The sequence below is a fragment of the Rhizobium leguminosarum bv. trifolii WSM2297 genome (assembly GCF_000271845.1).
Genome location: NZ_JH719393.1, coordinates 673,817 through 728,084, shown reverse-complemented (window position 1 = coordinate 728,084; position 54,268 = coordinate 673,817). Strand labels below are relative to the sequence as shown.

Sequence of the window (54,268 nt, the reverse complement as noted above, 5' to 3'; positions counted from 1 at the left end):
CGTCAGCAGGCATGCGAAAAGCAGGCCGGTCCAGTCGAAGCGTAGCGCGATGGCGGATTTGCCGACACTCATGGCCGGGCCTCGCGGTTGCGGGCGATCGACCTGATATAAAAGATGCCGAAGACCAGGCAGAAGCCGAATGTGATGACCGCCTGCGTCATGGCATCAAGCGGGTCGTTCATGTCGGCGAAGGTGCGCTGCATGAACGGCCCCATCATCTCGGGCGACGCCGGGCCGAGCACATAGGGAAGGGTGAAGGCCGAGAAGATGCCGAGCACGGCGAAGGAAGCGGTGACCAGCAGGGAGTTGCCCATGCGCGGCAGGATGATCGAGATGAAGACCCGAAGCGGTCTTGCCCCGACATCACGGGCAGCCTCGATGGCGCTGTTCGAAACCGAGGAGAGCCCGGCCGTCAGCATCAGCACCGTCAGCGGAAGGTTGTCCCAGACGAGGCCGATGACCGGTCCCCAGGGCGTCAGATAGGGTGTGCGCAGCTTCGGCAGACCGACGGAGTTCAGCAGCAGGTCGACGGTGCCGTTCGGCCCGATGGTCCTGATCAGCGCGTAGGCGAGAATGATCGACGGCACGAACATCGGAAAGATGGCGAGGCCCTGCACGTAAGCCGCAAGGCGCCCCTGCGAAAAGCGGAGATAAAGCGCGATCGGAAGGCCGATTGCCAAAAGCAGGATGCCGCAGACGGCGGTGGTCCAGAGCGTCAGCCACAGATTGTCGACGCTGTAGCCATCGGTGAAGAAGAACCGATAGGAGGCGAGCGAGAATTCCGTCGCGCCGTCAGGTCCGCGAACGAAGATCGTGCCGACAACCGCCGAAAAGATCGGAAAGACGATCAGCCATGCGAGCAGGAAGACCGGCAGGGCAACGAGGAGGAGCCCGATCGAGCTCCCCCTGTCGATGGAGTGGTGACGGCGCGGTGCCGCCAGCGCGGTATCGGCGGACATCAGGTGCGGCTGATGCTCGGCGCGACATTGCGGTACCAGCCGTCATTGATCGCCTTTTCCCAATCGCCGCTCGGGAAGGTCGGGATGGTCGACGGAATGACGTCGGCATATTTCTTGCGGAGGTCGTCGGAGATGTGATCCCAGGAGATCGCAGGGAAGCCGCCGATCTCAGTGATGATCGCTTCCTGCATTTCCTTGGTCAGCATGAATGCGGCAAGCTTCAGCGCCGCGTCCTTGTTGGCGCCGTTGGAGAAGACGGTAATGCTGGAGAACCCGCCGCAAAGAGCGAGGTCGCCGAGCTGCACCAGGCCTGTCGTCTCGGGCAGCACGCCCTGGGCGATCGCCTGCAGCACCTGGTCCGACCAGACCGGCACCATGGTGACGACGCCTTGGGCGAGCAGCTGGATCGACTGGGTATTGCCCGCGGTATAGGCGCCCTTGTCGTAGAGCGAGGGGGCGAGGTCGTTGAGGATCTTCCAGGCCGGCGTCAGCGCATCGGTGGCGGAGTCAGCGGTGAAATTGTCGACCTTGAACTTCTTCGGATCGCGGCCGTTGACCTCGTGAATCGCCCGGCGGACGAAGTTGCCGCCCGAGCCGCCCTTGTCAGGGCGGTTGTAGATGAACTGGCCCGGATTGGCCTTGATCCAGGTGGTGAGTTGATCCCAGCTCTTCGGCGCATCCTTCGGGTCGAGCTTGGTCGTGTCGTAGGCGAGCAGCACCTGCGAGCCGCGATAGGGAAGGGAGTAGGGGGTATCGAGGGCAAGCGGGTTGATGTGGTCGTAGCCTTCGATGTTTTCGGCGGAGAATTTGACCCAGAGGCCGGCATCGATGGCGCCGGAGGGCAGGCGCGGATCGAACTGCTCGAAAAGGTCGGCCTGGGGATCGGTCTTCGTCTTCAGTGCAGCGAGCGCACGATCGGCAATGGCGCGCAGGCCGTTATTGTCGCCGGCATCGGTCACCTTCAGGGTAGCACCCGGATGCGCCTTTTCGAAGGCGGGGCGGATGATGTTGGTCCAGAGATCGACGATATTGGCATCCGAACCGCTGTAGAGGTCGATCGTGCCGACTGCCGCCGATGCGAAACGCGGAAGAGCCAGCAGACCGCCCGCAGCCGACGATGTGATCAGAAATTCACGCCTATTCATAAGCCATCTCCATCAGGTGTCGAGGCCGCGCCTCCGCAGGATTGTCCAAGGCCTTGCTAGCGCCGGCGCGTAACATCGACATGACAGGATCTGAGGTATCGCAGGGAAATTGCACAGCTGTGCTTATTTACGCCCGTATGGAAATCGGCAGCACGAGACACTATCTCTGCGGAAAAAGGAGATATCCAATGACCGAAGAACGTGCAGTGCTCGCCGGTGGTTGCTTCTGGGGCATGCAGGACCTCATCCGAAGATACAAGGGCGTGATTTCGACCCGCGTCGGCTATACCGGCGGCGATGTGGCCAATGCTACCTATCGCAACCACGGAACCCACGCCGAGGCGATCGAGATCGTCTTCGATCCGGCAAGGATCAGCTATCGGGAAATCCTCGAATTCTTCTTCCAGATCCACGACCCGAGCACGCGCAATCGCCAGGGCAACGACGTCGGCACGAGCTATCGCTCGGCGATCTTCTATACCAGCCCCGAGCAGGAACGCGTCGCCAGGGATACGATCGCCGATGTCGACGCTTCGGGCCTGTGGCCCGGCAAAGTCGTCACCGAGGTCGTGCCGGTTGGCGATTTCTGGGAGGCCGAGCCCGAGCACCAGGACTATCTGGAGCGGATTCCGAACGGCTATACCTGCCACTTCGTCCGGCCCGGCTGGAAACTGCCGGTTCGCCAGAAGATCGCCTGAAGCCACGCGTGCCGGCGCCACAGCCGGCATGTGATGCAGGCAATCAGGCTCCCATCGCCGCACGGCTGGTTTCCAGAAGTGCGGCGACAAGGTTAGCGCGCGGCGAAGCGCATGCCGCGACGATGCCGACCGTGCGTACGGCAGAGGCACGGGGAAGGGGCAGCTTGACGATATCGAGCCCGGCCGGCCACGGCGGCGCCCAATCCGGCACGATCGAGATCCCAAGACCGCGATTGACCATCACCGCGATCGCCTCCAGTGCGTCGAGCTCATAACGCTCGACCGGACGGATGCCGATCTGGCGCAGATATTCGTCGGCGATGTGGCCGCCCCACTGGTTGCGGTCGTAGCGGATGAATGGCATCGTCTTTAGGAGCTCGAGCGGATCCGCGCCCTCGCAGTCTCGCGGCGCGATCAGCACCAAAGGTTCCCGGCGCAGCGTGTTGAAGGTCAGCGTCTTCTGCATTGGAAATCGCGGTTCGATGACGAAGGCTGCATCGAGCATGCCGTTCAGAACCTCGGTATAGAGATCCATCGAAGCGCCCGGTTTGATGAAGATCTCGATCAGCGGATACTCCTCGGCGAGGCGGTGGAGAATGTCGGGAACGATGCCGGTCAGCGCCGTGTTGATCGCGCCGATCCGCATCTCGCCCGAAATTGTCACGGTGCCGGCCATCGCCTTCAGGTCGCGTGTATCGCGCACCAGATCCCTGCAGCGTTCGAGAATGGCAAAACCCGCCTCCGTTGGTCGCATGACGCGGCCGGAGCGCATGAGCAGCCGCACCCCGAGCTCGGCCTCCAGGGCGCGGATGCGCTGGGCGACTGCGGCCGGCGTGAGGTTCAGCCGCTGGGCCGCCTCCGCCAGCGAGTGCCGCTCGGCGACCACGATGAAGGTTTCGAGAAAACGTGTGTCCATCGATAGTTTTTCTATCTCTTGAACCAAGCAAAAGCGATATTTTATTTACAGTCCGATGCTCCGAAAGATGGCACGACCATGTGAGGGAGACGAGCGGAATGGATTTCGGCCTGAAGGACAAAACCGCCCTGGTGCTCGGCGCCGGCGGCGGACTGGGCAGCGCAATTGCCGCCGAGCTTGCGCGCGAAGGCGCCAGAATTGCCGCGGCGGATATCGACCTCTCCGCTGCCGAAAAGACCGTGGCCGCGATCACATCGGAAGGCGGCAGGGCGCTGGCGCTGCAATGGGATCTTTCCGACCTCGGCTCGATCGAGACGCATGTCGCTGCGATCGAGCGCCAGTTCGGACCGGTCGACATCCTCGTCAACAATACAGGCGGCCCGCCGCCGACCACCGTCTCCGGCCAGGCCCCCGCGGTCTGGAGCCAGCATTTCCAGAGCATGGTGCTCTCGGTCATATCAATCACCGATCGCGTGCTGCCTGAGATGCGGGCGCGCAAATGGGGCCGCATCGTCACCTCGACGTCATCGGGCGTGGTCGCGCCGATCCCCAATCTCGGCATTTCGAACGCGTTGCGCCTGTCGCTTGTGGGCTGGTCGAAAACGCTGGCGCGCGAGGTCGGGCGCGACGGGATCACCGTCAACATCGTCCTGCCGGGCCGCATTGCCACCGGCCGCATCACCTTCCTCGACGAACAGAAGGCCAAGCGTGAAAACCGCTCCATCGATGACGTCGTCGCCGAAAGCACCAGCAGCATCCCGCTCGGCCGTTATGGCCGGCCGGAGGAATATGGCAATGTCGTCACCTTCCTGGCGAGCGAAGCTGCCTCCTATCTCACCGGCTCGGTGATCCGCGTCGATGGCGGCATGATCCAGAGCATCTGACAAAAACAACCGGATTGGACCCAAGAACCGATGGCCCTTACTTCTGAAGCGATAGCAACCCTCAAGACCGTCTCGACAGCGACACTGACGACTGTTCTCCTGAAGAAGGGGCTGCGGAATGTCTGGATCCGCGGCGCCGTTCCCTTAAAGCCCGGCCAGCCGCGCATCGTCGGCCCGGCCTTCACGCTGCGCTTCGTGCCGGCGCGCGAAGATCTGGCGACGCCGGCATCCTGGGCTTCGCCGATCTCGACGCGCGCCGCGATCGAGGCGATGCCGGAAGGCTGCGTCGCCGTCGTCGACGCGATGGGCGTGACCGATGCCGGCATCTTCGGCGACATCCTCTGCGCCCGCATGCAGAAGCGGGGCGTCGCCGCCCTCATCACCGACGGCGTCGTGCGCGACCTTGCCGGCGTGCTCGGCACCAACCTGCCGGTCTGGTGCCGCGGGGTTTCCGCGCCGCCCTCGGTGGCCGGCCTCACCTTCGTCGCCTGGCAGCAGCCGATCGGCTGCGGCGGCGTGGCGGTCTTTCCCGACGACATCATCGTCGTCGACCAGGACGGCGCCGTGCTGATCCCAGCCGATCTGCTCGACGCGGTGCTTGCGGAAGCACCGGAACAAGAGCGCATGGAAGCCTGGATCATGACCAGGATCGAGGACGGCGTGCCGCTGCCCGGCCTCTACCCGATGAACGCCGAAACCAAGGCGCTCTACGAGGCCTCGAAGAAATAGGCTCCAGGTCAAAGCGGATTGAAGAGGGTCGCGGCTTGCGGCCCTTTTGTTTTAATAGTGAGGTGCGTAGTCCAGGCCGCCGTCGATCCGTGCCGGGCGCCCGTCCAGGAAAAGTTCGCCGATGCGCGGCGCCGAGCGGGCGATGACCTTGCCGCGGCGGATGACCGCCAGCCGGTTCGGCTTCAGCCGCAGCGCTTCCAGCGTGTCGCGCGCCTGGAGAATGATGAGGTCGGCGTTGCATCCCTTTTCCAGGCCGTAGCCTGAAAGCCCCATCGTCGTCGCCGAATTGACGGTCAGCGCGTCGAAGATCCTCTTCTTGTCGTCGATGCCGGCCATTTGGGCGACATGGATTGCCATGTGGCCGACCTCCAGCATGTCGCCCGATCCCATCGAATACCACGGGTCCATGACGCAATCGTGCCCGAAGGAAACGTTGAGCCCTGCATCCATCAATTCCCTGACGCGGGTCATGCCGCGACGTTTCGGATAGGTGTCGTGCCGGCCCTGCAGCATGATGTTGATCAGCGGATTGGGGATGACGTTGATCTTAGCCTCCGCCATCAGCGGGATGAGTTTGGAGACATAATAATTGTCCATCGAATGCATCGAGGTCAGATGCGAGCCTGCGACGCGTCCCTGAAGGCCGAAGCGGATGGTTTCCGCAGCCAACGTCTCGATGTGGCGCGAGAGCGGATCGTCGGTTTCGTCGCAATGCATGTCGACCGGCAGGCCGCGATCGGCGGCGATGCGGCAGAGCGCCTCGACGGAGGCCGTACCCTCGCCCATCGTCCGTTCAAAATGCGGAATGCCGCCGACGATATCGACACCCATGTCGAGGGCGCGGTTGAGTGCGTCGATGGCGCCCGGCGAGCGGTAATAACCGTCCTGGGGGAAGGCGACCAGCTGCAGGTCGATATAGGGCGCGACCTTCTCGCGAACCTCGATCATCGCCTCGACCGTCACCAGCCTGGGATCGCTGGTATCGACATGGCTGCGAATGAAAAGCAGGCCTTGCGTGACCGCCAGGTCGCAATAGCGAAGGGCGCGATCGACCAGTTCCTCTTTCGTTACGATCGGCCGCAACTCTCCCCAGAGTGTTATGCCCTCGAGCAGCGTGCCGGAGACGTTCATGCGTGGCAGGCCGAGGGACAGTGTGGCGTCCATGTGGAAATGCGGATCGACGAAAGGCGGGCTGACCAGCCGGCCCGTCGCGTCGATTTCTTCCCCCGCCTGCGCCTGGAGATTGCATTCAAGAGCAATGATCTTGCCGCTCTGAATGCCGATATCGATGTTGTTTCGGCCATCGGCGAGATTTGCATGTCTGACAATCAGATCGAACATCGGAGCCTCTTGGACAGGGTTTGTTTTAGCGCTCGCCGCGGCGATAGGGTTGCATCAGCGCCTGCGGAACGCGGGCCCGGCGGGCCATGACGGCAAGGGCCGCGATGGAAAGGATATAGGGCGTCATCAGAAAGAGCTGGTAAGGCACGAGCCCGCTCAGCGCGGTCTGCAGCCGAAGCTGAAAGGCATCGAAGAAGGCGAAGAGAAGGGCGCCGAAAAGCGCGCGGCCCGGACGCCAGGAGGCGAACACGACGAGCGCGATGCAGATCCAGCCGCGCCCTTGCACCATGGTCGGGAAGAAGCTGTTGAACGCAGACAATGTCAGGAAGGCGCCGCCCATTCCCATCAGCGCGCTGCCTGCGATGACCGCCCCATAGCGCACCTTCATCGGATTGACGCCCTGGGCTTCCGCCGCATGCGGGTTTTCGCCGGTCATGCGGATGGCAAGTCCGACGGGCGTACGGAAGATGATGTAGGCCATCAGCAGGGCGATGAGGATCGCAAGATAGGTCGGCGCCGTCTGGGTGAAAAAGGCCGGCCCGATGAAAGGTAGGGTCGAGAGACCGGGGATGGCGATCGGCTGGAACGGCACGATGGTGGGCGGGGTATTGGCAAGCGGCACGATCAGCCGGAAAAGATAATAACTGAAGCTCGAGGCAAACAGCGTGACGCCGAGGCCGGCGACATGCTGGGAGAGGCCGAGCGTCACCGTCAGCCCCGCATGCAGCAGGCCGAAGACGCCGCCAGCTATCGCCGCAATCAGCAGGCCGGTCCAGAGATCGGCGCCATGATAGACCGAAAGCCAGCCGATCATCGCGCCGAAGGTCATGATGCCTTCGATGCCGAGATTGAGCACGCCGGCCCGTTCGCACAACAAGGCGCCGAGTGTGCCGAAAATCAGCGGCGTGGCGATCCGCAGGATTGCCGCCCAGAGCCCTGATGAAGCAATGATGTCGAACAGCTGCATCATCGCCGGATCCTGTATTGGGTGAAGAACAACGCGATCAACATCGTCAGCAGCGACAGCGCCACCGTGACGTCGGCGATATAGGTCGGGATGCCGAGGCCCCGGCTCATGCCGTCCGCGCCCACGAACATGGTCGCCGTGAAAATGGCGGCGAAGACGACGCCGAGCGGATTGAGGTTGGCGAGCATGGCGACGACGATACCGGAATAGCCGAAACCGGGCGACAGGTCGGTCGTCACATAACCCTTGACGCCCATCACCTCGATCGCTCCTGCAAGCCCCGCAAGACCGCCCGAGAGACAGGCGACTTTCACCAGCGTGCTGCCGAGCGGAACGCCTGCGAAGACCGCACCGGCGGGATTGAGGCCTGCGGCGCGGGACTGCATGCCGAACACGGTGCGGGACTGGATGAAATGGACGACGATAGCCAATGCGATCGCGATCGCCAAGCCGATATGCAAGCGCGAGCGGGCGATCAGCTTCGGCAGCATGGCGTGATCGCTGACCGATTGCGACTGCGGCCAGCCGAAGGCGAGCGGATCCTTGAGAACGCCATCGATCAGCATCGAGACGAAGAGCACGGCGATGAAGTTCAGGAGCAGGCTGGTAACCACCTCATCGACCGAGAAACGCAGCCTTAGCCAGAGCGGGATCAGGATCAGCACCATGCCGGCAATGGCGCCGACCAGCAGCAGCAGCGGAATGAGAATGGGGGCGGGAAGATTGCCCAGCAGTTTCGAGCTCGCCGCAGCAACGGCGATCGCGCCGAAATAGAACTGGCCCTCCGCACCGATATTCCAGAGCCGCGCCCGGAAGGCGACGGCGGCAGCAAGCCCCGTCAGCATCAGCGGCGTTGCCCGCGTCAAGGTTTCGGTCGCCGACAGCCGCGAGCCGAAGGCACCGGTCAGGATGCGCCAATAGGCATCGAGGACAGGCGCTCCGGCGATTGATATCAGGATGCCCGAGAGAGCGAGCGCTGCGAGGACCGCGACGACAGGCGTGACGATCAGCAGGTACAGCGGACGGTGCTCACGGCGCTCAAATCGCATGGCCTGCCTCGCGATTTTCTTGCCATTCGCCGGCCATCATCAGTCCCAGCCTGCGGGCATCGGCGCTATCAGCCTCGACGGGCGGGGACAGGCGGCCCCCAACGATTGCCTGTATGCGATCGGCAAGCGCAATCACCTCGTCGAGGTCTTCCGAGATCAGCAGCACGGCGGTCCCCTGCCGGCGCGCTTCGAGCAGGCGGGCGTGGACGGCGGCCACGGCCCCTTCGTCGAGACCACGCGCGGGCTGTGCCGCGATCAGGATGCGCGGCCGCCGATGCAGGTTGCGGCCGAGAATGAGCTTTTGCATGTTGCCGCCGGAGAGCAGCCGGGTTCTGATGGCTGGTCCGCCGCCGCGGACATCGAATCCATCGATGATCTCCCTGGCGAAGGCCATGCCGGCATGGCGGTTGACGAGGCCGCGGCGCGAAAAGGCCGGTGATGCGACCCGCTCCAGCACGGCGTTTTCCCAGACCGCCATTTCGCCGATCACACCCTCCTCGTTCCGGTCCTCGGGAATACGGCCGATGCCGGCTTCGACGACATCAATGACACGGAGATTGCCGACGGCTTGCCCGAACAGCAGAAGGTCGCCGGCGCTCCGGGCCAGCATACCGGAAAGAAGATGCGACAATGTTGCCTGGCCGTTGCCGGAAACGCCGATGATGCCGAGGATCTCGCCTTGATGCAGCCGGAAGCTGATCGATCTCAGCCGATCGATGCCGCCGGTGCGCACCGTTACACCGGCCGCTTCAAGGGCGACGGCCCCGGGTGTCGACGGCTCGCGCACGGGCCGCGTTACGCGGCGCCCGACCATCAGTTCGGCGAGTTCCGCCTTGCTGGTTTCCGAGGCCTTGCGTTCGGCGACCATCTTGCCACCGCGTAAGACCACGATGCGGTCGGCCGCCGCCATGACCTCGTCGAGCTTGTGCGAAATGAAGATCAACGACAGGCCCTGACGGGCCATTTCCTTCAGCGTCGTGAACAGCCGTTCGGCCTCGATGTTGGTCAGCACTGCGGTCGGCTCGTCGAGGATCAGGATGCGGGCGTCGTTATAGAGCGCCTTGAGGATCTCGACACGCTGCTGCTCGCCGACCGACAGGTCGCCAAGGCGGGCATCCGGATCGACCGTGAGGCCGAAGCGTCTGGATATTGCCAGGAGCTTCTTCCGCGCCGCTGACGTTCCCGAGCGCCAGGACCACAGTCTTTCCGTGCCGGTCATGACATTTTCGAGAACGGTAAGATTGGGCGCGAGCGAGAAATGCTGATGCACCATGCCGACGCCGGCGCGGATCGCCGCACGCGGCTTGCCAGGCGGCACCTCGGTGCCTTCGATCAGAATTCGGCCGGCATCCGGCATGTAATGGCCGAAAAGGATGCTCATCAACGTGGTCTTGCCGGCGCCGTTCTCACCGAGCAGCGCCACGACCTCACCTCTGGCGAGGGTCATGGAAATATCGTCATTGGCGAGATTGGCGCCAAAGCGTTTACTGACGCTGAGGATCTCCAGCACCGGTCCGGTCATGACGGCAGTCCAGCGACGGGAAAGCGGTGCTGCCACCGCCCTTCGGCCTCCAGGCGTGCGGCAATCGACAGGAGACCGGGCTCGTGACCCATCGGCGCCATGATCTGCACCGGCAGCGGCATGGCGTGCTCATCCTGTCCGAAAGGCAGTGTCAAAGCAGGAAAACCCGAAATATTGGCGAGGCAGGCAAGCGGCGCAAATGCCGTCATTCGCTCGAGATGCAGATCCGTATCGACATGATCGGACGGAAAGGAGCCGATCGCAACAGGCGCGGACGAAAGCATCGGCATTAGAATGCAATCGACCCTGTCGAACAACGTCCAGAGCCTATGGCTCACCATAACGGCCTCGTTCAGCGTGTGCCAGAGCGATGTGGCCGGAAGCGCCCGCCCACGGGCGGCGAAGGCCCGCGTCAGGGGCTCGGCCCTGTTTTCCTCACCCGCCGCCGTGAAGAGCGCGGCGAGGTTGACGCTGACGATATCGGCAAAGGCGCGGCTGCTGGCAGCGACACTCGATTCGAACTCGACCCAACTCAGCGGAACGATATCGTGTCCGTCGCCCTCGAGCGTGCGAGCCGCAGCCTCGATGGCTGCGAGCCGGCCATCCTCAGTCGGATAGACGGCCCCTGTCTCGGTCAGCAGGCCGATCCGAAAACGGCCGTTGCCCAGATCGACGGGGGAAGGGTCCGCAAAGGGTCCCCTTGAACTGCCTCTCAGCCTTTCGAAAATCAGCGCCGCATCCCGCACCGAGCGGCAGACTGCGAGTTCGCTTGCAATGCCGGCGAGGTGGTTGCCGAACGATGGCCCGCCGGGAATGGCGCCCCGCGTCGGCTTCATTCCGATAAGGCCGCAACAGGCGGCAGGCACACGGATCGAGCCTCCGGCATCAGTGGCATGAGCAATTGCGACGATCCCGGCGGCGACCGCTGCCGCCGCCCCGCCGGAGGAGCCGCCCGCAGTGCGTGCCGGATCGAGTGGGTTTCGACAGAGAGGCCCGATCGCCGGTTCACTGGCGAGCGACAGACCGAATTCCGGGCTCGTCGTCAGGCCGAACAGGCAAAAGCCGGCGTCGCGGAAACGGGCAGCCAGATCGGAGTCCGCTGCGCCGCCTTTTCTCTCGAACAGACGGGAACCGGCGGTCACCGGCAGGCCGGCGAAGGGGCCACCGAGATCCTTCGCCAAAGTCGGCACCCCGCCAAACGACCGGGCGGCGAAACGTTCGGGCTCGCTCCGCCGCTCCCGGTCGCAGGCGTGTGCCGAGGCGAGGCCCATGGCGATGTCGAGATAAGCGATCGCGCCGAGCGGCTCCTGCCGCGCAGCTGCGTCGAGCGAAGCCTGCATTGCCTCCGCAGCGCTCAGGCTGCCATGCCTGATTGCCGCCGCCAGGTCCGTTGCGTCACCTTGCATGAGCCGAATTACTTCGGTTCGTCCATCATCTTCGGAACTTCGAAGGTGCCGGCCTTGATCTCCGCCCGCTTGGCTTCCATCGCAGCCTCGGCCTCGGCGGGCGCCACGCCCTTGACGAAGACGATATCGCTGCCGCCTTCCTTCATCAGGCCGTAAGACGTGTAGTTCCTGCCGACCGGCTTTCCGGCAGCGACATCGGCGATGGCAGCGTCGAGGATTGGGCGGAAATACCACATGGCGTTGGCAAACACCGTATCGGGGTAACGCGGTGTATAGTCGATCAGCGAGCCGACCGACTTGATGCCGCGTTCCTTGGCAGCATCGGCAGTGCCGATGCGCTCGCCGAACAGAATGTCGGCTCCGGCATCGATCTGGGCAAGACCGGCTTCGCGGGCCTTCGGCGGATCGAAGAAGGTACCGATGAACGAGACGAGGTGCTTTGCGTCCGGATTGACGGCCTTGACGCCGGCCGCGAACGCGTTGATCAGCATGTTGACCTCGGGGATTGGGATGGCGCCGACCGAACCGACGATGTTCGACTTGGTCATCTTGCCCGCCAGCATGCCGGCAAGATAGGCGCCGTCATGGTTCCAGGTGCCGAAGACGCCGAAATTGTCACCAGCCTGCTCGCCGCTCGAACCCAGCACGAAGGCGGTATCGGGATAGTCGGCCGCGACCTGTCGGGCCTCTTTCTCCACCGCATAGGCCTCACCGATGATCAACTTGTTGCCCTGTTCGGCATATTCACGCATGGCGCGCGGATAATCGGTGCCGGACACACCTTCGGAGAAGACATATTCGATGACGCCTTCCTTGGCGGCGTCCTGCAGGGCCTTGTGCAGACAGGAGTTCCAGGCATTTTCGACCGGTGATGCATGAATGCCGGCAACTTTCAGCGGCGCGGCCGCCCTCACCAATGGGGCAAAGCCGCTGACGCCAAGCGCAATGCCCGACGCGATCACTGCCCGGCGTGAAATCAGGATGTCTTTGGTCATTGATTGTTCCCCTTTTTTACCATTTGGTTCAAAAATCATAGTAGCGCCTAAAAATGTGTCAAGCATCGATCGGGCTTAAAAATCAGGCCGTTCGGCGGCAATGCGCTATCGTCCTCAGCCGATTTTTCGGAGCGTCGTCGGGCTCGCGGCTTGGCTGGAATGACGCGGCATGGAAGGCTTGCGCGGCTGATGCCGCCGTGCTTTTTCAAGCGGTCAAGACTGCTGTTCCAGGTGAGGGCCGTTGGCGGCGGCAGGAAGAGACCTTGGGCCGAATTTACAGCGCGATGGTGCTTGGCGCGACGACATTGGCAGGATATGCAGGAAGCGTTGGGCTGGGGAAATGAAAAATGGGGGAAGAAGGGGACGCCTCGCGGCGACCGATCGCGAGCCGGTCGTCGTCCTGGGCGATCGGCATGAGCGCATGGCTGGCGCGCAACGGCGTCACGCCGAACGGCATTTCGCTGCTGTCGATCCTGTTTGCCGGCATCGGCGCGACGCTCATCTTCTTCACGGCCCATCCGATCGCCATGGTCTGCGCGGCGATCTCGGTGCAGTTTCGGCTCGTCTGCAATCTGCTTGACGGGATGGTCGCGATCGAAGGCGGCAAGAAAACCAAGAGCGGCCCGATCTACAACGAATTCCCCGACCGGATCGCCGACAGCCTGCTGCTTGTTGCGGCCGGTTATGCCTGCGGCTTTCCCTCACTCGGCTGGCTGTCCGCACTACTCGCCGCACTCACTGCTTACATCAGAGTCTTCGGCGGAGCGGTCGGTCTTCCCCAGGATTTCAGCGGCATCATGGCCAAACAACGCCGCATGGCGGTGCTGACGGCTGGTCTCGTTGCCCAGAGCATCGAGACGCCGATATCCGGCGGTCGCTGGTCACTGCTTGGCGCTTGCGCGATCATCGCGGCAGGAAGCCTGGTCACCTGCATCACGCGGACGACAAGGCTTACCCGTTCCCTGGAGAGACTATGATCGCAATCATCCGTCGCCTTCTCGTGCTCTTCGTCCGCATCATGGTCGGCGCCCGAAGCGAGTGGCGGGGCTGCACGCCCGACACGCGCCGCCGGATCTATTTCGCCAATCACAACAGCCATGTCGATACCGTCGCCGTCATGGCCGCCCTGCCGTATCAGGTGCGGCGGCTGACCCATCCGGTTGCGGCGCGCGACTATTGGGGAACCAACGCCTTTCGCCGTTTCATCGCGGAGAAAGGCCTGCGCGCCGTCCTGATAGACCGCAAGCCTCTGCCCGACAGCAACCCGCTGGAACCGCTCGAACGCCTGCTCGAAGAGGGGCGCTCGATCCTGATTTTTCCTGAGGGGACGAGAAGCGCCAGCGATGAGATCGCCCCGTTCCGCAGCGGCATCTATCGCCTTGCCTGCCGTTTCCCCGATGTCGATCTGGTGCCGATCCATCTCGATAACCTGCAGCGCATCCTGCCGAAGGGCAGCATGCTGATCGTACCGATCACCTGCACGGCGCGTTTCGGCAAGCCGCTGCGCGTCGAACCGGGCGAAGACAAGGGAGCATTCCTGGCCCGCGCTCGTGCCGCGGTCATCGAGCTTGCGAATGGAGAGCGCATCGCATGAACAGCTTTTTCTCCATCGTGCTTGCCGCGATCCTCGGCCTGCTGGCCGTCTCCTCGGCAATCGGCTTCATCCTGCAGCGGCGTGCGGTGGAACCCGGCTCCGTCGCCACCGTCCACAACCTCAACGACCGCATTCGTTCCTGGTGGATCATGGTCGCGGTGTTCGGGGGCGCGATCCTGCTCGGCGATAACGCGGTGGTCATCCTGTTCGCATTCCTGTCCTTCATGGCGCTTCGCGAATTCTGGACGCTAACGCCATCGCGGCGCGGTGATCACCTGGCGCTGTTCCTGTCCTTTTTCGTGGTCCTGCCGGTGCATTATGTGCTGCTTGGAACGCAGTGGTACGGGCTCTTTGCGATCTTCATCCCGGTCTATGCCTTCCTGATCCTGCCTGCGGTGGCGACCTTGACGGGCGACGTCAACGAATTCCTGGCGCGCAGCGCCAGGGTGCAATGGGGATTGATGCTGACGGTCTATTCGATCAGCCACGCCCCCGCGCTCCTCATGCTGCAGACCGGTACGCCGTCGGCGCTTCTTCTCGTCTATCTGGTCATCGTCGTGCAGCTCAGCGACGTCTTCCAGTATGTCTGGGGGAAACTGCTCGGAAAGCACCGTTTCTCGCCGAACATCAGCCCATCGAAAACGCTCGAAGGCCTGTTCGGCGGCGGCGCCACAGCCATCCTCGTCGGGACGCTGCTCCATCGTCTGACGCCGTTCTCACCGCTGCAGGCCGCGGCCATCAGCACTGTTATTGTCGTCGCCGGCTTTTTCGGCGGTTTCGTGCTCTCGGCGATCAAGCGAGATCTCAACGCCAAGGACTGGGGCTATGTGATCGAGGGCCATGGCGGCGTGCTCGATCGCCTGGACTCCATCACCTTCGCAGCGCCGCTGTTCTTCCACATCGTCCGCTACTGGTTCACGACTTGATGCAAATATCCGAAGGCAGGCAAATGAACGTCTAAAACCGGTCGATGTCCTCGAGGCTTTCGAACAGCCGTTGCTGAATATCCCGCTCCTGCCGGCTGATGGCGGCCATCAGCTGGCCCATCGTTCCCCGCAGATCGTGAAGCTGGTCCACCAGGTCCATGACGATGTCGACGCCAGCGTCGTTGACACCCATGTTGTCCATCAGATCCAGAATGAGCCGAGCGCGAGCGACATCGGCGTCGCGAAACTGTCGCCTTTCGCCCGACGTCTCCGGGATCAGCCAGCCCTGTTCGATCCAGAAATCGAGCTGGACGACATCGATTTTCAAGTAAAGACGAAATTCGAGATCATCCATGATCAGGTCTCCATGTTCTTCCTCGGATCGTATGGATTTGCCGTCGCCCATTCCTTCACCAGGGACGTCAGCCGTTCGTCGGGGTTGTCGGGTAGCACGATCTTCAGCGAGATATAGATGTCGCCGTGCCCGCCGCCGCGCTTGACAACCCCCTTCCCTTTGAGACGCAGGACCTTGCCCGTATTGGAGTGCGGAGGCAGTGTCAGGTTGACGGGTCCCGACGGTGTCGGCACGCGAACCTTGCCTCCGAGCACCGCCTCGCCCAGCGAGATCGGCAGCTCCAGGCGGATGTCGTCGCCGTCACGGGTAAAGAAGCGGTGGGGCGTCACTCGGATTTCGATCAAGGCATCGCCCGGCGGTCCGCCTCCAATGCCCGGTTCCCCCTTGCCGCGCAGCCGCAAGGTCTGGCCGTCGCGGGTTCCGGGCGGGATCTGCACATCGAGCTGCGGCCCGTCCGGCAGCTTGATCTCCGTCCTGGTGCCGTTGACGGCGTCGAGAAAATCGACCTCCATGGAGAAACGCCGGTCCTGGCCCTGGCTGCGCATCCTGCCGCCGCCGGCGCGGCGCGAAAAGAAACTGGCAAAGGAATTGTCGGCATCGCCGAAATCGGCAAAGCCGGAACTGTTGTGATAGGGACTATCGGCACCGCTCGCCGAGGCATAGTCACGGTAGTAGCTGCGCTGCGCCCGCTCGGTCCCCGTCATGTCGATCTCGCCGCGGTCGAAGCGGCCGCGCTTTTCCTCATCGCCCAAGATCTCGTAGGCGGTCGAAATTTCCTTGAACCGTTCCTCGGCTTTCTTGTCGCCGGGGTTAAGGTCGGGGTGAAGTTTCTTGGCAAGTTTACGGAAGGCGCTTTGAATATCCTTTGGCGACGCATCCCGCTTCACGCCCAGAAGCTCATAGGGATCCTGGCTCATGCAAATCTCCGGTCAAGGCAGTCAGTACTGCCGGTTGGCTTGGGAAAGATATAGGTTCTCAGGCAGCCGCCGGGGAGGGGCGATGGCGGAAGGTTAGAGCAGCGTCGTATCTTCCGCTGGAAATGCTACGCCTTTATCGGCGTGATCGAGTCGCCGGTCGATGAGTACAGAGCATCCGGCATGACGCACGACCTTCTCGACGATCGAGGAGAAGACGTAGTCGGTGATATCGCTCACATGCGATGACAGCAGGATGAGATCGGCCGAGGTCTCCCTGGCGACCGAGACGAGCACGGAGGCGGCAACGCCGATGCGGACCTCGATCCTCGCGGGAATCCCGAGCTCCTTGCAGAGCGCTGCCAGTTTCTTTTCGGCGTCAACGATGGCGGTCGTTTCGAACACCTCGGGGAGCTCCGTCAAATGATGGCGCGGGATATTCTCGATGCCGTGCAGGACGACGATGTTTCCGCCGTCGTTCACCAGCGCTGCAGCCCGGCGCAGAAGACGGATTGCCGTTTGGCGGGAACCCATGCCGATGCCGCAGATGATCGTCTGATACATTGAATTCAATATCCCCGAATGCGAAAGGTCGTACCGATGATACCGGCGTCGCATGGCCCTGCTTTGACCGATATCAAGCAGAAAAGCTGCGACATCGCAACGTCGGCGCATGCGGGCAGCGGCCACCCGCGCCAGGATGAGACCCCAGGCGGATCGCCGCAGTTGACGGCATGGCCATCGGCAATAGCTTTAACGGCATGTCTTCAACTATCGAGGTTCACATGCCGGATATTGCAATCATCGGAGCGGGCGCGATGGGGAGCGCTGTCGCCAAACGGCTGATCGTGCATGGCGCCACGGTGCTGACCTATCTCGAAGGCCGCAGCAAGGAGACGATCGCGCGGGCTAAGGCAGCCGGCATGGTGCCGGTCGGCCGCCCGGATCTGGCGAAGGCAGCGCTTATCCTGTCGATCGTTCCGCCGGCGGAAGCGATCGGGGTTGCCGAACTCGTCGCGGAGATATCGTCGGGGATGCATGCGCCGCCGCCGTTCATCGATCTCAACGCCATTGCGCCGAAAACCATGCAGGCATTGGCGGCACGGTTCGAAGGCAGTGCTGTGGAAGTGTTGGATGGTGCCATCATCGGCGGGCCGCCGGTTCCGGGCAAATCAGGTCCGACCCTCTATATCAGCGGCGATAGCGCGGAGCGAAGCGCACTGCTTGAGAATTACGGCCTGAAAATCCGCAGGCTCGATGGGCCGCTCGGCGCGGCGTCGGCGCTGAAGATGTGTTATGCCGGCATCAACAAGGGATTTACCGGCCTCGGCGCCGCGATGCTGCTCGCGGCATCCCGCTCCGGTGCTGCTGAAAGCCTGAAGGCCGAACTCGCCGAAAGCCTTCCCGACGTCGACCGCAAGCTGTCGAAATCCATTCCCGACATGTATCCGAAAGCCTATCGCTGGGTCGCCGAAATGCAGGAGATCGCCGACTTCCTCGGAGAGGATGATCCGGCGGCGGTGATATTCCGCGGCATGGCGGATGTCTTCTCCGGGCTGGCCGACGACGTCGATGGCAGCCGCGCACTCGTCGGGCAGTTGGACGAGATCCTCGCGCGTCCCGACATCGATCGCTGACGGCAATAAGTCAGGCAATCCCCGCAACAGCCTTACAGCTGTTGGGCTACGTCCATTCTTTGATGAAGGATACGCACGATTATGATCTGCCCCGCATCATTGCTTTTGAAATACAAAAAATGAGTGCCAACGGAGACTTTTCTGTACCCTTGCCGAATATCTGAGGGGCGGCTCATCCGTCTTCCCTCCGCCAGTTCGTGACAGGCGTCTCTTATGTCCTGAATGTAACGCTCTGCCTGATCGACACTCCAATTCGACGCCGTGTAGTCCCAAATCTTGTCAATGTCGGCTTGTGCGGCAGGAGAAAATATGATGCCGATCATTTCGCCTCGAACGCCGCACGTTTGCGAGCATTGAACGCATCGAAATCAAAGGGCATGGCAGGGCCGGATTTCTCGCCTTCAATCAAGGCGTCCTGTAATGCCTTCACTTTGGCTTCGTGTTCTTCGAGTAAGCGAAGGGCCGCCCGGACAACGTCGCTGGCTGAACCATAGCGGCCAGCTTGAACCTGCGTATCTATGAAGCTGGTGAAATGGTCGCCGAGCGATATGGATGTATTTCTAGCCATCTGAATCTCCTTTAAGCCCAGTATACCAATTTTTGGTACATAACAAAAATCCCAGCTTAACAGCAAAAACCTAATACCAAGCCAGCGCTCTGACGATTGTGTGAAGCCGATCCGACACCTCTGACAAACCGCATCCCCTCTGCTATGTCAGGAAAAATGCGGCGGCCAAACTGGCGTCGCGATCTATCCGACCAATGCCAGGAGTTTGAAAGATGAGCGGTTCTTCCGAGTATGTACCCCCGAAGGTTTGGACCTGGAACAAGGCAAATGGCGGCGAGTTCGCCAGCATCAACCGTCCGATAGCAGGCCCGACGCATGACAAGGAACTTCCGATCGGCCGTCACCCGCTGCAGCTTTATTCGCTCGGCACACCGAACGGCCAGAAGGTCACCATCATGCTCGAGGAATTGCTGGCGCTTGGCCACAGCGGTGCGGAGTACGACGCCTGGCTGATCAGGATCGGCGATGGCGACCAATTCGGAAGCGGCTTCGTCGAGGTTAATCCCAACTCGAAGATCCCGGCGCTGATGGACCGCAGCGGTCCGAAGCCGATCCGCGTCTTTGAGTCCGGCGCCATCCTCACCTATCTCGCCGAAAAGTTCGGCGCCTTCCTGCCGACCGAGGCAGCCGAGCGCGCCGAATGCCTTTCATGGCTGTTCTGGCAGATGGGAAGCGCACCCTATCTCGGCGGCGGCTTCGGCCATTTCTACGCCTATGCGCCGACGAAGATCGAATATGCGATCGACCGCTTCGCCATGGAGGTGAAGCGTCAGCTCGACGTACTCGATCGCCGCCTCGCCGAAAGCGAATATCTGGCAGGCAGCCAATACACGATCGCCGATATCGCGGTCTGGCCCTGGTATGGCGGCCTGGTGAAGGGCTGGAGCTACGGCGCGGCCGAATTCCTGCAGGTCGAGGACTATAAGAACGTGCTCCGCTGGGCCGACACCATCCACCGCCGGCCAGCCGTGCAGCGCGGCCGAATGGTCAACCGCCTCTCCGGCGAGCCGTCGAGCCAGTTGCATGAACGGCACGACGCCAGCGACTTCGAAACCAGAACGCAGGACAAGCTGGCGGCTGCCGAGTAAGCAAGCCGCATCAGCTTCTTGTTGCAGCAACGAAGAGGCTCCGCCGCCTTTACGGCGACGGAGCCTGACGAGCTGCCCGAACTCAGTTCTTGACGGTGTCTTCCAGGAAGAACCGGCCGAGCGGGTTCTGGTAGAAGTTCTCGATATTCTTGCGCGAGACGTTGATATAGGGGCTGTAATAGAGGTCGATCCAGTTGACGTCGTCCTTGGCCATCTTCTGCAGATCGACATACATTTCTTCGCGTTTCTTCGGGTCGAGCTCGAGGCGCGCTTTGGCGACCAGTTCCTTGACCGCCTCATTCTTGTAGTTGGTCGAATAGTTGTTGTTGGAATCGTGACCGAGCACGAAGGTGGTTTTCTGGTCCGGATCGAGAATATCGTTGGTCCAGTAGTTGACCGAGATGTCGTAATCGCCGGCAACGGTCATGTCCCATTCCTGGCTCGGATCGACCTTCTGCAGATTGGCCGTAATGCCGGCCTTCTGCAACTGCTGCTGAACCAGCACGGCCGTCTGTTCATCGACTTCGTCGCCGGCACGGACCAAGTAATTCAGCGTCAGGTCGGAGGCACCGGCGGCCGCCAGCAGCTCCTTTGCCTTCGCCGGATCGTAAGGCCGCTGCAGATTGTCGGCGTAATAGTAGAGCGCGCCCTTCGGGATATATGAATTGGCGACCGTGCCCTGGCCGAAGGTGACAGTATCGACGATCGCCTTCTTGTCGATCGCCAGATCCAGCGCCTGGCGGACTTCCTTCTTGCCGAGCGCCCCATGCGCATGATTGATCAGCAGATGATCCTCGCGAGTCGAAGCATCGATATCGACGTTGAGGTTCGGGTCCTTCTTCAGCTCCCCGACGCGAGAGAAAGGCACGAAGATCGCCGTATCCAGTTCGCCCGCCTGGACGTTCAGCATGCGGGTATTGTCGTCCGGCACCGAGATCCATTCGACGCCGTCGAGCTTGACGCGGTCAGCCTGCCAGAAATTGGGGTTCTTCTTCAGAATGACCCGGTCGCCGCGCCGCCATTCCTCGACAGTGAAGGCGCCCGATGCGATCGGCTTCTCGCCATAGGCGTCGGCGCCGAGCGATTCCATGCCCTTCTTGGAGATGACGGAAGCATTCGGCAGCGCCAGCGTCGACAGGAACGGCGCCGACGGATTCTTGAGCTTGATCGTCAGCGTATGCGCATCGGTCGCAACCGCCGTGTCGATCACCTTGTAGGAATCGCTCCAGAGCGAGGCAGCATCATCGCGGATGCGCAGCAGGCTGTAGGCGGCGTCTTCCGCCGTCAGCGGCGAACCGTCGGAGAATTTCGCATCGCGGATCTTGAAGGTGTAGGTCAGCCCGTCATCCGAGGCGGTCCAGCTTTCGGCAAGGCCCGGTTCCAGCTTCGTACCTGTCTTGTCGACGCGGATCAGCACGTCGTAGACGTTTGAAAACACCCAGTTGTCGATATTCTGGGCGGTCTTGATCGGATCGAATGTCGTTGAATCCTCGCGGCGGCCGATGGTGAGAACGCCGGCGGCCTCGGCATAGCTTGCGCTGAGCGTCAGGCCGGCGAGGAAGGCTGCGAGCCCGATTGATTTCCACCTGTTTGTCATGAATTGGTTCCCTTCGTTGTTATGGCATGCGTCTGATGGGTTGGATCGGTATCGATGGCCGATCATCCCTGCCGCCGGCGCCTTGCAGCAACGGCTTGTCAGGATCGATATCGGGAATGGCGGCGATCAGCGCCGCCGTATAGGCGTGCTTGGGCCGGGCGAAGACCTCTTCGGAACGGCCTTGCTCGACGATCTCGCCGCGATACATCACAACGACGCGTTCGCAGAGATTGCGGACGATCGCCAGATCGTGGGCGATGAAGATCAGCGTCAGGTTCATCTTCGCCGTGAGGTCGCGGAAGAGTTCGATGATCTGCGCCTGAATGGTGACGTCGAGGGCGGCAACGCATTCGTCGGCGATGATCAACTTCGGGTCGACGGCGAGAGCCCGGGCGATGCCGGCGCGCTGGCACTGGCCACCGCTCATGCTGCGCGGTTTGCGGCCGGCGAATTCGCGTTCGAGGCCGACGAGATCAAGCAGCGTGTCGATCCGCGCCGGGATATCGGCCTTCGCCACCTTGCCCTGCACCTTCAGCACCTCGGCCAGCATCTGCCCGATCGTCAGCCGCGGATTGAGCGCGTTGTAAGGATCCTGGAACACCATCGCCGCCTCGCGCCTGAGCTTTGCGAGACCGGCGCTTTTCTGCTGGGCCAGATCGACGCCGTCGAAGCTGACGTGACCGGAGGAAAGCCGGGTGAGGCCGAGCATGGCGCGGGCAAGCGTGCTCTTGCCGCTGCCGGATTCGCCGACGATGCCGACCGTCTCACCCGGCATGATCTGGAGGCTGACGCCGGAAACGGCGCTGACCGTCGTGGCGCCGCCCTTGAACAGGCTGCCACCGGCCTTGAAGCGCACGTGGAGATCGTCGATTTCGAGCAATGGTCTCGCCGGCCGGCTGGCCGCGGCAATGTCCAGCAGCAGCGCGGGCGTCTCGGCGGGCAGGGAAGGGTGGCTGTTGATCAGGTCGATCGTATAGGGATGCTGCGGCCGCGCCAGGATCGTCCGCTTCGGCCCCTCTTCGATGAGCTTGCCGCCACGCAGAACGGCGATGCGGTCGCAGGTCTGGGCGACGATGCCGAGATCATGGGTGATCAGAATGATCGACAGCCCGCGCCGGTCGCGAATGTCGATCAACAGCCGAAGAATCTGTGCCTGGATGGTCACGTCGAGCGCCGTTGTCGGCTCGTCGGCGATCAGGATCTTCGGGTTGCAGGAGAGCGCCACGCCGATCATCGCCCGCTGCCGCATGCCGCCGGAAAATTCGTGTGGATAGCTGTCATACTGGCGCACGGGATCGGGAAAACCGACCTGTGCGAGGATTTCCGTCGCGGCGGTGCGGGCCTCGCGGGCGCCGAGGCCCTGATGATAGCGGATGCCCTCGGCGATCTGGTTGCCGATCCGCATCACCGGGTCGAGATGGCTGGTCGGGTTCTGGAAGATCATGCCGATCTCGCCACCACGCACCTTCAGCATCTCGCCATCGTCGACCTGCATGAGGTCGCGCCCTTCGAGCAGCGCCGAGCCGCGGTCGATCGTCAATCGCGAAGAGGGCAGCAGCCGCACCAGGGAGCGGCAGAACAGGCTCTTGCCCGAGCCGCTCTCGCCGACGAGACCGAGGATCTCCCCCTTGCCGAGATCGAGCGAAACCGCATCGAGCAGCGTGCGCCGGCCGGAACCGGTATCGGCGCTGACTGTGAGATCACGGACGGACAGCACGGAGCCGCTCATTCATGCACCCCCAGTAATTCGCCGAGCGCGTCGCCCAGCATGCTGAAGCCGAAAGCGAGGCAGACGATGGAGAGGCCGGGAAACAGCGTGATCCACCAGGCAGTGGTGATGAAGCTCTGTCCTTCCGCAACCATGACGCCCCATTCGGCGATCGGCGGCTGGACGCCGAGGCCGAGATAGCTGACGGCCGCACCGCTGAGCAGCACCAGCGTCGCATCCGACATCGAAAAGACGATCGAACCGGCGATCGCGTTCGGCAGCAGGTGGCGGAACATGATGCGGGAGCGGCTGAAGCCGAGGCTGACGGCGGCAATGGCGTAGTCGCTGCTTTTCAGCACCAGCATCTGCGCCCGGATCAACCGCGCGTAGGACACCCAGCCGACCAGCGCCATGGCGATGTAGAAGCTGCCGAGGCCGGGGCCGAGGATTGCGATGATCGACAGCATTAGCACGAGGAAGGGGAAGGCGAGAATGATGTCGACGAGGCGCATGAACAGCGCGTCGACGATACCGCCGAAGAAACCGGCAATGGTGCCGACCGTCGTTCCGATCAGGAAGGGGAAGATGACGCCGATCAGGGCCATCTGCAGGTCGAGGCGCGCGCCCCAGATGACGCGCGAGAGCATATCGCGGCCGAAATTGTCGGTGCCGAACGGATGCAGCAGGGAAGGCGCCTGCAGGCGCACCTCGGCGTCCTGCATGATCGGATCGTAGGGCGCGATAACAGGCGCGGCGATCGCCAGCAGGACGAAGAACAGCAGCAGGCCGGCACCGACGGCAAGCATCCACCGCCGGTCAAAGAACCGGCGCCATCCGGGAGATGCAGGAGCAATCGCCTCGATACTCATAGCGTCACCCTCGGGTCGACGGTGACGGTGACGATGTCGGCGATGAAATTGATGAGCACGGTGGCGCAGGCAAAGACCATGGCGACGCCCTGGACCACCATATAGTCGCGTGAAAAGATCGCCCTGACGAGGAGCTGGCCCATGCCGGGCAGCGCAAAGACGCTCTCGACCACCACCGTACCGCCGATCAGCCAGCCAATATTGACGGCAAGCAGATTGATCGTCGGCACCAGCGAATTCGGCAACACATGCCGCCAGAAAACGATGCCCTCAGGCATGCCGCGCGCGCGCGCCGCCGTCGCGACATCCGATTTCAGCTGCTCGATCATCGCCGCCCGCAGGCTGCGGGTCAGCACGGTCGAGAGCGACAGCGCCACCGTCAGGCTCGGCAGCACCAGATGCGAAAACTTATCGCCGAGCGTGGCGCCGTAGCCGGAAACCGGGAGAACACCGAGTTCGACGCTGAAGAGAATGATCAACATCAACCCCAGCCAGAAAGGCGGGAAACCGATGCCAAAGGTCGAGACGATGCGCACCGCATGATCGGGCGCCCGGCCGGCATTGCGTGCGGCGATCGCCGACATCGGCACCGCGATCAGCACCGACAGCACGACGCTGGAGACGACGAGCGCAAGCGTCGGCTCGATGCGGGTGACGATCAGCTTCAGCACGTCGATCTTGTAGAGGATCGACTTGCCCATCTCGCCGTTGGCGAGGTTCTTGAGGAAATAGACATATTGCAGCCACATCGGCTGATCGAGACCGTATTGGGCACGGATGCTGGCAATCGCTGCCGGCGTGGCGCGCGTGCCGAGGATGTTGCGCGCCGGATCGCCGGGGATCAACCGGACCAGAATGAAGGTGATGACGCTGATCCCGAAAATGACCGGCAGGAACTGCAGCGGTCGCGTCAGAACGAATTTATAGCGATGCATGACGGCGATCGCCCCTCTGTCTTCGTCGGCTTCGGTCCGCTTGCTCTTGCATCAGTCTGCCTCGTGCCGGGCGAGAAAATCGAGAAGTGCCGGATAATAATCCTGCGGGTTCTCATAGAACGGCATGTGGCTGGCATTGGCAAACACCTTGAGCTGGGCATTCGGCAGCGCCAGCTTCATCCTGAGCGCGCAGGCCGGTGTCAGCTCGTCATGCTCTCCCGTGGTGATCAGCACCGGCAGCGTCAGCCGCGGCAGGTCGGGGATGCGGTTCCAGTCCTTGAGATTGCCGATATAGAGAAACTCGTTCGGCCCCTGCATCGTCGCATAGGGCGCCATGTTCCAATCGTCGAGCGAGCGGCGCACCGGCGCCGGCCATTCCGGCAGGCGGCAGACATGGCGGTAGTTGAGGATGGTGACGGCAGCGAGATATTCCGGGTGTTCGTAGGTGCCCTGCGCCTCGTGCTTCTGCATCATCGAGACGGTTTCGGCACCGAGCGCGGCGCGCAGCCGCTCCAGTTCCGAGATCAGATGCGGCATGTCGGCGACGGTATCCTCGAGGATCAGCGTCTTCAGCTTCTCAGGATAGGTCAGCGCATATTCGATCGCCAGCCATCCGCCCCACGAGTGACCGAGCATGTGGACCTTGCCGAGCCCCAGCGCCTTGCGCACCGTCTCCGTCTCCTCGACATAACGGCCGATCGTCCAGAGCGAGAGATCGTCCGGCCGGTCGGAGGCTCCGGTACCGAGCTGGTCGAAAGCGACGACGCGATAACCCTTGTCGACGAGGCAGGAATGCGCCTCGCGCAGGTAATCGCAGGGCAGGCCTGGTCCGCCGTTCAGGCAGAAAACCGTCTCGCCGCCGGTCCCGAAACTGTAGGCAACGACGCGATAGCCATCGACATCGATCTCGAATCGCGCGTCCGGCTGTATTTCACGCCACATTGATTGCTCCGGCAGAAAATTTCGCTTGCTCAATATTTGGGCATGGCTAAATTTTTACCTTAAATCGCATTCTGTGCCAGCTATAAGAAGTGATAGGGTGGGCGTCGTGCCGAACCCGGGAGCCGCCCATGCTTGACGATATCGGAACGATCAGACGGCAGTTTACAGCGCATGAAACGTTGGACGGCCGCATCGACCATGCCTTCGAGGCGATGAAGCAGATCGGCTTCGAGGCGCTGATCTACGACTATACGCCGGTGCCCTACGATCTCGACGGCGCGATCATGATCCCATCGCTGCTGAAGCTCAGGAACATTTCCGACGACATGCACGATTACTGGTTCGATCGCGGTTATTTCCGCATCGATCCGGTCCAGCAGGTGGCGCTGCGCACCTCCGCGCCGTTCTTCTGGAACTATGACACCGACGCCGACACGCTGATCAACCGTTTCATGAATGACGACACGGCGCCGGTGACGCGCTATTTGAGCGAACGCGACATGTCGACAGGCGTCACCGTCCCGGTTCATATGCCGCGCGGCGACTATGCGACGGTCACCGGCATCCGCTTCGGCCGGAACGACGATTTCGAACGGCATGCGTTGCGTTATATCGCCGACTTCAACCTGCTCGCCCATGTCTTCCACGAGACCGCCTATTCGCTTTTCGATGCGCGGGCACGCAGCGTCGGCACGGTTCGCCTGACCGAGCGCGAACGCGAGTGCCTGCGCCATTCGGCGGAAGGTTATTCCGCCAAGGAGATTTCCCGCATCATCGGCCGTTCGGTGCCGACCGTCGTCATGCATCTGAACGCCGCGGCAAAGAAACTCGGCGCCCGCAACCGCACTCAGGCCGTGGTGCGCGCCACCCATTACCGCCTGCTCGAAGACCGGCCGGCCCAGAACTGGCCACCCTATAACTTGTGATAGCTGCCGTCACCGCTGCCGCCGCGTTATGGTTTTCGAGATGCCAAATGATGGAGACGCCGGTGGCCGAAATCGTGACGAATGAAGCCTATTTGCCCTTTCGCGACTATCGCACCTGGTATCGCATCACCGGTTCGCTGGAAGGTGACAAACTGCCGCTCGTCGTCGCCCATGGCGGGCCCGGCTGCACCCATGACTATGTCGATTCCTTCAAGGATATCGCCGCCCTCGACGGCCGCCCCGTCATTCACTACGACCAGCTCGGCAACGGAAATTCCACCCGGCTTCCGGAAAAAGGCCCGGATTTCTGGACGGTCGGCCTGTTTCTCGAGGAGCTGGACGCGTTGCTTGCCCATCTCGGCATCCAGGATCGTTATGCCTACCTCGGCCAATCCTGGGGCGGCATGCTCGGGGCCGAACATGCGGTGCGCCGGCCACAGGGCCTGAAGGCGCTTGTCATCGCCAACTCGCCGGCCAACATGCATACCTGGGTTTCGGAGGCGAACCGGCTCAGGCAGGAGCTGCCGAAAGAGGTGCAGGACACGCTGCTGAAGCACGAGCTGGCGGGAAGCCTGACCGACCCGGACTATATCGCCGCCTCGCGCGTCTTTTACGACCGCCATGTCTGCCGCGTCGTGCCGTGGCCGCCCGAAGTGGCGCGGACCTTCGCCATCATGGACGAGGACAACACCGTCTATCGCAACATGAACGGTCCGACCGAATTTCACGTCATCGGCACGATGAAGGACTGGACGATCGAGAACAGGCTCGACCGGATCGAAGCCCCGACGCTGCTGATCTCGGGAAAATACGACGAGGCGACACCGCTGGTCGTACGGCCCTACCTCGAACGTGTCCCCGGCTGCGAATGGGTGCTCTTCGAAAATTCCAGCCATATGCCGCATGTCGAGGAAAAGCAGCTTTGCCTGGCGACCGTTTCCGATTTCCTCTCACGGCATGATTGAGAACTATCGACGAACCAGCCATTTCTTGGCGACGCGGCAAGCCATCGTATAGGCGGGATCAAAGACGTTTCCGACGTCGTAACGCACGACCTGGCCGAGCAGATGGCTGGCCGCCGTCCTGTCCAGGCCGTAATCCGACGCCAGCCAGGTCAACATTTCGCTGGTGGCATGCTGGAGCGCCTGATCAAGGGGCCGGGCGTTGCCGATGGTAAAGATGTCTTCTGCGGTTTCCCCGCGCGGCCAGATCAGTCCGGCCTTCTTTTCCACCGTCAGCCGCACCGTGACCTCGAACGTCGTCTCGACGCCGGTTCCGACGATCTCCCCATCCCCCTGCACGGCATGGCAATCTCCCAGAAAGAACAAGGCGCCGGGGGCCGCAACCGGAAAGCGGATCGTCGTCCCAGGACCGAAAAGCCGATAATCCATGTTGCCGCCATATTCGCCGCTGGTCGCGGTCGATATCGCCTGGCCGAGGCTGGGCGCCACGCCGAAACAGCCGATCATCGGGGAGAGAGGCAGAACGAGATTTTCAAGTCCGGCAACCGGCTCCGAAAGCCGGGCAGTCAAGCTCTCACGGTCGATGACCCAGACGGCGATATCGCGCGGCGGCAGGTCACGAACCGTTTCGGGATCGACTACGTTGGCGGCGACGACGCTGCGGGTAAAACCCGTGTTCCTGGTCGGGATCATCCCGATGATCTCGACCTTCAAGGCATCTCCGGGTTCGGCGCCCTCCACGAAGATTGGCCCGTTCATCGGATTGGGCCCGGATGTCTGCTTGACGCCGTCCTTGTCGTACCCGATGGCATCAAGCGTCTCGGTGACCACGGTGTCGCCGTCGGCAATGCGGAGGGCCGGCGGAAGAGAGCCGATGACATTGTGAAAGCTCGTCGGAATGAAGCGGTGCGTGGTCATGAGATACGGCTCTCGTTTTGCTTGTTTTGGTGAACGGGTTAGGCGGCCAGTCAGGGCAGTTGGTGGATGGTCACGTCCGGAACGACGTCCCGTGCGATCTCGCAGAGATGCCAGTGATGCGTGAGGTAGATGACCTGTCCTACCTTTGCCATGTCGCCGAGCAGGCGGAAAACCTCTTCCGAGCGAGGATTGTCGAAGCTCTCCATAATGTCGTCGGCGACGAAGGGCACGGGCCGGCGAAGCGCTGCGAATTCCTCATAGCCTGCTAGCCGAAGCGCGAGATAGAGCTGGAACTGCGTGCCCGTCGACATCGCGTCTGCAAGTTTCGAGCCGCCATCACGTGATACTCCGATCAGTATTTCCCTGTCCCGGTCGGATTGGGTCGTCAGGCCGGAATAATTGCCGCCGGTAATCAGGCGGAAGGCTTCCGATGCGCGGTTCATCATCGAGCTACGATGTTTTTCGCGATAGATATGCAACGCCTGCTCCGCCGCAAGGGTGCCGGCACGGAGCGTTAGATGCCGCACGGCCAGCTCCTCGATGTCGAGGAAGATGGTTCGGCGCTTGGCCTCGATCCGCGCCACCGCGTCGTCCCCGCCGACGCCCTCGAGCTTCTGCCGCGCCAGCGACACGTCGGAATAAAGGAGCTTCGCCCGCTCGGTGAGATCCTCGACCCGCGCGCCGAGCTCAATTGCATCGCGCTCGACGGCGTCGGCGTCGACATCGGCAAGGCGCCGTTCGGCTTCGGAAAAACTCGTCGCGCGCAATGCGTCGGTGATCTGGCCGCGCAAGGTGGCGGCCCGCGCCTCCAGCCGGTCCCGATCCCGGGCCTGGTTCAGGAATGCGTCGACTGAGGCAAGCGAGTCCGTGCCGAAATAACTGGTCAATTCGTTCCTGCGGGCATTGTGAACGGCCAGTTCTTCCTCCAGCGCCCGTTGTTTCTCCAGGTGTTTTTCGAGATCCGCCTGGCGGTCTCCCCGAAGTTGCGCCGCATGCCGCGCTGCCTCGTGGCGTTCGACAAGCGCATTGGCGGAGGCGAGAGTATCCGCTGCCAACTCGCTGATGCCGCAGTCTGCGAGAAGACCGGCAATATCGTCGCGGAATTGCTCCTGGTCGCATTCCATCGCGGCAACGCGGCTTGCGAGGTCATCCCGTTCCTTGAGGATGGCGGGCAGCGTGCCGAGCGCATTCAGCATGGCGCGGACGGCCGTCATCGAGCCGGCCTTGTCGGCAAACCAGCTTCGCGACAGCGCCTCCGCCCATTCCCGGTCCCAGGCCGCTATAGTGGTTTCCGCCTCCTGCCGGTCGCGCTCCCGTTCCCTGAGATCGTGGTTGAGATCCCCGATGGCTTTCTCATGCGCCTGCCGCGCCGCCCGCTCGGCCTTGCCGGCGGCAAGCATATCATTTGCAGTCTGCATCAGCTCGGCGACCGGCAGATGGTCTGCGTCACCAAGACCGGCATCCGCAAGACTGGCTGCAAGCGTCGCGGCATGCCCGTCGAGTTCGCCGCGAAGCGCGTCCACCGTCTCTTCGGCCCGCTGCAGATCGCCCCAGGCGGCCAGCGCCGCGGCCCGCTTGGTGCTCCAGGTCTCGAGTGCCACAAGGCGCGCTGATGCTTCGGCGTCATATTGGGTGGTGCCGGGAAGCAGACTCCGGATGCGTTCGGCAAGCGCATCATGTTCGGCGCGCGCCTCGGCGAGCAGTTCCCTTTGCCGTTCGATCGCTGCTGCCGTTGCCGCTTCCGTCTGGCGGAGCTGGCGCAGTTCCGCCAGCTCCTGCGCCCGCGACAGCCGGCCGGCGGATACCATGTCGTCCTGCCGCATCCGCTCCTCGAACGCCCGGGCGGTGGCGGCATTCAGACTGGTGAGATGGACCTGCCAGGCGACATCACGTTCATCGCGCAGCCTCACGGCCTCGGCATCGTCTATCGAACCACCGGCGATGAAGGCCGCGATCCGGGCGTTGGTCAGGGCCTGTTCAGTGCCGAGATCACGAAGCCGCGCCTCGTGATCCCCAATCCGCTTGTCGACAGCAGTTGCCTGACAACGCCAGGTCTCGATCTGTCGAGGCTCCGCGGCGCTCGTGCGTTGCAGGGCCACGGCGTCGCCGGTCCAGGGTGCAAGCTGTGCAAACTGGTTCACCTGTATTCGCTGCGCCTGGACAAGTGTCCGCTCTTCCATGGTGAGCCGTATTGCGAGATCGGACCCGGTCAGCCGGCTCCACGCCGCCTCGATACGAGCAAGCCGCGCGGGATCGAGGACCCCAACTCCGTTATGCGAGCCTTCTTCCCTAACCAGCCTTTCGAGATTCTCCCGTGCCCGCACCAGTTCGCGGCCCGCGGCGGCCAGCTTCGCCTCGACGCCGGAGCGTCGTTCGATGAGATCGCGGATAGTGCCGATCAGCGAGGTGGGCAGCAGCAGCGCCTCGGGCGTCGCATGGCCCGGCTGTTCGAGATCGGACAGAAGCCGAACCAGCACAGCTTCCTGTTCCGCCAGCGCCAGTCGGCGCTTCGGCAGGTCGCTTTCAGCCGCGAGGTGGCGCGCACGGCCCTGATCCAGCATGTCCATATACGCGGCGACCGTCAGCGCCTTTTCGTCGATCGCGATCGCCTCGATCTCGTCCGCGAGCTGGCGTTGCGTGCGGTCAGCGGTTTCGAGAAGCGCCTGCAGCCGCGTCTCATCGCGGGATAGCTGCGGCAGCAGCGCGAACCATTCGGATGGAGGCCGCGGCAGATCGCCCATACCGGCTGTATCCGCGTCCAGCCGCCGGAGCTCCAACGCCGCGGGCAGGGCACCGAGAAGGCGCGTCAGCTCCTGATGCCGGATCTTGGCCTCGGCCAGTTCCCGCGTGGTCGCGGTGTAGGCGGCCTCGGCGTGCTCGTGGGTCGATTTCAGGGCCGAGTAGGTGGAGGCAAGCGTGTCGATGGCATTGCGCTCGGCCTTCAGCGCTTCGAGCGAGCGTTTGAGTTCGGCGAGCTTCGTGCTCGACGACCGTTTTTTGTAGATCACATTGGCTTCGTCGGCGGCCGTCACCAGCGAACGGCTGAGGCCGGCAAGGCCCGAGCTTGCCGAGAACAGCAACTCGCCGAGCTCGCCCTTGCTTTGTATGATGGCGTTTCCGCCTTCCTTGAGCGACTGGTCGTCGAGTGAGAACATGGTGCGATAGGCCTCGCGACCGATGCCGCCGAGCACGCCGGCGACAAGCGCCTCGTTCACAGCCTGCCCCCGATCGTCGACGAGGCTGCTGGTCCGGAGCTTGAGCCGCGCCAACTCGTATTCCGTGCCATCGAATTCCAGCCGCGCGCCGACCTTCATCGTGTTGTAGGGATGCAGGAAATTGTAGGTACTGCGCTCCCCTATGCCGTAGAGGAGATCGAGATAGGCGGCAAAGGTGGTCGACTTGCCTGCTTCGTTCAGACCGTAGACGATGTGTAGGTCCGGCGAACCCTGACGAGCCGCGCCGAAATCAATCGAGTGGTCTGTGAACTTACCGTAGCGGGTGAGGTCGAGGCGTCGCAGTCGCATCAGCTTTCTACCCGGTCCGCGGCCTTCATCCGGGCGGCGATGTCCTCGGCGCCGTTGGCGAGGAGGTTGTCGATGAAGCGTTCGAAGCCCGCTTCATCATGCCCGGCGAATGCTCGGCTCTCGGCCGGCAGGTCGGCGAGCAGATCTCGAACCACCTCTCTGATATCGTCGCGAAATCCGCTGCGGCCAATCACCTCGTCCCGCATCAGCGCAGCCAGCCCGACGACGGGATCGGCAGCGGAGGCGTCTGCAAGTGTCAGGGGCGCCTCGAAGGCGAGCTCCAGCTTCTCGATCCAGGTCCGGCCGATCAGATCGCCGCGCTGCTCGGCCTCCGCCTGCATGAGGTCGACATCGCGGCGAAGCTGCCAGGAAAGCTGCGTGCGGCCGGAAAGCTTGAGGCGGGCGACGAGATGCGGCGAGGCCGTGCGGTCGCGCTGTGCCGTCAGTGCCACTTCGACCGCCATCGCCGCGTCACGCCAATCATCGACACCGGTGAGGTCGACATCGACGCGCTCGAACTGCGCGACGCTCGTGCGCCGCTCCTCGACCGTCACAGTCCGGTCGTCCGCCACGGTCACCAGCGATACGGTCTTGACGCCCGACTCGTTAATGTCGCGGCCCTGCGGCATGCCCGGCATGATGATCGTCGCCGCGCCGGGATGATGGCTGCGCTGGTGGAGATGACCGAGCGCCCAGTAGTCGAACCCCGAGGCGTGAAGGTCGAGCACGTTGCAGGGCGCATAGACGTCATGGCCCGCCGATCCGGCGAGGCTGGTGTGCATGATGCCAATGTTGACCGCACCCGCCACCGGCGGCTTGAATTTCGGCAGAAGGGGGTCCGGCGCGTGCGGCTTGGCGAAGCTCATGCCGTGGATCGCAACCGACAGGCTACCCTTCGTGGCCTCCACGATCTCGGCATGGCCGCCGAAGATCTTCACCGTATCGGGCATCACCAGTTCCCTGGCGATCTTCGACATCGCATCGTGATTGCCGCGGATCTTGAAGACGTAAATCCCCGCTCGGTGCAGCCGTTCCAGCTGGCTTGCCAGGAAGCGCGCCGTCTTCATCGACGTCTGCTCGCCGTCATAGAGATCGCCGGCGATGACGAGCGCATCGACCCGTTCCTCAAGGCACAGGTCGACGATCGCCACCAGCGCCTGCCGGCTGGCATCACTCACGAGATCGGCCAGATCGGCGTTGCGAAGCGCCAGCGACCGCAGGGGAGAGTCGAGATGGAGATCGGCGGTGTGGATGAAACGATAAGCCATGAATGCCGAACGCGTTGCGATAGGATGATGAGCGGGGCCGTCGGACAGATAACAGCGCAGTCGCTGTCACCTAGCCGTAGGCATCAGAATATGGAGCACCCGCCCAAGGGGCGCGAGCGAAATGGGCCCGGCAAACCGACCCATCCACAGTCAATATTGCTCTACCAGCGGCGGCACCGCAGCCGATGCATCCTACTGCTGCGCTTACCGAGGATGCCTGACATCTTCCCGCAACCGAACTTGAAGGTTTGATGCGGCTTGAAACTCATTGTATTTGTCGTGTCGACAAGAGGAGTTTTTATGCCTGACATCGACCCTGGCTCTTTTCCCGAACGCAAGCGCGGTTCGGGCGTGAAAATGGTCTACGACCTGCTGCGCGATGAGATACTCGACCTGAAACTCGCCCCCGGCAGCCCGATCGACGAGGTGCAATTGGCGGAGCGGTTCAAGATGTCGCGGACGCCGATCCGCGAAGCGCTGGTCCGCCTGGCTGGTGACGGGCTGATAGAAACGCTGCCGAACCGCTCGACCATGGTGTCGAACATCGATTTTCTCAATCTCAGCACATTCTTCGACGCACTCGTTCTCATGTATCGGGTAACGACGCGGTTGGCGGCACAGAACCATCGTCTCGAGGACCTGCCCTCTATCCGTCGTTTCCACGAGGACTATTCGGCGGCAATCGAAGCCCGCGACACGCTGGCGATGATTGCGACCAACGCCGCCTTCCACGCCGCCATCGCCGAGGCCGGGCGCAATCCTTATTTCACCGGGCTTTTTCGCCGGCTGCTCGATGAAGGCCGTCGGATCCTCCGCCTTTATTACCAGTCCTACGACGAACATTTTCCCCAGCAGTTCGTCGATGAACATGCCGAGATTATTGCCGCGATCGAGGCGCGGGATGTCGAGGAGGCCGATCGGCTGGGCAAGGTGCACGCCGAACAGATTGTCGCCCAGGTGCAGAAGCTTTTCAGTCGCAACGGCAAGCTCGACATAGCGCTATAAGGGGCCTTGTATTTTTCTTGTCGACAAATAGAACACAAGATGCTATCCCGACCATCGAACGGATCGGCGGCCTTTGTCGGTCGACCGTCCCACCCGAACCGCGGAGGAGATCGACATGAAGGCCACAATTTTTTCCGGCGTCATTCCTGCTTTGATGACGCCCTGCAAGGACGACCGCACGCCTGATTTCGACGCGCTGGTTCGCAAGGGAAAGGAGCTGATCGAAAAGGGCATGTCCGCCGTCGTCTATTGCGGCTCGATGGGTGACTGGCCGCTGCTGACCGACGAACAGCGCATGCAGGGCGTTGAGCGTCTGGTAAAGGCCGGCATTCCGGTGATCGTCGGCACGGGCGCCGTCAATACCGCTTCGGCTGTTGCGCATGCTGCGCACGCCCAGAAGGTGGGCGCCCAGGGCCTGATGGTGATACCGCGCGTCCTGTCGCGCGGCACGGTCGTCGCCGCCCAGAAGAACCACTTCAAGGCGATCCTTTCGGCCGCTCCGAACCTGCCGGCCGTCATCTACAACAGCCCCTATTACGGCTTTGCCACCCGCGCCGAGCTGTTCTTCGCGTTGCGCCAGGACCACAAGAACCTCGTCGGCTTCAAGGAATTCGGCGGTGCGGCCGACATGCGCTACGCGGCCGAAAACATCACCAGCCGCGACGATGACGTCTCGCTGATGATCGGCGTCGATACCTGCGTCTTCCACGGCTTCGTCAACTGCGGCGCCGTCGGCGCGATCACCGGCATCGGCTGCGTGCTGCCGAAGGAAGTCATCCACATGTGCAACCTCGCCCAGGCTGCGGCCGCCGGTGACCCGGATGCCCGCCAGCGCGCGCTGGAACTGGAATCGGCGCTTGCCGTGCTCTCCTCCTTCGACGAAGGCCCAGACCTCGTCCTTTACTTCAAGCATATGATGGTGCTGAAGGGCGACACGGAATACACGCTGCATTTCAACGAGACGGACGTGCTCTCCGAAAGCCAGGGCGGTTATGTCGAAGCTCAGCTGAAGCTGTTCGACACCTGGTACGCCGAGTGGAGCAAGCTGCCGGGCGCCGTGCAGAAGTACAAGGGATAATTCGCGATCCCCTCAAACAGAAGGCCCTCCTCGCGGAGGGCCTTTTCTTTTGTAAACCAGTGAAAGAGAAGAGGTCTCAGGAGACCGCTTCGAGACCTTTTTCGAAAAGCCGGTCAAGCAGCTCCAACTCGGCGGCCGTCAGCGGGACGCCTTCCGTCTCGGATTTCTGGCGGGCGGCGAAGCGGCGCTGCGAAGGAAGGCGGGCACCGCTCCCGACGATCGCCTCGAAAAGCAGCTCGGCGCGGGCGAAGGGATCCCCAGGCCGGCCGGCGGCGAAAGCTTGCGGCGACATGGCGATGATGAGTTCACCATGGAAAGGGGCGAGTGTCGTCGTGCCGAGATAGTCGAGCACTTCAGGGCTGGTGAAATCACCAATCATGATGCCGGCGAGAAGCTCGATCATCGTGCCGATGGCCGATCCCTTGTGCCCACCGAAGGGCAGCATGGCGCCGGCAAGGGCGGCTGCCGGATCGGTCGTCGGATTGCCGTCGGCATCGATCGCCCAGCCCTCGGGAAGCTGCTTGCCGGCGCGGCGGTGCAGCTCGATTTCTCCGCGGGCGGCAACCGAGGTCGCAAAATCGAATACGTATGGCGACATGTCCTTGCGCGGCCAGCCGAAGGCGAAAGGGTTGGTGCCGAGCAGCGGTTTGTTGCCGCCGGCGGGCGCGACGGTCGCATAACTGGGGCACATAACGAGACCGGCAAGACCCTCCCTGGTCACCGCCTCTACTTCCGGCCAGAGCGCAGAGAAATGGCTGCAATCATTGATGACGAGGGCGGCAATGCCGAGCCTGCGTGTGCGTTCGGCCAGCGCCGGCACGCCGAGTTCGAAGGCCGCATTGGCAAAGCCCCCCTTGGCATTGACCTTGACGATGGCGGACCCTTCGTTGAGGTCCAGTTCCGGCACCACGTCCGGCTTCACCTTGCCTGATTTGACGGTGCGCAGCGCGCCCTCGATGCGGTAGATCCCATGCGATTTGCAGGCGTCGCGCTCACCGGCGACGATCACGCGGGCAAGCGCCCCGGCCTGCACGGCATTGAGGCCGGCCTTGCGGAAGATGGCTTCGACCCGCCCATGCAGGTCGGCAATCGTCAAGGTCGTTTTCGTCATGCTGCGTTTCTCCTCGCCGCGATTTTGTTGTAGATTACCAGGTCTATCGACATTGCAGATGATGCAAGAGCCAAGCCCGAACCCACAAATATTTATGGCGAACCAATCTCTCCGTCTTGCCGAAGAATGCATAAACGACGTCTAGGAAGGCGGATATGGGCAAACCCAACTTATCCCGCTTGGACTGACGAGTTCTTCCTGCTGAGAAGGGCTGCGCGAATCTGTTCGTTCTTGCTCAGCGGGGGAGGGGGAGCGGGAGCCGGCGCCTCGGCCTTGCCCGCATTCCGCTTAAGGCTCAGAAAGCGTTTTTGCGCGACCAGCCGATCTTCTGGGGACAGTGGTTCCACCGGTTCGCCGTCCAGGTCATGACGCATGGAATCGGACTGGGCGCTGGCGAAATAATATCGCCGGCAATGGACATAGGCAGCCGTCGCGCGCCTCAGTGTCGTCACGCCGGAATCGGGCTTCAGGAGCGGGCGCAGCTCGTTGAAGAGGCCAACGGCAAAGGGGAGGATCGGATCTCCCGGCTTGGCGGGCAGCACGCCGACCGGCCGGATCAACAGCATGTTGATCGCGTTTGCCTTCTCCACGTCGAGGTCGGCTGCCGCAATCGGCCCGCGGCTGATCTTCCAGGGTTTGTCCATGCATCCTCCATAGCGACCGACTGTGATGGTATATTGACGGACAGGGCCAATATCCGTGCAGTTCGCACATTGCCACTCCTGCCGCAAGACGCCATTTCCGCGCAGATATAGGCTGCCTTATCGGCCTGCCATTCCATCTAATCGTTTTTATCGCCGAATGTGCGCCGAATGTGCATTGACCTCCAGCATCGATTACACTTCTTATCCGCGCCCAAGATGAGTGACCGGCCGCGGGGAGGATATATGCGGGTTTTCTCGAGCATTGACGAGCTGCGCCACACGCTCGATGCGCTGAAGCGCCAGGGGCGCACCGTCGGCCTGGTGCCGACGATGGGCTATCTCCATCCCGGTCATATGCAGCTCGTATCGCGCGCCCGGGCCGAGAACGATCTCGTCGTCGTCTCGATTTTCGTCAATCCGCTGCAGTTCGGCCCGGGCGAAGACCTCAGCAAATATCCGCGCGATCTCGAACGTGATTCAGCCATGCTCAAGCAGGCCGGGGTCAATTTCCTTTTCGCGCCCGATGTCGAAGACATGTATCCGCGCCCGATGCAGACCGTCGTCGATGTTCCCGATCTCGGCCGCGAGCTCGAAGGCGCAGTCAGGCCCGGGCATTTCGCCGGCGTCGCCACCGTCGTCTGCAAGCTCCTCAACATCGTGCAGCCGCAGACCGCCTATTTCGGCCAGAAGGACTATCAGCAGGTCGTCATCATCAAGCGAATGGTGGAAGATCTCGCCGTGCCGGTGCGGGTGATCTCGGTGCCGACGGTCAGGGACGGTGACGGCCTCGCCTTGTCGTCGCGCAACGTCTATCTCAGTCCCGAGGAGCGGCGCGCCGCGGTGATCGTCCCGCAGACCCTCGACGAGGCCGAGCGCCTGATTGCCAATGGCCTGACGGATCCCAGGGAATTGGAAGCAAAGCTCACCGGATTTCTCGGTCGCGAGCCGCTGGCAGAGCCCGAAGTCGTCGCCGTCAGAGACGCTTTGACGCTTGAGCCGGTGAGCTCGATCGAAGAGCCTGTCCTCGTGGCGCTCTTCGTTCGGTTCGGCACGACGCGGCTCCTCGACAATCGAGTCGTCCGCAGCAACCGGCTTGCCGGGCTTATCGGTGGGAAGGGCCAGCCGGGAAAGAGCCAGCAGGAAAGGGGAGTGACGAAATGAGCGCCACCGGATTTCAAAAGCGCCTGACGCCGACCCGCATCTCAGCCATGAAAGGCGGCAAACCGATCGTCTGCCTGACCGCCTATACGACGCCGATGGCGCGCCTCCTCGATGAACATTGCGACCTTCTGCTGGTCGGGGATTCGCTCGGCATGGTGCTCTACGGCATGGAAACGACCATTGGCGTCACGCTCGACATGATGATTGCCCACGGCAAGGCGGTGATGCGCGGCGTCGCCAAAGCCTGCGTCGTCGTCGACATGCCGTTTGGCAGTTATCAGGAATCGAAAGAGGTCGCCTTCCGCAATGCGGTGCGCATCCTCCAGGAGACCGGCTGCGATGCCGTCAAGCTGGAAGGTGGCGAGGAGATGGCCGAAACCATCGCCTTCCTGACGAAGCGGGGAATCCCGGTGATGGGGCATATCGGCCTGATGCCGCAGCAGGTCCAAACCGCAGGCGGCTATCGCTCCGTTGGGCATAGCGAACACGAGACGTCGAAGATCCGGCGTGACGCGCACGCCATCGGCGGCTCGGGTGCCTTTGCCGTCGTCGTCGAGGGCACGGTGGAACCGCTCGCCCGGGAGGTGACGTCAGCCATTCACATACCCTCCATCGGGATCGGCGCCTCTTCAGCCTGCGATGGTCAGGTTCTGGTTTCCGATGATATTCTCGGGCTCTTCAACGATTTCACCCCGCGTTTCGTCAAGCGCTACGACGAACTCGGCAAGAGGATCACGGCGGCGGCCGCCGCCTACGCCGGCGAAGTCCGGTCACGGCAGTTTCCAGCAGCGGAGCATACGTTCAAGCGGCGATCCTGAAGCAGGACGACATCAGCGCCATTACCGTTCGAGCTGTCGTTCGTGCATGAAATCGGCCGACCGGCGCACCGCCTCGGAAACCTGCAGCAACTGTTTGGCCATGGGTGTCGAATTGCGCCAGATCATGCCAATTGTCCGAGACGGCTGCGGAGAGTGGAAGCGCGAGATCGCAACATGCGCCGAACGCGTTTCCAGAGGGACGGCCATCTCCGGAATCAAGGTGATGCCGATGCCGGCGCTGACCATCTGGACCAAGGTGGAGAGCGAGCTGCCTTCCATCACTTCCCGCGGGCGGGCCGGTCCGATCTTGCAGAACGACAGCGCCTGATCGCGGAAGCAGTGACCTTCTTCCAGCAGCAGCAACCGCATTTCGCGCAGCGCCTCGCGCTCGGGTACCGGCTTGCCCTCGTCTTCGGGCCGCCGCACTAGCACGAACTCCTCCCTGAAGAGTTCGAGCTCGGTCAGCGATGGCTCCGATACGGGCAGTGCGACGATTGCGGTATCCAGCTGGCCTTGCGCCAGCTCCTGAACCAGCTTTGCCGTCTGCGTCTCGCGCACCTCGATCTGAATTCCGGCGAAGCTTTTGTTGAGATCGTTTATAATCGCCGGCAGCAGATAGGGCGCGATCGTCGGGATGATGCCGATGCGCAGGCGCGTGAGGAAGGAATCGCGGGAGGCACGGGCAAATTCCCCCAGCTCGTCCACCGCCCGCAGGATGTCTCGGACCCTCAGAGCGAAGCTCTGGCCGAAGGGGGTGAGCTTCACCTCGCGCGCGCTGCGCTCAAAGAGCCCGCTGCCCAATTCCTGCTCGAGTTCTTTGATCTGCATGGAGAGCGCCGGCTGGGAGATGGCGCAGGCATCGGCGGCACGGCGAAAGCGGCCATCCCTTGCCAAGGCTTCAAAATAACGTAGCTGTTTCAAGGTAAGGTTTTTCATAACCTCAGCTTATCGCAGCGATCAGTAAATCCAACTTAAAATTATTACATGCTTCCGATATGAAGGCTGCAGGGGAGAGAGTGGGGCGCCAGCTCGGCTCATCTTTTGACAGGCAGAAGACCAAGCAATGAAGGAGACGATCATGGACAACCCCACTGACAGCGCAGGCAAATGTCCTGTCGCACATGGCAATACGCCACGCGCCCGAGCCAACCGCGACTGGTGGCCGGACCAGCTGAACCTGCAGATTCTTCATCACAATTCCGGCCGCGCCGATCCGCTCGGCCAGGCCTTCGATTATGCCGAGGAGTTCAAGAAGCTCGATCTTGACGCGCTGAAGCAGGATCTTCACGCGCTGATGACGGATTCGCAGGATTGGTGGCCGGCCGATTTCGGTCACTACGGCGGCCTGTTCATCCGCATGGCCTGGCATAGCGCCGGCACATACCGCATCACCGACGGCCGCGGCGGCGCCGGTCAGGGCCAGCAGCGTTTTGCGCCGCTGAACAGCTGGCCTGACAATGCCAACCTCGACAAGGCCCGCCGCCTGCTGTGGCCGATCAAGCAGAAATACGGCAACCGCATCTCCTGGGCCGACCTCCTGATCCTCACCGGCAACGTTGCGCTCGAATCCATGGGCTTCAAGACCTTCGGCTTCGCCGGCGGCCGCGCCGACGTCTGGGAGCCGGAAGAACTCTACTGGGGCCCTGAAGGCACCTGGCTCGGCGACGAGCGCTATAGCGGCGAACGCCAGCTGGCAGAACCGCTCGGCGCCGTGCAGATGGGCCTTATCTACGTCAATCCGGAAGGTCCGGGCGGCAATGCCGATCCGATCGCCTCCGCCCGTGACATCCGCGAAACCTTCGCCCGCATGGCGATGAACGACGAAGAGACCGTGGCGCTGATCGCCGGCGGCCACACCTTCGGCAAGACGCACGGCGCCGGCGACCCCTCCCTGATCGGCGCCGAGCCAGAAGGCGGCGCGATCGAGGACCAGGGCCTCGGCTGGAAGAGCTCGTTCGGCACCGGCGTCGGCAAGGATGCGATCACCGCCGGCCTCGAAGTCACCTGGTCGCAGACGCCGACCAAGTGGAGCAACTACTTCTTCGAAAACCTTTTCGCTTTCGAATGGGAACTGACGACGAGCCCGGCCGGTGCCAAGCAGTGGCAAGCCAAGAACGCCGAAGCCTCCATTCCGGATGCTTATGATGCCGGCAAGAAGCATCTGCCGACCATGCTGACCAGCGACCTGGCCCTGCGTTTCGACCCGGTCTACGAGAAAATCTCGCGCCGCTTCCTCGAAAATCCCGATCAGTTCGCCGACGCCTTCGCTCGCGCCTGGTTCAAGCTGACCCACCGCGACATGGGCCCGAAGGTGCGCTACCTCGGCCCGGAAGTGCCGGCAGAAGACCTGATCTGGCAGGACGTGATCCCAGCCGTCGACCATCCCCTCGTCGACGACAAGGACATTGCGGACATCAAGGCAAAGGTTCTTGCCACCGGCCTCACCGTGCAGGAACTGGTTTCGACCGCCTGGGCCTCGGCCTCGACCTTCCGCGGCTCCGATAAACGCGGCGGCGCCAACGGCGCGCGCATCCGCCTGGCTCCGCAGAAGGATTGGGACGCCAATCAGCCCGCCCAGCTCGCCAAGGTGCTTGGCGTTCTCGAAGGCATCCAGAAGGACTTCAACGCCGCCCAGACCGGCGGCAAGAAGATCTCGCTCGCCGACCTGATCGTGCTTGCAGGTGCAGCCGGCGTCGAGAAGGCGGCAGCGGCCGGCGGCCAGTCCGTCAGCGTGCCGTTTACGCCGGGCCGTGCGGATGCTTCCGAAGCCCAGACCGACGCGCATTCCTTCGCCGCGCTCGAGCCGCGCATCGACGGGTTCCGCAACTATGTGAACGGCAAGCGCCTGCAGTTCATGAAGCCGGAAGAAGCCCTCGTCGACCGCGCCCAGCTGCTGACGCTAACCGGTCCCGAAATGACCGTTCTGGTCGGCGGCCTGCGCGTGCTGAAGGCCGGCCAGCCGGAGCATGGCGTCTTCACCTCGCGTCCCGAGACGCTGACGAACGACTTCTTCGTCAACCTGCTCGACATGGCTACCCAGTGGGTTCCTGCTGCCGGCAAGGACGGCGTCTATGAAGGCCGCGACCGCAAGACGGGCGCTGCCAAATGGACCGGCACGCGCGTCGACCTGATCTTCGGCTCGCACTCGCAGCTGCGCGCCTTTGCCGAAGTCTACGGCCAGGCCGACGCCAAGGAGAAGTTCGTCAGGGACTTCGTCGCCGCCTGGAACAAGGTCATGAACGCCGACCGCTTCGACCTCGTCTGATCGGCAGCAATTTTGGCCCGGGCGCAGTTTCAGCTGCGCCCGGGCTTTTTCTTTTTAGGTGCCTTCGAATGGGAAGGGTGCCCAGAGCTTGGGCGGCATCCTACGGCGCGACCATTACCGGCGTGCCTGTGGCACCCCCCTCTGCCCTGCCGGGCATCTCCCCCACAAGGGTGGAGATTGGCCGGGCGCGATGGCTTCCCCAAACAACTACCGCGTATTTATTTCGATGCGGCAGAGAGGGACGGATGATCCAACCGCTTGCCGATCTCCCCACCTGTGGGGGAGATGTCCGGCAGGACAGAGGGGTATCACACGGCACGCCCTATCCGTCGCCATCCTAAGGTGCGCAACCGCAGGGGCATGACGGTCAACAGCGCATCCACCTCGCCTTTCAGGGCCTCTCCTGATCCCCGGGTTGCTCTCGCCCTTGCGCCATGAAATCGTCACTGAGGCCGCGTTCGAGAGCGATCCGCAATGACGCCCACCGCCTGCCATGATAGGTCCGAGGCCTGAGAATGACGGCATCGCCCTCCCGCGTCACCTCCACCTGGTCCACGTCAAAGCGAAAGTCCTTTGGCAGCCGGACGGCCTGCGAATTGCCGGATTGAAACACACGCGCATATCGCGGCATAGAAAGCCCTCCGCAGCCTCTGTATATGTTTCTATATATACGCGACTGGCGGCGCGCGTAAGAAGCCGTCTTCGCGCTCCCACTAACGAGGCAGAATCCCGAAAGGCGAGAGCGTCAGCAGATCGGGATCATCCGTCGCCGTCGCTTTCGCTACCTCGGCATGGCTCATGCTGTAGCCGTAGGTAAGGACGCGAACGCCGTCGATCATGAAGAATTGCGCCTGATCCAGGCCGGGCCGCAGGGTGCCCGTCACGGTGACGGTCTCGTACATTCTTCCGAGGTGCAGGGGTTTTTCCGGAACGACACGAACCAGCTGGTTGGGCGGCGGGGAAGGGGTGTGGCTGCAGGCCCCGGCCCAAGGCACCAGCTGGGCGGAACGCTTGGCTTCAGCAACCGGCCGGACGGTGGGGCTAGCTTCCATGTCGATCTGCCGCGCGCGCCTGCGGCGATAGAAGAGCGCGGCCTTGCCGTCGAAAGCTCGCCGTGAGACATCGTCTTTGATTTGGCCGCACCGGTTGATATGAACTTAGCACCGTTTTCGACGTAGTTTGGCCATGACAGATTCCACCGATACCGTGCGAGCCTCGACAATCCTGATCGTCGATGACGAGCCCGCCAATGTTTCGCTGCTGGAGCGCATTCTCAAGCGCGAGGGCTTCAACGCGCTGATCAGCACCACCGAGCCGCGCGAGGCCTTGCGGCTTTTCCGCGAGCATTCGATCGATCTCGTTCTCCTCGACCTGATGATGCCCGATCTCGACGGTTTCGCCTTGCTGGAGACCTTCGCACGGCTCATTCCCGAAAACAGCTACCTGCCGATCCTGGTTCTCACAGCCGATGCGACCTTGCCGACGCGCAGGCGCGCGCTGTCGCTCGGCGCCAAAGATTTCCTGACGAAGCCCTTCGATGCGATCGAGGCCGTCCTGCGCATCTTCAACCTGCTCGAAACCCGCATCCTGACGCTGGCGCTTGCCAAACACGGGCTGGCGGCGCCGAAATCGGAACGTCCCCGCATCGATTGATCGCAGTGTTTGCCCGATCAGGCGAGCAGCACCTTGCCACCCGCCCGGAAGGGAAGGGCGGAGCGCAGGGCATCACCGACCCTTTCCAGGGGAAAGACCTCCCGCACCTCGGTCGCGATCACCTTCGAAGCGATCTGCGCGGCCACTCCAAAATAGGCGTGCTGGACTTCGCCCACGGCTTCGGAGTGAACCCATTCCCGAAGGTGAAAGTAGGAAAAGAAAATATCGGGATGGGAGGCCCAGAAGGAATTGGGGATGCTTTGCCCCGAGAGCAGGCCGTAATGCACGAAATGCCCGCCGGGTTTGAGCGCATCGGCGAGGATGGAGGCGCGCCCGCCGCCGACGCAGTCGAGCACCGCGTCGAGCCCATGCCGGCCGGCAAGCCCGGCGGCCAGGTCACCGTCCGCTTTGTCGACGATGACGGCTTCGAGCCGGCCGCGCAGGCGCTGAAGGGATTGCTCGCTGCGGACGATCGCGATCGGCGCAACGCCGCCGGCATTGGCCAGGCCGATCAATATCGATCCGATCGACGAGGCAGCGGCATTGATGGCGATGCGCATGCCCGGCTTCAGGCCGATCTTCTTGTGCAGCATCAGCCAGGCCGTCATCGGGTTGACATAGCTCGTCGTCGCTTCGAAGTCGGAGAGTGTGTCCGGAACCCGAAGGCACCAGCTGGGATCGGTATCCTTGACTTCCTGCCATCCGCCGGCGCTGCGCACCGGCAGTACGCGCGTCCCCGGGGAAAGGCCATGAACCTCTTCTCCGCACGCCTCGACCACGCCAAAAGCTTCGAAGCCGGGGATGAAGGGCAGGGTCGTGCGGCCGGCATAGGCGCCCGATATGGTGATGATGTCGGATGGATTGATCGACCGTGCGAGCAGGCGCACCCGGACCTGATCGCGGCGCAGCACCGGCAACGCGGCCCGCTCGATCTCGACAACCTCCTCGGCCGGCCCGAATTTTCTCACGACCGCCTGATATTGCATTGCATCCCCCAGACAACAGCGGTTAGAACAGCCCACCAATTTTCGGTGACCGCATGAGTGTTGACGACAGGCCTTTAGCATCCTTCCGGGTCTCGATGCGAGACATCGATATCTATGGTCATGTCCATAACTCGGTTTACCTCGACTATTGCGAGGATGCGGTCGTCGAGTTCCTGCGGCACCGGCAAATTCTCAGCCACTTCCGCCACACCTCCTCCGGCGTTGCCTATCACGTGAAGAAGGCGGAGATCACTTTTCACAACCCCATCGACGTCGACGATATCGTCGAGGCCAAGGTGACCGTCGAGAAAATCGGGCGCACGAGCCTCTCCTTTGCGATCGAACTGTTTCGCCAGCGCGACGGTGCCCATTGCGCCTCGGCAGGGTTCGTCTGGGTCTGCGTCGGCCTTGCCGACAGTCGCCCGACGCCAATTCCCGACGCCACAAAGACCGCTTTAGGCTGACGGCCGATCTTCAAACCAGCGGGTCTCCATGCCGATCCATAAGCAGCTTCTTCGACATGCAACGGAAAGGCCGGATAAGCCGGCCCTGCTGATCGATGGCCGTTCCCGGAGCTATGGCGAACTCAATGGGCGCGCCAAGGCGCTTTACCGCTTTCTCCGGCAACTGCCGGGCTCGAACCGCCGCAGGCTCGATCTGCCCGGCGTCGACAAACTTGCGGCCCTCAGTCTCGGCAACCATATCGGCTTTGCCGAATATTTTCTCGCCGCCACCGCCTCGCCGAATGCCTGCGCGGTGATCGACCCGATGATGCCGCCGGAACGGATCGAGCGCATCATCGAGCGCCTGGCCCCTGACGTGCTTGTCGTCGACGACGATGCGAGCCCAAGCGCCGCGATCGGCCGCAGGCTCGGCGTTCCCGTCATCACCGCCGGAGCGGAGCCCTTCGATCTCACCGAGACGGAAGGCGACCTGCCTGATGATGCCGAGGGCATCTTCCTGATCGGCTTTACCTCAGGCACCACCGCCGAGCCGAAAGCCTATTATCGCTCGCGCGAGCAGTGGCGCCGGAGCCTCGATCGCGGCCGTGCAGTTTTCGAACTCGAAGACGCCCCGTCCACCATGTGCCCGGGCGCCCTGGCGCATGGGCTGGCGCTTTACGCCCTGGTCGAAGCTCTGGATGCGGGCGGCACCTTCCATTCGGTGAGAAAATGGGATCCGGCTGCCGTCGCCCGCATTCTCTCCGCCGAAGAGATCGAACGGCTGGTTGCCGTGCCGACGCACATCGCCGGCATATCAAGGGCCTCAGCCGCCGAACCGGCGCTGACTGCCCTGCGCGACGTCCTGACTGCCGGCGCCAAGTTGGACGTGAACGGCGTCGAATCCATGCGCCGCCTTTTTCCGAATGCCCGCATCCGCGAATATTACGGCGCATCCGAGATCGGCTTCATGACCGTCTCGACGCTGGTCGGCGGCGCGCGCGATTTTCCGATCGATCGGGTGGGGCAGGCCTATCCCGGCGTCGAGATTTCCATTCGCGATCCTGACGGAAACGACGTCGGGACCGATGTGCCTGGCACCATTTTCGTCAGGAGCGATCTGATCGCCGACGGTTATCTCTGGGGCGACGACGGCCAGGCGTTCCGGGTCAGCGAGGCAGGTGCGACAGTCGGAGATCTCGGCGAACTCGACGAAAACGGCATGCTGCGGGTGATCGGCCGGGCAGGCGGTATGATGATATCGGGCGGCAACAACGTCTATCCCGCCGAAGTCGAGAGTGCCTTGAAGGCCTGCCCCGGCGTCGAGGACGCCGTCGTCTTCGGGCTGCCGGATGCGTATTATGGCCAGCGGATCGTGGCGGTCGTCTCGGGAGACGCGTCAGACACAAAAATGCTGGCCGACCATTGCGCCCGGCAGCTCGCCAGGTTCAAGATCCCCAGGCAATTCTACCATATCGCCTCCTGGCCGATGACGAGCAGCGGCAAGATTTCCAGGGGGCAGGTGGAAGCGGCGGTCATTTCGGGAGACGGTCTTGTCCTACGCCTATCAGCCTGACGAGGATTGGCAGCCGGTCGTGGTTGCCGCTTACCGCACCCCGATCGGCCGGGCCTTCGGATCGCTTTCGACGGTTGCAGCCGAAGACCTGCTTGCGCCGATCATCCGCCGGATCGTCGCCGAAACGGGCATTGCGCCCGAAGCCATAGACGACGTCATGGTCGGCAATGCCGCCGGCGGCGGCGGCAATATCGGGCGGCTGGCGGCCCTTGCCGCCGGCTTGCCGATGGCGGTTCCCGGTGTCGCCATCGACCGGCAATGCGGTTCCGGCCTGGAAGCGATCATCATGGCTGCCCGCCTGATCCAGGCGAAAGCCGGCGCGTGTTTCCTTGCCGGCGGCGTCGAGAGCGTCAGCACCGCGCCATGGCGCGTCGAACAGCCGAAAGCCAATGGGGCGCTGCCGCGCTTTTATGGCCGCGCCCGGTTTTCCCCTGAAACGGTGGGCGATCCCGATATGGGCATTGCCGCCGAAAACGTCGCCCGTCAATTCGGCATCACACGCCAGAGACAGGACGAGTTGGCGCTCCGCAGCCACCGGCTCGCCGTCGCGGCCGCCGAGACGGGCCTGTTTCGACCCGAGATCGTCGAAATCGCCACCGGCCACGGACTGGTCGAGCGGGACGAATGCCCGCGCCCTACGACATCGATTGAAGCATTGGCAAATCTCCGGCCCGTCTTCCTGGCCGACGGTTCGGTCACGGCAGGCAATGCCTGTCCTGTCAATGACGGCGCCTGCCTGGTGCTCGTCATCAGCCGCGGCATGGCCAGAAGCCTCGGCATCGAAAAAGGCCTCGCCTTCATCGACAGCGCCGCCGCCGGTGTCGATCCCAACCTGCTCGGCATCGGCCCGGTGGCTTCGACCAGGAAGCTCATGCAGCGTCAACCCGGGCTCTCGCTTTTCAGCCTCGATGCCATCGAGTTCAACGAGGCTTTCGCCGCCCAGGTCCTGGCCTCGCTCGATCAGCTGGATATCTCAGCCGATGCAGTCAACAGCGAGGGCGGCGCCATCGCGCTCGGCCATCCGTTCGGGGCATCAGGCGCAATTCTCGTTACCCGGCTATATAGTCAACTGGTCCGCGGCGACAGCTGGTCACCCGCCGCGACCGGCCTCGCCATGATCGGCACAGGCGGCGGCATCGGATTGACGGCGCTGTTCGAGGCCGTTCACCTTTCTTGAAAAGACGGCCCGCCTTCGCTTTCACTGCGCTCGGACCCGAAAGCCGCCCTCACCCTAACCTGACCAGGATCGAGCTACGGGCCTCGACCCGTCCTTCGGACCCCCGTAAAAACGGGGGGAGCGGACGTGCCACACGCAACGTCGAGATGGAGGAAGCCGGCGCAGCGGCCCCTTTACGGGAAGAAGTGCCGGCAGGCTGATTGGGGGGCTGGCCAGCGGTCCCCTCGGCCGGCATGTGCGAAGAAGCAGCAGCTTGCCGTAAGGGTCGGTTCGGCCGATTCCGGATGACGCAAAATCCCCTCCATTCCGCAAGACGCTTCGATCGCAGGGCGAGCCGCCCTACTGCTTTGGCATAGGACGACAGCGACCGAGGGAGAATGGTTCAGGCTCACGATCCGGCGCATTCTGCTGTCCATCGGCTGCGGCAGGCCGCGCGGAAAATCCCGCGTGGGCCTCCCCATACCGATGAAATCGCTTGCCTCGCCGAGGCAAGCGATTTCGGCAGCCACCTCAGGTCAACAGAGGAAATCCTCGTAAAGGACAAGGAGACTACCCATGAAGATCGTCATTATCGGCGGCACCGGCCTGATCGGCTCGAAGACCGTGGAGAGATTGCGCAACAAGGGACACGATGTGCTGGCGGCATCGCCGAATTCCGGCGTCGACACGATCACCGGTAAGGGCCTGACGGAGGCGCTTACAGGCGCTGAGGTGGTGCTCGATCTCGCCAACTCGCCCTCCTTCGAGGACAAGGCGGTGCTGGAATTCTTCCAGACCTCGGGCCGCAATCTGCTCAAGGCAGCGACTGCGGCCGGCGTCAAGCATCACATCGCGCTGTCGATCGTCGGCATGGAGCGGCTGCAGGGCAGCGGCTATATGCGCGCCAAGATGGCCCAGGAAGAGCTGATCAAGGCTTCTGGCATCCCCTATACCATCGTGCATTCCACACAGTTTCACGAATTCATTGCCGGCATCGCGCAGTCAGGCACCGTCGGCCAGACCGTGCGTCTTTCGCCGGCCTATGTGCAGCCAATCGCCTCCGATGACGTCGCCGACGTTATGGCCGAGGTGGCGATCGCCGCACCCGTGAACGGCACGATCGAGATCGGCGGGCCGGAGAAAATCCGCCTCACCGACATCGTCACGCGCCTCCTGAAAGCGACGAACGATCCGCGCCAGGTGATCGCCGATCCCCACGCCCGCTATTTCGGCGTCGAGCTTGAGGATAACTCGCTGGTAACGGGGCCGCAGGCGCGGCTCGGCCGGATCCGCTTCGACGATTGGCTGAGCCGGCAGCCGCCGCAGAAAAAGAGCGCCTAGAGCAATTCCAGGAAAAGTGCGAAGCGGTTTTCCGTCCGGAATTGCGTAAAAACAAAAGCTTAAAGCGGTTCTGCGCTTCCGTGAAACCTGAACCGCGCTAGCGGCGAGACCACGTCCCATCAACACAGGAGACCAGATATGCTCAGAAAAATGATCTCGGCGGCCGCGCTCGGCATTGTCCTTGCCGCCGGCACTCAGGCTCAGGCTGCAGGCGGCGACGCCAAGGTTCGCGTCGTTTTCGACCAGAAGCTTCCCAATGTTCCCGGCAAGAGCATGCGGGCGGTGCTCGTCGAATATGGGCCCGGCGGCTCGTCGCCCGGCCATACGCACCCGGCCTCGGCTTTCATCTACGCCACCGTTCTCGAAGGGGCGATCACCAGCAAGGTCAATGACGGGCCGGAGAAGGTCTATAAGGCCGGCGAAAGCTTTCCCGAATTTCCGGGCGACCATCATGCCGTCAGCAAGAATGCCAGCAAGACAAAGCCGGCTCGCCTGCTTGCGGTCTTCGTGCTGAATACCGACGAGACGGAACTGACGACCGACGACAAGTGACGTTACCCACGATGCCCGGCGCCGCCGGGCATCGATTTCCCCGCCGTGTCAGGCCGCCTGCAGCGCCATTTCCAGGTCGGCGATCAGATCGTCCGGATGTTCGATGCCGATCGACAGACGGATCGTCGATTCCAGCACGCCGATGCGCTGGCGGACATCGGCGGGCACGCCGGAATGTGTCATGGCGGCCGGGTGGCTCGCCAGCGATTCCGTACCTCCCAGGCTGACCGCCAGTTTGAACACCTGCAGCGCATTCAGGAATTTGAACGAGGCCGGCTGGCCGCCGCGGATGTCGAAGGAGAAGGTGGAGCCGGCGCCGGTGCATTGCGCGGCAAAGGTCCGGCCGGCCGGCGAGTCCGGATCGTGATAAGGCAGGTAGTGAACCTTCTCGACCTTCGGATGATCGCGCAGAAAATCGGCGACGGCCCGCGCATTGCTGTTTGCCCGCTCCATGCGCAGCTGCAGCGTTTCCAGCGAGCGGCCGAGCATCCAGCAGGAATGCGGATCGAGCTGCGTGCCGATCGCCCCGCGCAGCGCCTTGACCTGCTTGACGATGGCCTTGCGGCCGAGAACGGCGCCGGCGATCAGGTCGGAATGGCCGCCGACATATTTCGTCAGCGAATAGAGCGAGATATCGGCGCCGTGTTCGATCGGCCGCTGGAAGACCGGGCCGAGCAGGGTATTGTCGCAGACGACGATCGGCGTATGCCCCTGCTTTGCGCCGATCGCGTCGGCTATGCGCCGGATCATCGCAACATCGACCAGGCCGTTGGTCGGATTGGCGGGCGTCTCGATCAGGATGACGGAAACGCGGCCCTTGGCCATCGCCTCTTCCGCCGCCTTCTGCACCGAGTCTTCGCTGACGCCGTCGCCAAAGCCGATGGCGGCGACGCCAAGGTTCAGGAAGGTCTTGGCCAGCAATGTTTCCGTTCCCCCGTAAAGTGGCTGCGAATGCAGCACCGCATCGCCCGGCCTGACGAAGGCCAGCAGGGTGGTGGCGATCGCCGCCATGCCGGATGAGAAAAGCACGCCGCTTTCCGTCCGCTCATAGACGGCCAGCCTGTCCTCGACGATCTCGCTGTTGGGGTGGTTGAAGCGTGAATAGACGAGACCCGCGCCTTTCCCCGCCGGCGGTTCGCGGCGGCCCGAAACGTAGTCGAAAAAGTCGCGGCCATCCTCGGCCGAATTGAACACGAAGGTGGAGGTGAGGAATACCGGCGGTTTGACCGCCCCTTCCGAGAGTTCGGGATCGTAGCCGTAATTCAGCATCTGCGTTTCGGGATGCAGTGCATGATTGCCGATATGCGTTTTGGAAGGATGCGGGGCCGTCATGATCGTCTCCTCTGTCGGGATTGCCCAAGGGATAAACTACATCAAAACTGCATCAGAGGAGCAGTCATCGATGATGCTCCTCAATGATCAGTTGACGGCCTCGCCCAAAGTGTCTGCGACATAGGCGCCGCGCGCACCCATCGGCAGCGGCGTGCCGGTCGTCGTGTCCCTGGCGGTCTGATGTTCCAGTTCCGCGTTCAGTTCTGCGCCGATGACGAGAATGACGACGGAAAGCCAGATCCAGATGAGGAAGCCGATCAGCGCACCGAGCGTGCCGTAGGTCGCGTTATAATTGGCGAAATGATCGAGATAGAAAGAGAAGGCAAGCGACATCGCCGCCCAGGCGACCGTCGTCAGAGCAGCACCCCACGTCATCCACCGCAGCTTGGCAGGCTCTCGGCTCGGGCCGAAGCGGTAGACGGAGGTCACCGCCACCGCGACGACCAGCAGAAGCAGCGGCCACCGCAGAAGAAGGGCCATGTGCTCCTTGAACTGATCGAGCCAGAGATACGAGAGGACAACCGGCATGACGCCCACAAGCGCCACCATGACCACCATCAGAAGCATGGCGCTGAAGGTGAAGCAGAGGCCGACGAGGTTCAACCGAATGAGGCCGCGCTTTTCGTTCTCCTCATAGGCCACATTCATTGCATCGAAGATCGCCAGCGTGCCGCTATGCGTGCTCCATAGCGCAATGCCGAGACCGACGAAGAAGGTGATGCCGAGCGCACTGTCGCGCTTGCTGACAAGTTCCTTGATCTGATCGGCCAGAAGGTCGAAGGCCCCCGGCGGCAATAGACCGGCCAGTTCGCGAAGATGCTCGGATATGGTGATCGGATCGGCGATCAGCCCATAGAGAGAGACCAGAGCGGCCATGGCGGGAAACAGCGCCAGCAGCAGGTAAAAGGTCACACCCGCGGCAATGAGTGTCACCCGGTCGTTCAGGACTTCGTGGTAAAGCCGCCAGAACACATCACGAAGCCCGCTGAGCGGAATAGCCTCGGGCACGGCGGCGCTGCGACCATGATCGTCAATTGCGCGGGGTTCGGCGGGCGGGGCCAGCGCATCGCCCTGCCTTGACTGCATCAGCACAAATGCCCCGATCGCCGCTGCCATCATCGCAGCGGCGATGGACAATCTCTTGAGCGGGAGCGCATCTGCCATTACCCTATCCTCCGATTTGCTGCGTGGATAACGCCGGGTGCCGCAAAAGGATGCAAGCCGTTGCTTTGTCGCGGAGATTCGAAGCGCAGGGGAGGGGAGGCCGCGGCCATTGAGGGCTGCAGAGCGGAAACCTGGACCGATTACTCAGATCATAATCGTTTGATTTTATTTGATAACTATCCAAATACGGAAACAAAACAGGACTTTGGTTTCATCACTGCAGCTTAGGGAATATCTGGACACGACCGCCGGCTCGGCGACTTTGTCGGGCCCCAGCGGCAAATTCGGGCTTCGCGCGATGGGCAAAACGCGATTTTGCCCCGAATTTCGTCTACCGCCCTAGCTCGGACGTTGGCCATCAAGCACGAAACGATGCCCCCGTATCAATAGCGCCGCGGGAGATAGCCCACAAGAGGCGCTCGCGCAGTCCACGGCAAACATCGCCCTCAGCGCATCGAAGATAACTTCCAGCTCCACCAGCGCTTCATGCCCCTAGGAACCTCGAAGAACCAGGCGAGTGCCCCGACGCCCAACGAATGGCCAGCGTTGCGGCGTGTCCTTCGAGGACCGGCCTGGGGCTGCGTACAAGGATTAGGTTCTCTTGGAAGCTGTCCGTTGGCGTGACGGGTGGCGCCGGACGAGGCCGAAATCGCCGCAGCTAATGATGAGTGCTGGCGAATTCTGCGTGGCGTTGTCCGCGGACAACCACTGACAATCCAGGATTCTCGGCCCACCCCTTGTATGTCTGGTCCCCGCCTGCCTTAAGCACGGCTCAAGCTGCGGCGCACCCTCTCCTCCTCCGTCATTCCTTTGCTTGTCACAGGAATCCAGCCGGCTTGCGTCTGCAAGCCGAAAGGACTCTGGAACAAGAGAGCGGATCCAGTGACGTGGCTACAGCAATGCGGCGACTAGACGGCAAGGCGGCTGCGAATCCTCCGCCGCGTGCACACGCGGCCACTGGATTCCTGTGACGAGCACAGGAATGACGGAGAGTAAGGCTGTGCCTCGGTTCCGATTCAAGGCTTACCCACCTATCAGAACTTCACCTTAGGCGGCGCGGACAACGATCAGGCCCGCGTCATTCTCCACTCCGCCAGAGCGATGCGGCCGGCACAGATCCCCCATTTCGACGACGGCCGCATCGCGCTCGCTGCCCTCTTCACTCGACGCCGCCAGCTCGTCGACATGGCGGCTGCGTCGCAAGCCGTGGCAGCGCTGACCGGCAAGACGCTCGCCGCCCTCATGGCGCAGATCGCCCGCGTCGATGCCGCCATCGCGCTCGCCAGCGAGGCCGAGCCCGACATGGCCGCACGCCGCGACCTTCTGCTGACGATCCCGGACATCGGCGAGGTCGGCGCCGCCGTGCTGATCGCCGAACTGCCCGAACTCGCGCCATCGACGACAAGAAACTCGCAGCCCTCGTCGGCGTCGCCCCTATCGCCCACGACAGCGACACCTGGCGCGGCCGGCGCCATATCGCTGGCGGCCGCGCCACCGTCCGATGCGCCCTCCACACGGCAACGCTCGCGGCCATCCACTGCAGCCCGGCCATCAAAGCCTTCCACAAACGGCTGCGCGATGCTGGCAATCCGCCCAAGGTCGCCCTCGTCGCCGCCATGCGAAAATTCATCATCATGATCAACA

51 protein-coding genes and 2 pseudogenes (2 of these 53 cut by a window edge) are annotated in these 54,268 nt (G+C 62.7%); 22 read left to right on the top strand and 31 right to left on the bottom strand.

All coding sequences use genetic code 11. The features are described from left to right. The 3 genes in view from RLEG4DRAFT_RS07200 to RLEG4DRAFT_RS07190 are tightly spaced (each overlapping or abutting the next) and all read right to left on the bottom strand, a layout consistent with a single transcriptional unit that may run on beyond the window. Positions 1–72, bottom strand: the 5' portion of a protein-coding gene (locus tag RLEG4DRAFT_RS07200; RefSeq protein WP_003576463.1) for an ABC transporter permease. It extends 756 nt beyond the left edge of the window; only the first 72 of its 828 coding nucleotides appear in the window; it begins with the start codon at positions 70–72; the stop codon falls past the left edge of the window. Then, on the bottom strand, positions 69–959 hold the full coding sequence (locus tag RLEG4DRAFT_RS07195; protein WP_003576461.1) for an ABC transporter permease: 891 nt from the start codon (positions 957–959) through the stop codon (positions 69–71). The genes RLEG4DRAFT_RS07200 and RLEG4DRAFT_RS07195 overlap by 4 nt, the downstream gene beginning before the upstream one ends. Further along, a complete protein-coding gene (locus RLEG4DRAFT_RS07190) occupies positions 959–2,104 on the bottom strand; it encodes an extracellular solute-binding protein (RefSeq protein WP_003576460.1) in 1,146 nt (381 codons plus the stop codon). The genes RLEG4DRAFT_RS07195 and RLEG4DRAFT_RS07190 overlap by 1 nt, the downstream gene beginning before the upstream one ends. 188 nt (positions 2,105–2,292) lie before the next feature. On the opposite strand from RLEG4DRAFT_RS07190, the gene msrA reads away from it, so the two are divergent. After that, on the top strand, positions 2,293–2,802 hold the full coding sequence (gene msrA / locus RLEG4DRAFT_RS07185; protein ID WP_003576459.1) for a peptide-methionine (S)-S-oxide reductase MsrA: 510 nt from the start codon (positions 2,293–2,295) through the stop codon (positions 2,800–2,802). 43 nt (positions 2,803–2,845) lie between these two features. On the opposite strand, the gene RLEG4DRAFT_RS07180 is transcribed toward msrA, so the two are convergent. Further along, positions 2,846–3,718 (bottom strand): LysR family transcriptional regulator, encoded by an 873-nt coding sequence (locus tag RLEG4DRAFT_RS07180; protein WP_003576456.1) that lies wholly within the window; start codon positions 3,716–3,718, stop codon positions 2,846–2,848. Positions 3,719–3,816: 98 nt separating this feature from the next. Between RLEG4DRAFT_RS07180 and RLEG4DRAFT_RS07175 the strand changes: the two genes are divergently transcribed. Next, positions 3,817–4,602, top strand: a complete 786-nt coding sequence (locus RLEG4DRAFT_RS07175; RefSeq protein ID WP_003576454.1) for an SDR family oxidoreductase — start codon at positions 3,817–3,819, stop codon at positions 4,600–4,602. A 30-nt stretch (positions 4,603–4,632) separates the two neighbouring features. Next, entirely contained in the window at positions 4,633–5,331 is a 699-nt protein-coding gene (locus RLEG4DRAFT_RS07170; RefSeq protein ID WP_003576451.1) for a ribonuclease activity regulator RraA, read from the top strand. Between the two features lie 51 nt (positions 5,332–5,382). On the opposite strand, the gene RLEG4DRAFT_RS07165 is transcribed toward RLEG4DRAFT_RS07170, so the two are convergent. Genes RLEG4DRAFT_RS07165 through RLEG4DRAFT_RS07140 form a run of 6 tightly spaced genes read right to left on the bottom strand, consistent with a single transcriptional unit; the run spans position 5,383 to position 12,611 of the window. Further along, complete coding sequence (locus tag RLEG4DRAFT_RS07165) at positions 5,383–6,672, bottom strand: amidohydrolase family protein (protein WP_003576450.1); 1,290 nt, start codon at positions 6,670–6,672, stop codon at positions 5,383–5,385. A 25-nt stretch (positions 6,673–6,697) separates the two neighbouring features. Beyond that, positions 6,698–7,642, bottom strand: a complete 945-nt coding sequence (locus tag RLEG4DRAFT_RS07160; protein ID WP_003576449.1) for an ABC transporter permease — start codon at positions 7,640–7,642, stop codon at positions 6,698–6,700. Next, positions 7,639–8,688: an ABC transporter permease gene (locus tag RLEG4DRAFT_RS07155; RefSeq protein WP_003576448.1), complete on the bottom strand. Its 1,050-nt coding sequence runs from the start codon at positions 8,686–8,688 to the stop codon at positions 7,639–7,641. Before RLEG4DRAFT_RS07155 ends, RLEG4DRAFT_RS07160 begins: the two co-directional genes overlap by 4 nt. Next, a complete protein-coding gene (locus RLEG4DRAFT_RS07150) occupies positions 8,678–10,210 on the bottom strand; it encodes an ABC transporter ATP-binding protein (RefSeq protein ID WP_003576447.1) in 1,533 nt (510 codons plus the stop codon). Before RLEG4DRAFT_RS07150 ends, RLEG4DRAFT_RS07155 begins: the two co-directional genes overlap by 11 nt. Further along, complete coding sequence (locus tag RLEG4DRAFT_RS07145) at positions 10,207–11,616, bottom strand: amidase (protein WP_003576446.1); 1,410 nt, start codon at positions 11,614–11,616, stop codon at positions 10,207–10,209. The genes RLEG4DRAFT_RS07150 and RLEG4DRAFT_RS07145 overlap by 4 nt, the downstream gene beginning before the upstream one ends. An 8-nt stretch (positions 11,617–11,624) precedes the next feature. Further along, on the bottom strand, positions 11,625–12,611 hold the full coding sequence (locus RLEG4DRAFT_RS07140) for a BMP family protein (protein WP_003576445.1): 987 nt from the start codon (positions 12,609–12,611) through the stop codon (positions 11,625–11,627). Between the two features lie 347 nt (positions 12,612–12,958). Between RLEG4DRAFT_RS07140 and RLEG4DRAFT_RS07135 the strand changes: the two genes are divergently transcribed. Genes RLEG4DRAFT_RS07135 through RLEG4DRAFT_RS07125 form a run of 3 tightly spaced genes read left to right on the top strand, consistent with a single transcriptional unit; the run spans position 12,959 to position 15,131 of the window. Continuing rightward, a complete protein-coding gene (locus RLEG4DRAFT_RS07135; RefSeq protein WP_003576444.1) occupies positions 12,959–13,588 on the top strand; it encodes a CDP-alcohol phosphatidyltransferase family protein in 630 nt (209 codons plus the stop codon). Then, positions 13,585–14,205, top strand: coding sequence for a lysophospholipid acyltransferase family protein (locus tag RLEG4DRAFT_RS07130; RefSeq protein WP_003576443.1), 621 nt, complete (start codon positions 13,585–13,587; stop codon positions 14,203–14,205). The genes RLEG4DRAFT_RS07135 and RLEG4DRAFT_RS07130 overlap by 4 nt, the downstream gene beginning before the upstream one ends. Next, positions 14,202–15,131, top strand: coding sequence for a phosphatidate cytidylyltransferase (locus RLEG4DRAFT_RS07125; RefSeq protein ID WP_003576442.1), 930 nt, complete (start codon positions 14,202–14,204; stop codon positions 15,129–15,131). The genes RLEG4DRAFT_RS07130 and RLEG4DRAFT_RS07125 overlap by 4 nt, the downstream gene beginning before the upstream one ends. Before the next feature lie 31 nt (positions 15,132–15,162). On the opposite strand, the gene RLEG4DRAFT_RS07120 is transcribed toward RLEG4DRAFT_RS07125, so the two are convergent. The 3 genes from RLEG4DRAFT_RS07120 to RLEG4DRAFT_RS07110 all read right to left on the bottom strand — a co-directional run bounded on the left by RLEG4DRAFT_RS07120 (position 15,163) and on the right by RLEG4DRAFT_RS07110 (position 16,964). Continuing rightward, on the bottom strand, positions 15,163–15,486 hold the full coding sequence (locus RLEG4DRAFT_RS07120) for a chaperone modulator CbpM (RefSeq protein ID WP_003576441.1): 324 nt from the start codon (positions 15,484–15,486) through the stop codon (positions 15,163–15,165). Between the two features lie 2 nt (positions 15,487–15,488). Then, positions 15,489–16,403, bottom strand: coding sequence for a DnaJ C-terminal domain-containing protein (locus RLEG4DRAFT_RS07115; RefSeq protein ID WP_003576440.1), 915 nt, complete (start codon positions 16,401–16,403; stop codon positions 15,489–15,491). Positions 16,404–16,496: 93 nt separating this feature from the next. Beyond that, on the bottom strand, positions 16,497–16,964 hold the full coding sequence (locus RLEG4DRAFT_RS07110) for a universal stress protein (protein WP_003576439.1): 468 nt from the start codon (positions 16,962–16,964) through the stop codon (positions 16,497–16,499). A gap of 170 nt (positions 16,965–17,134) precedes the next feature. Between RLEG4DRAFT_RS07110 and RLEG4DRAFT_RS07105 the strand changes: the two genes are divergently transcribed. Further along, positions 17,135–18,037 carry an NAD(P)-dependent oxidoreductase gene (locus RLEG4DRAFT_RS07105; RefSeq protein ID WP_037093324.1) on the top strand — a complete coding sequence of 301 codons (903 nt, stop codon included), beginning with the start codon at positions 17,135–17,137 and terminating at the stop codon, positions 18,035–18,037. Positions 18,038–18,069: 32 nt separating this feature from the next. Here RLEG4DRAFT_RS07105 and RLEG4DRAFT_RS07100 read toward each other — a convergent pair whose 3' ends face one another. Both RLEG4DRAFT_RS07100 and RLEG4DRAFT_RS07095 read right to left on the bottom strand, forming a co-directional pair. Next, complete coding sequence (locus RLEG4DRAFT_RS07100) at positions 18,070–18,360, bottom strand: type II toxin-antitoxin system RelE/ParE family toxin (protein ID WP_003576437.1); 291 nt, start codon at positions 18,358–18,360, stop codon at positions 18,070–18,072. Beyond that, positions 18,357–18,605: a type II toxin-antitoxin system ParD family antitoxin gene (locus RLEG4DRAFT_RS07095; RefSeq protein ID WP_003576436.1), complete on the bottom strand. Its 249-nt coding sequence runs from the start codon at positions 18,603–18,605 to the stop codon at positions 18,357–18,359. Before RLEG4DRAFT_RS07095 ends, RLEG4DRAFT_RS07100 begins: the two co-directional genes overlap by 4 nt. A gap of 212 nt (positions 18,606–18,817) precedes the next feature. Here RLEG4DRAFT_RS07095 and yghU point away from each other — a divergent pair, with 212 nt between their 5' ends. Continuing rightward, the gene (yghU, locus tag RLEG4DRAFT_RS07090; protein ID WP_003576434.1) at positions 18,818–19,693 is read left to right on the top strand and encodes a glutathione-dependent disulfide-bond oxidoreductase; all 876 of its coding nucleotides are present in this window, start codon (positions 18,818–18,820) and stop codon (positions 19,691–19,693) included. A gap of 82 nt (positions 19,694–19,775) precedes the next feature. Here yghU and RLEG4DRAFT_RS07085 read toward each other — a convergent pair whose 3' ends face one another. The 5 genes from RLEG4DRAFT_RS07085 to RLEG4DRAFT_RS07065 are packed head-to-tail and all read right to left on the bottom strand — an operon-like array spanning position 19,776 to position 25,744. Next, positions 19,776–21,290 carry an ABC transporter substrate-binding protein gene (locus tag RLEG4DRAFT_RS07085; protein ID WP_003576433.1) on the bottom strand — a complete coding sequence of 505 codons (1,515 nt, stop codon included), beginning with the start codon at positions 21,288–21,290 and terminating at the stop codon, positions 19,776–19,778. A gap of 19 nt (positions 21,291–21,309) precedes the next feature. Continuing rightward, positions 21,310–23,019 (bottom strand): dipeptide ABC transporter ATP-binding protein, encoded by a 1,710-nt coding sequence (locus RLEG4DRAFT_RS07080; protein ID WP_003576431.1) that lies wholly within the window; start codon positions 23,017–23,019, stop codon positions 21,310–21,312. After that, positions 23,016–23,867 carry an ABC transporter permease gene (locus RLEG4DRAFT_RS07075; RefSeq protein ID WP_003576429.1) on the bottom strand — a complete coding sequence of 284 codons (852 nt, stop codon included), beginning with the start codon at positions 23,865–23,867 and terminating at the stop codon, positions 23,016–23,018. Before RLEG4DRAFT_RS07075 ends, RLEG4DRAFT_RS07080 begins: the two co-directional genes overlap by 4 nt. Continuing rightward, the gene (locus RLEG4DRAFT_RS07070; protein WP_003576427.1) at positions 23,864–24,802 is read right to left on the bottom strand and encodes an ABC transporter permease; all 939 of its coding nucleotides are present in this window, start codon (positions 24,800–24,802) and stop codon (positions 23,864–23,866) included. The genes RLEG4DRAFT_RS07075 and RLEG4DRAFT_RS07070 overlap by 4 nt, the downstream gene beginning before the upstream one ends. Positions 24,803–24,853: 51 nt before the next feature. After that, positions 24,854–25,744, bottom strand: coding sequence for a proline iminopeptidase-family hydrolase (locus RLEG4DRAFT_RS07065; RefSeq protein ID WP_003576425.1), 891 nt, complete (start codon positions 25,742–25,744; stop codon positions 24,854–24,856). A 128-nt stretch (positions 25,745–25,872) separates the two neighbouring features. On the opposite strand from RLEG4DRAFT_RS07065, the gene RLEG4DRAFT_RS07060 reads away from it, so the two are divergent. Both RLEG4DRAFT_RS07060 and RLEG4DRAFT_RS07055 read left to right on the top strand, forming a co-directional pair. Further along, entirely contained in the window at positions 25,873–26,670 is a 798-nt protein-coding gene (locus RLEG4DRAFT_RS07060; protein WP_003576424.1) for a helix-turn-helix transcriptional regulator, read from the top strand. A 62-nt stretch (positions 26,671–26,732) separates the two neighbouring features. Further along, positions 26,733–27,635, top strand: coding sequence for a proline iminopeptidase-family hydrolase (locus RLEG4DRAFT_RS07055; protein WP_037093463.1), 903 nt, complete (start codon positions 26,733–26,735; stop codon positions 27,633–27,635). A gap of 3 nt (positions 27,636–27,638) precedes the next feature. Here RLEG4DRAFT_RS07055 and RLEG4DRAFT_RS07050 read toward each other — a convergent pair whose 3' ends face one another. Genes RLEG4DRAFT_RS07050 through RLEG4DRAFT_RS07040 form a run of 3 tightly spaced genes read right to left on the bottom strand, consistent with a single transcriptional unit; the run spans position 27,639 to position 33,342 of the window. Further along, entirely contained in the window at positions 27,639–28,550 is a 912-nt protein-coding gene (locus tag RLEG4DRAFT_RS07050) for an acetamidase/formamidase family protein (RefSeq protein ID WP_003576421.1), read from the bottom strand. Positions 28,551–28,600: 50 nt separating this feature from the next. Further along, a complete protein-coding gene (locus tag RLEG4DRAFT_RS07045) occupies positions 28,601–32,074 on the bottom strand; it encodes an ATP-binding protein (RefSeq protein WP_003576420.1) in 3,474 nt (1,157 codons plus the stop codon). After that, entirely contained in the window at positions 32,074–33,342 is a 1,269-nt protein-coding gene (locus RLEG4DRAFT_RS07040) for a metallophosphoesterase family protein (protein WP_003576418.1), read from the bottom strand. Before RLEG4DRAFT_RS07040 ends, RLEG4DRAFT_RS07045 begins: the two co-directional genes overlap by 1 nt. Before the next feature lie 300 nt (positions 33,343–33,642). Here RLEG4DRAFT_RS07040 and RLEG4DRAFT_RS07035 point away from each other — a divergent pair, with 300 nt between their 5' ends. Both RLEG4DRAFT_RS07035 and RLEG4DRAFT_RS07030 read left to right on the top strand, forming a co-directional pair. Continuing rightward, positions 33,643–34,347 carry a GntR family transcriptional regulator gene (locus RLEG4DRAFT_RS07035; RefSeq protein ID WP_003576416.1) on the top strand — a complete coding sequence of 235 codons (705 nt, stop codon included), beginning with the start codon at positions 33,643–33,645 and terminating at the stop codon, positions 34,345–34,347. A gap of 115 nt (positions 34,348–34,462) precedes the next feature. Further along, positions 34,463–35,425: a dihydrodipicolinate synthase family protein gene (locus RLEG4DRAFT_RS07030; protein WP_003576415.1), complete on the top strand. Its 963-nt coding sequence runs from the start codon at positions 34,463–34,465 to the stop codon at positions 35,423–35,425. Between the two features lie 76 nt (positions 35,426–35,501). Here the strand turns inward: RLEG4DRAFT_RS07030 and RLEG4DRAFT_RS07025 are convergent, their stop codons facing one another. Beyond that, positions 35,502–36,536 (bottom strand): Ldh family oxidoreductase, encoded by a 1,035-nt coding sequence (locus tag RLEG4DRAFT_RS07025; protein WP_003576414.1) that lies wholly within the window; start codon positions 36,534–36,536, stop codon positions 35,502–35,504. A gap of 170 nt (positions 36,537–36,706) precedes the next feature. After that, positions 36,707–37,180 (bottom strand): ProQ/FINO family protein, encoded by a 474-nt coding sequence (locus tag RLEG4DRAFT_RS07020; RefSeq protein ID WP_003576413.1) that lies wholly within the window; start codon positions 37,178–37,180, stop codon positions 36,707–36,709. A 243-nt stretch (positions 37,181–37,423) separates the two neighbouring features. On the opposite strand from RLEG4DRAFT_RS07020, the gene panC reads away from it, so the two are divergent. Together panC and panB are read left to right on the top strand one after the other, a co-directional pair. Then, positions 37,424–38,341, top strand: a complete 918-nt coding sequence (panC, locus tag RLEG4DRAFT_RS07015) for a pantoate--beta-alanine ligase (protein ID WP_003576412.1) — start codon at positions 37,424–37,426, stop codon at positions 38,339–38,341. Beyond that, positions 38,338–39,159 (top strand): 3-methyl-2-oxobutanoate hydroxymethyltransferase, encoded by an 822-nt coding sequence (panB, locus tag RLEG4DRAFT_RS07010; RefSeq protein ID WP_003576411.1) that lies wholly within the window; start codon positions 38,338–38,340, stop codon positions 39,157–39,159. Before panC ends, panB begins: the two co-directional genes overlap by 4 nt. A gap of 21 nt (positions 39,160–39,180) precedes the next feature. Here the strand turns inward: panB and RLEG4DRAFT_RS07005 are convergent, their stop codons facing one another. Then, positions 39,181–40,095 (bottom strand): hydrogen peroxide-inducible genes activator, encoded by a 915-nt coding sequence (locus RLEG4DRAFT_RS07005; protein WP_003576409.1) that lies wholly within the window; start codon positions 40,093–40,095, stop codon positions 39,181–39,183. Between the two features lie 142 nt (positions 40,096–40,237). Here RLEG4DRAFT_RS07005 and katG point away from each other — a divergent pair, with 142 nt between their 5' ends. Further along, entirely contained in the window at positions 40,238–42,424 is a 2,187-nt protein-coding gene (katG, locus tag RLEG4DRAFT_RS07000; protein ID WP_003576408.1) for a catalase/peroxidase HPI, read from the top strand. Positions 42,425–42,815: 391 nt separating this feature from the next. Here the strand turns inward: katG and RLEG4DRAFT_RS06995 are convergent, their stop codons facing one another. Both RLEG4DRAFT_RS06995 and RLEG4DRAFT_RS06990 read right to left on the bottom strand, forming a co-directional pair. Then, positions 42,816–43,055, bottom strand: coding sequence for an AbrB/MazE/SpoVT family DNA-binding domain-containing protein (locus tag RLEG4DRAFT_RS06995; RefSeq protein ID WP_003576406.1), 240 nt, complete (start codon positions 43,053–43,055; stop codon positions 42,816–42,818). A gap of 82 nt (positions 43,056–43,137) precedes the next feature. Next, a pseudogene (locus RLEG4DRAFT_RS06990) lies at positions 43,138–43,422 on the bottom strand (DUF3299 domain-containing protein); the annotation flags it as partial. Between the two features lie 187 nt (positions 43,423–43,609). On the opposite strand from RLEG4DRAFT_RS06990, the gene RLEG4DRAFT_RS06985 reads away from it, so the two are divergent. Then, positions 43,610–44,077 (top strand): response regulator, encoded by a 468-nt coding sequence (locus RLEG4DRAFT_RS06985; protein ID WP_003576404.1) that lies wholly within the window; start codon positions 43,610–43,612, stop codon positions 44,075–44,077. Between the two features lie 17 nt (positions 44,078–44,094). Here the strand turns inward: RLEG4DRAFT_RS06985 and RLEG4DRAFT_RS06980 are convergent, their stop codons facing one another. Continuing rightward, entirely contained in the window at positions 44,095–45,063 is a 969-nt protein-coding gene (locus RLEG4DRAFT_RS06980) for a zinc-dependent alcohol dehydrogenase family protein (RefSeq protein ID WP_003576403.1), read from the bottom strand. A 53-nt stretch (positions 45,064–45,116) separates the two neighbouring features. Here RLEG4DRAFT_RS06980 and RLEG4DRAFT_RS06975 point away from each other — a divergent pair, with 53 nt between their 5' ends. The 5 genes from RLEG4DRAFT_RS06975 to RLEG4DRAFT_RS06955 all read left to right on the top strand — a co-directional run bounded on the left by RLEG4DRAFT_RS06975 (position 45,117) and on the right by RLEG4DRAFT_RS06955 (position 50,128). Beyond that, positions 45,117–45,527 carry an acyl-CoA thioesterase gene (locus RLEG4DRAFT_RS06975; RefSeq protein WP_003576401.1) on the top strand — a complete coding sequence of 137 codons (411 nt, stop codon included), beginning with the start codon at positions 45,117–45,119 and terminating at the stop codon, positions 45,525–45,527. A 28-nt stretch (positions 45,528–45,555) separates the two neighbouring features. Then, positions 45,556–47,079, top strand: a complete 1,524-nt coding sequence (locus RLEG4DRAFT_RS06970) for a class I adenylate-forming enzyme family protein (protein WP_003576399.1) — start codon at positions 45,556–45,558, stop codon at positions 47,077–47,079. Further along, positions 47,057–48,256, top strand: a complete 1,200-nt coding sequence (locus RLEG4DRAFT_RS06965) for a thiolase family protein (RefSeq protein ID WP_003576397.1) — start codon at positions 47,057–47,059, stop codon at positions 48,254–48,256. Before RLEG4DRAFT_RS06970 ends, RLEG4DRAFT_RS06965 begins: the two co-directional genes overlap by 23 nt. 555 nt (positions 48,257–48,811) lie before the next feature. Continuing rightward, complete coding sequence (locus RLEG4DRAFT_RS06960) at positions 48,812–49,576, top strand: SDR family oxidoreductase (RefSeq protein ID WP_003576395.1); 765 nt, start codon at positions 48,812–48,814, stop codon at positions 49,574–49,576. Between the two features lie 138 nt (positions 49,577–49,714). Further along, complete coding sequence (locus RLEG4DRAFT_RS06955) at positions 49,715–50,128, top strand: cupin domain-containing protein (RefSeq protein ID WP_003576392.1); 414 nt, start codon at positions 49,715–49,717, stop codon at positions 50,126–50,128. A 48-nt stretch (positions 50,129–50,176) separates the two neighbouring features. Here the strand turns inward: RLEG4DRAFT_RS06955 and RLEG4DRAFT_RS06950 are convergent, their stop codons facing one another. Both RLEG4DRAFT_RS06950 and RLEG4DRAFT_RS06945 read right to left on the bottom strand, forming a co-directional pair. Then, positions 50,177–51,460 (bottom strand): cystathionine gamma-synthase family protein, encoded by a 1,284-nt coding sequence (locus RLEG4DRAFT_RS06950; protein ID WP_003576390.1) that lies wholly within the window; start codon positions 51,458–51,460, stop codon positions 50,177–50,179. An 87-nt stretch (positions 51,461–51,547) separates the two neighbouring features. Beyond that, complete coding sequence (locus RLEG4DRAFT_RS06945) at positions 51,548–52,624, bottom strand: YihY/virulence factor BrkB family protein (protein ID WP_003576388.1); 1,077 nt, start codon at positions 52,622–52,624, stop codon at positions 51,548–51,550. A gap of 1,065 nt (positions 52,625–53,689) precedes the next feature. Between RLEG4DRAFT_RS06945 and RLEG4DRAFT_RS54135 the strand changes: the two are divergent. Further along, positions 53,690–54,268: pseudogene (locus tag RLEG4DRAFT_RS54135) on the top strand (transposase) (its annotated part continues 52 nt past the right edge of the window); the annotation flags it as partial.

Excerpts from the sequence above, each read along its gene's own strand:
- RLEG4DRAFT_RS07195 (WP_003576461.1), bottom strand. The coding sequence starts at position 959 with ATGTCCGCCGATACCGCGCTGGCGGCACCGCGCCGTCACCACTCCATC.
- RLEG4DRAFT_RS07190 (WP_003576460.1), bottom strand. The coding sequence starts at position 2,104 with ATGAATAGGCGTGAATTTCTGATCACATCGTCGGCTGCGGGCGGTCTG.
- msrA (WP_003576459.1), top strand. The coding sequence starts at position 2,293 with ATGACCGAAGAACGTGCAGTGCTCGCCGGTGGTTGCTTCTGGGGCATG.
- RLEG4DRAFT_RS07180 (WP_003576456.1), bottom strand. The coding sequence starts at position 3,718 with ATGGACACACGTTTTCTCGAAACCTTCATCGTGGTCGCCGAGCGGCAC.
- RLEG4DRAFT_RS07175 (WP_003576454.1), top strand. The coding sequence starts at position 3,817 with ATGGATTTCGGCCTGAAGGACAAAACCGCCCTGGTGCTCGGCGCCGGC.
- RLEG4DRAFT_RS07170 (WP_003576451.1), top strand. The coding sequence starts at position 4,633 with ATGGCCCTTACTTCTGAAGCGATAGCAACCCTCAAGACCGTCTCGACA.
- RLEG4DRAFT_RS07165 (WP_003576450.1), bottom strand. The coding sequence starts at position 6,672 with ATGTTCGATCTGATTGTCAGACATGCAAATCTCGCCGATGGCCGAAAC.
- RLEG4DRAFT_RS07160 (WP_003576449.1), bottom strand. The coding sequence starts at position 7,642 with ATGATGCAGCTGTTCGACATCATTGCTTCATCAGGGCTCTGGGCGGCA.
- RLEG4DRAFT_RS07155 (WP_003576448.1), bottom strand. The coding sequence starts at position 8,688 with ATGCGATTTGAGCGCCGTGAGCACCGTCCGCTGTACCTGCTGATCGTC.
- RLEG4DRAFT_RS07150 (WP_003576447.1), bottom strand. The coding sequence starts at position 10,210 with ATGACCGGACCGGTGCTGGAGATCCTCAGCGTCAGTAAACGCTTTGGC.
- RLEG4DRAFT_RS07145 (WP_003576446.1), bottom strand. The coding sequence starts at position 11,616 with ATGCAAGGTGACGCAACGGACCTGGCGGCGGCAATCAGGCATGGCAGC.
- RLEG4DRAFT_RS07140 (WP_003576445.1), bottom strand. The coding sequence starts at position 12,611 with ATGACCAAAGACATCCTGATTTCACGCCGGGCAGTGATCGCGTCGGGC.
- RLEG4DRAFT_RS07135 (WP_003576444.1), top strand. The coding sequence starts at position 12,959 with ATGGGGGAAGAAGGGGACGCCTCGCGGCGACCGATCGCGAGCCGGTCG.
- RLEG4DRAFT_RS07130 (WP_003576443.1), top strand. The coding sequence starts at position 13,585 with ATGATCGCAATCATCCGTCGCCTTCTCGTGCTCTTCGTCCGCATCATG.
- RLEG4DRAFT_RS07125 (WP_003576442.1), top strand. The coding sequence starts at position 14,202 with ATGAACAGCTTTTTCTCCATCGTGCTTGCCGCGATCCTCGGCCTGCTG.
- RLEG4DRAFT_RS07120 (WP_003576441.1), bottom strand. The coding sequence starts at position 15,486 with ATGGATGATCTCGAATTTCGTCTTTACTTGAAAATCGATGTCGTCCAG.
- RLEG4DRAFT_RS07115 (WP_003576440.1), bottom strand. The coding sequence starts at position 16,403 with ATGAGCCAGGATCCCTATGAGCTTCTGGGCGTGAAGCGGGATGCGTCG.
- RLEG4DRAFT_RS07110 (WP_003576439.1), bottom strand. The coding sequence starts at position 16,964 with ATGTATCAGACGATCATCTGCGGCATCGGCATGGGTTCCCGCCAAACG.
- RLEG4DRAFT_RS07105 (WP_037093324.1), top strand. The coding sequence starts at position 17,135 with ATGGCCATCGGCAATAGCTTTAACGGCATGTCTTCAACTATCGAGGTT.
- RLEG4DRAFT_RS07100 (WP_003576437.1), bottom strand. The coding sequence starts at position 18,360 with ATGATCGGCATCATATTTTCTCCTGCCGCACAAGCCGACATTGACAAG.
- RLEG4DRAFT_RS07095 (WP_003576436.1), bottom strand. The coding sequence starts at position 18,605 with ATGGCTAGAAATACATCCATATCGCTCGGCGACCATTTCACCAGCTTC.
- yghU (WP_003576434.1), top strand. The coding sequence starts at position 18,818 with ATGAGCGGTTCTTCCGAGTATGTACCCCCGAAGGTTTGGACCTGGAAC.
- RLEG4DRAFT_RS07085 (WP_003576433.1), bottom strand. The coding sequence starts at position 21,290 with ATGACAAACAGGTGGAAATCAATCGGGCTCGCAGCCTTCCTCGCCGGC.
- RLEG4DRAFT_RS07080 (WP_003576431.1), bottom strand. The coding sequence starts at position 23,019 with ATGAGCGGCTCCGTGCTGTCCGTCCGTGATCTCACAGTCAGCGCCGAT.
- RLEG4DRAFT_RS07075 (WP_003576429.1), bottom strand. The coding sequence starts at position 23,867 with ATGAGTATCGAGGCGATTGCTCCTGCATCTCCCGGATGGCGCCGGTTC.
- RLEG4DRAFT_RS07070 (WP_003576427.1), bottom strand. The coding sequence starts at position 24,802 with ATGCATCGCTATAAATTCGTTCTGACGCGACCGCTGCAGTTCCTGCCG.
- RLEG4DRAFT_RS07065 (WP_003576425.1), bottom strand. The coding sequence starts at position 25,744 with ATGTGGCGTGAAATACAGCCGGACGCGCGATTCGAGATCGATGTCGAT.
- RLEG4DRAFT_RS07060 (WP_003576424.1), top strand. The coding sequence starts at position 25,873 with ATGCTTGACGATATCGGAACGATCAGACGGCAGTTTACAGCGCATGAA.
- RLEG4DRAFT_RS07050 (WP_003576421.1), bottom strand. The coding sequence starts at position 28,550 with ATGACCACGCACCGCTTCATTCCGACGAGCTTTCACAATGTCATCGGC.
- RLEG4DRAFT_RS07045 (WP_003576420.1), bottom strand. The coding sequence starts at position 32,074 with ATGCGACTGCGACGCCTCGACCTCACCCGCTACGGTAAGTTCACAGAC.
- RLEG4DRAFT_RS07040 (WP_003576418.1), bottom strand. The coding sequence starts at position 33,342 with ATGGCTTATCGTTTCATCCACACCGCCGATCTCCATCTCGACTCTCCC.
- RLEG4DRAFT_RS07035 (WP_003576416.1), top strand. The coding sequence starts at position 33,643 with ATGCCTGACATCGACCCTGGCTCTTTTCCCGAACGCAAGCGCGGTTCG.
- RLEG4DRAFT_RS07030 (WP_003576415.1), top strand. The coding sequence starts at position 34,463 with ATGAAGGCCACAATTTTTTCCGGCGTCATTCCTGCTTTGATGACGCCC.
- RLEG4DRAFT_RS07025 (WP_003576414.1), bottom strand. The coding sequence starts at position 36,536 with ATGACGAAAACGACCTTGACGATTGCCGACCTGCATGGGCGGGTCGAA.
- RLEG4DRAFT_RS07020 (WP_003576413.1), bottom strand. The coding sequence starts at position 37,180 with ATGGACAAACCCTGGAAGATCAGCCGCGGGCCGATTGCGGCAGCCGAC.
- panC (WP_003576412.1), top strand. The coding sequence starts at position 37,424 with ATGCGGGTTTTCTCGAGCATTGACGAGCTGCGCCACACGCTCGATGCG.
- panB (WP_003576411.1), top strand. The coding sequence starts at position 38,338 with ATGAGCGCCACCGGATTTCAAAAGCGCCTGACGCCGACCCGCATCTCA.
- RLEG4DRAFT_RS07005 (WP_003576409.1), bottom strand. The coding sequence starts at position 40,095 with ATGAAAAACCTTACCTTGAAACAGCTACGTTATTTTGAAGCCTTGGCA.
- katG (WP_003576408.1), top strand. The coding sequence starts at position 40,238 with ATGGACAACCCCACTGACAGCGCAGGCAAATGTCCTGTCGCACATGGC.
- RLEG4DRAFT_RS06995 (WP_003576406.1), bottom strand. The coding sequence starts at position 43,055 with ATGCCGCGATATGCGCGTGTGTTTCAATCCGGCAATTCGCAGGCCGTC.
- RLEG4DRAFT_RS06985 (WP_003576404.1), top strand. The coding sequence starts at position 43,610 with ATGACAGATTCCACCGATACCGTGCGAGCCTCGACAATCCTGATCGTC.
- RLEG4DRAFT_RS06980 (WP_003576403.1), bottom strand. The coding sequence starts at position 45,063 with ATGCAATATCAGGCGGTCGTGAGAAAATTCGGGCCGGCCGAGGAGGTT.
- RLEG4DRAFT_RS06975 (WP_003576401.1), top strand. The coding sequence starts at position 45,117 with ATGAGTGTTGACGACAGGCCTTTAGCATCCTTCCGGGTCTCGATGCGA.
- RLEG4DRAFT_RS06970 (WP_003576399.1), top strand. The coding sequence starts at position 45,556 with ATGCCGATCCATAAGCAGCTTCTTCGACATGCAACGGAAAGGCCGGAT.
- RLEG4DRAFT_RS06960 (WP_003576395.1), top strand. The coding sequence starts at position 48,812 with ATGAAGATCGTCATTATCGGCGGCACCGGCCTGATCGGCTCGAAGACC.
- RLEG4DRAFT_RS06955 (WP_003576392.1), top strand. The coding sequence starts at position 49,715 with ATGCTCAGAAAAATGATCTCGGCGGCCGCGCTCGGCATTGTCCTTGCC.
- RLEG4DRAFT_RS06950 (WP_003576390.1), bottom strand. The coding sequence starts at position 51,460 with ATGACGGCCCCGCATCCTTCCAAAACGCATATCGGCAATCATGCACTG.
- RLEG4DRAFT_RS06945 (WP_003576388.1), bottom strand. The coding sequence starts at position 52,624 with ATGGCAGATGCGCTCCCGCTCAAGAGATTGTCCATCGCCGCTGCGATG.